This window comes from Streptomyces sp. NPDC090032 (assembly GCF_044748025.1).
Lineage (GTDB): Bacteria > Actinomycetota > Actinomycetes > Streptomycetales > Streptomycetaceae > Streptomyces.
In genome coordinates this window covers 56141-112940 of record NZ_JBIVFF010000021.1, presented here as the reverse complement: position 1 = coordinate 112940, position 56800 = coordinate 56141, and the positions used below count along the sequence as shown (strand labels likewise).

The window sequence follows — 56800 nt, the reverse complement described above, 5'->3', positions numbered from 1 at the left end:
GAGATGCTGCGCGGCCTCCGTGATGAAGGGGACCTCGCTCTTCGTTGCCTCGAGCAGGCCCTCCTCGACAGCCGTCAACCCGGCCTGGACATCGGCTTCGAGAGCCTGGTCCCGCACGCTAAGACCGAAAGTCCCGACGACGGTCACGAGAGGTTCTCCTGTCTGCTGACGATCACATGGCGAACTCGGTCGATCATTTGGTCGATGACACGGTTTGTCGATGTGTCGCTGCCATCACTCAAGTCAGCGTATCCGGTCGCGTTTCGATCACAGTGGGGGCCTGCCCGCACAGACCAGGCCGAGCAACCCACGAACACCCCCGGTATGTTCTTGATCAGCTCATACGACCGAGAAGACCTGGAGTTTCCCCTTTGTCTCGCACCACGGCCGAGGCCGAGCCGAACGGACCGGAGAGCGAGCAGCCGCCCCCGGGCGACGACCACGCCTTCTTCGGCCAGCCGCGTGGCCTGCTCACGCTGTCGGGCCTCGAGGTCTGGGAGCGTTTCTCGTTCCTCGGCATGCAGGCCATCCTCGTCCTCTACTTCGCGGACACGGTCGCACACGGCGGCCTGGGCATGTCCGCGGGGACGGCGGCGTCCGTATCGGCAGCGTACGGAACGCTCGTCTATCTCGTCTCGGTGGGGGGCGGCTGGCTCGCCGACCGGATCCTCGGCTCGTACCGCGCGGTCCTGTACGGCGGCATCCTGATCGCCTGCGGCCACTACGCCATGGCGGTGCCGACGGCGGCCATGACCTGGGTCGGCCTCGGCCTGATCAGCGCGGGAACCGGCCTGGTCAAACCCAACGTCGCCACCATGGTCGGCAAGCTCTACCGCACCGACGACGAGCGCCGCGACGCCGGCTTCGCGCTGTACTACATGGGCATCAACATCGGCGCCTTCGCGGGCCCCCTGATCACCGGCTGGCTCGGCGATCACAAGGGCTGGCACTGGGGCTTCTCGGCCGCCGCGATCGGCATGACGTTCGGTCTCGTCCAGTACGTCACCGGGCGGCGTCACCTGGCCGGGCGCAAGCACTCCGCCGAGTACGCGCTGCCGCCCGAGGGCATGCGGCGCGCGGTCCGGCTGATGATCGCCGGCGCCGTCGTGATCGCCGTACTGGCCGTGGCCCTCGTGTGGGCCGGCTGGCTGACGATGGACCGCTTCGTGGACGTCCTCACGATCATCTCCGTGATCGCCCCGGTCGTGTACTTCGCGGTGATGTTCCGCAGCCCCCGGGTGACCGCCGAGGAGCGCGGCAGACTCAAGCCGTACGTCGTGCTCTTCCTGGCCTCCGTGGCCTTCAACTTCATCCTGTTCCAGGCGTACTCGACGATGATCCTGCTCGCCTCGACGAACGCCAGGACCGAGATCCTCGGCTTCCACTTCCCCGCCAGCTGGTACGCGTCCGCGCTCGGCGCCTTCGAGGTCGCGCTCGCCCCCGTGGTGGCCGGTCTGTGGGCCCGGATGGGGCCGCGCCAGCCGCACGCCTCCAACAAGATCGCGTTCGGTGTGATCCTGGGCGGTCTGTCGTTCCTGCTGATGGTCATCCCCACCTCGGGCCACAGCGGGGACACGTACAAGATGGCCGCCTGGTGGATCGTCGGCTCGTATCTGCTGCTCGGCCTCGGCGACATCCTCCTGGAGACCTCCGGCATGTCGGCGACGACGAAGCTCGCGCCGAAGGCCTTCTCCAGCCAGACCATGTCCCTCTGGTTCCTGTCGCTCGCCCTCGCCAACGGCATTCAGGCACAGACCGTGAAGCTCTACGGCGAGGTCTCCAATCCCGCGTACTTCGGAGTCAACGGCGCCATCGCCGTCGCCATCGGCCTGGCCGTGATCGCGCTCGCACCGTGGCTGCGCAGGACCATGCACCCCGTTCACTGAGGTAACTCCCATGTCAGAAAACCCGGCCATCACCATCCGCACCTCCTTCCCCTACGAGACGACCCGCGAGGACGTTCGCGTACCCCTGCCGGACGGCACCACACTGTTCGCCCGCATCTGGCGTCCGGTGACCGACGAGCCGGTGCCCGCCATCCTCGAGTACCTCCCGTACCGCCTCAGCGACTGGACGGCGCCGCGCGACTGGCAGCGCCACCCCTGGTACGCGGGCCACGGCTACGCCTCCGTCCGCGTCGACGTGCGCGGGCACGGCAACTCGGAGGGCCTGCCCGGCGACGAGTACGACACGACGGAGCTCGCCGACGGGGTCGCGGTCGTCAACTGGCTGGCCGCACAGCCCTGGTGCAGCGGCAAGGTCGGCATGTTCGGCATCTCCTGGGGCGGCTTCAACTCCCTCCAGATCGCGGCCCTCGCGCCCGAGCCGCTCAAGGCGGTCGTCACGGTCTGCTCGACGGACGACCGTTATGACAACGACGTGCACTACATGGGAGGTTCCGTCCTCGCGGTGGACATGCACGCGTGGGCGGCGACCATGCTCGCCTTCGTGTCGCGGCCGCCCGACCCGCAGTTCGTCGGCGAAGGCTGGCGCGACATGTGGCTGAAGCGCCTCGAAGCGGTCGATCCGTTCATCCACACCTGGCTCGGCCACCAGACGCGCGACGCCTACTGGCAGCACGGCAGCGTCTGCGAGGACTACACCGCCGTACGCGCGGCCGTCCTCGCGGTGGGCGGCTGGCACGACCCGTACCGCGACACCGTCCTGCGCCTGGTCGAGAACCTGCCCGACCAGCAGGTACGCGGGATCATCGGCCCCTGGTCGCACCAGTACCCGGACCGCGGCCTGCCGCCGGGCCCCGCGATCGGCTTCCTCCAGGAGACCCTCCGCTGGTGGGACCACCACCTCAAGGGCGTCGACAACGGCGTCATGGCGGAGCCCAAGCTCCGCTCCTGGATCAGCGACTCGCACCCGCCCGCGACCGTCTACCCGACGCTGCCGGGCCACTGGGTCGGTGACCCGTCCTGGCCGTCCCCGAACGTCGCGCCCCTCGCGTACGCCCTTCAGGGCCCGCCCGTGATCGTGAAGTCGCCCCAGCAGACGGGCCTGGACGCGGGCCGCTTCTTCCCCTTCGGCAACGACGCGGACCTGCCGCCGGACCAGCGGGACGAGGACGCGAAGTCGGCGTGCTTCGACTTCGAGGTGCCCGCGGAGCTGCAGGTCCTCGGCCGGCCGCAGGTGACGCTGCGGATCACCAGCGAGGTACCGCGTGGGCAGATCGCCGCCCGGGTGTGCGACGTGGCGCCGGACGGCTCGTCGACGCTCGTCACGCGCGGCGTCCTGAACCTGTCAGCGCGCGAGGGCCGCGACCAGGCCGCCACCTGGCCCCCCGGCACCACGGACGAGGTCTCCTTCGAGCTCAACGGCATCGGCCACACCTTCCCGGCCGGGCACCGCATCCGCCTCGCGGTGTCGTCCGCGTACTGGCCGTGGATCTGGCCGCAGCCCGGCTCGGAGGCGGGCTTCACCCTCGACCCGGCGGGCAGCGCGCTCGAACTGCCGGTCAGGATGGTCGACGCGGAGAACGGCGCCGACATCGCCTTCGAACGGCCCGAACAGTCCGAGCCGCTCGGCGTCGTCTACCCGGCCACCCTGGACGAACAGCGCCCCGAGCGGCTCTGCGTCCGGGATGTCGCCAAGGGCGAATGGCGCCTCGAGGTCGACCCGCGCTACGGCGGCACCCGGGTCTACCCCGACGGCCTCGAATTCACCGAGGACGCCGTGGAGACGTACGTCATCCAGGAGGCGGACCCGCTGAGTGCGCACACCCGCTCCGACTGGTCGATCCGCCTGCACCGGCCCGAACTGGCGTGGGACGTGACGATCAAGACCCGCTCCGAGATCGCCTGCGACGCGACGGACTTCATCACCAGCAACGAGGTGGTGTGCCGGGACGGCGGCGAAGTGGTCTTCCACCGGACCTGGGAGCAGCGGATTCCGCGTACGGCGGGGTGAGGGCGCGGGCGGTGGTGGGTGGGTGACCGGTGGGTGCGGCTAGCGCCGCGCGAAGTGGCGTTCGAGGATGACCGCGACGCCGTCGTCCTCGTTCGACAGGGTCACCTCGTCGGCCGCCGCCCGCAGTTCGGCGTGGGCATTGGCCATCGCGACGCCGTGGCCGGCCCACGCGAACATCGGCAGGTCGTTCGGCATGTCACCGAAGGCGATCGTGTGCTCCGGCGTCAGACCGAGCCGCTCGGCCGCCAGCGCGAGTCCCGTCGCCTTGGTGACGCCGCACGGCTGCAGCTCCACGGTGCCGGGGCCCGACATGGTGACCGTCGCCAGATCTCCGACAACCGCGCGCGCCGCCTTCGCCAACTCGTCGTCGTCGAGCCGGGGATGACGGAGCAGCACCTTGCTGATGGGCTCGACCCACAGCTCCTCACGGCGCTCGATCCGCACCGCGGGGAGCGTGGGGTGCGGCATCACATAGCCCGGCTCGATGAGCGTCAGACCGTCCGCGCCGTCCTGGTCGACCGCCGCGTCGACCTGGCCGACCTCGGCCTCGATCTTGCCGAGGGCCTGCTCGGCGAGGTCACGGTCGAGGGTCAGGGACCACACCATCCGGTCCTTCGCGGCGTCGTACAGCTGGGCGCCCTGGGCGCAGACCGCGAGGCCGGTGCCGCCGAGCTCACCGAGCAGCGGCCGCACGCGCGGCGCGGGCCGTCCCGTCACCACGAGGTGGCGGGCCCCCGCGGCTGTCGCGGCCGCGAGGGCGTCGCGTGTCCGTTCGGAGACCGTGTCGTCGCCGCGCAGCAGCGTCCCGTCCAGGTCTGTGGCGATGAGTTCGAACGGGGCGGAGCGCAACGGAGCGGGCATGATCGAGAGAATACGGACCGCTCCGCCGCGTCACTCCGCCCGGTCACCCCAGCACGGGGCGCCTCACGCGTGTGCCGCCGCGAGGTGCTTCACCAGACGGGGCGAGGCGAACTCGGTGCCGCACACGAACCGCATCACCGGCCCGTACGACGAGCCGCCCAGCATGCCCGTGAAGTAGAGCCCCGGCACCGAGGACACATAGCCGGGCCCCAGCTTGGGGGTGCCCCGGCTGGCGGCTGTCCGGGTCCGCAGGCCGTCGCCGAGGAAGTCCATCGCGGCGAGGTCGACGCGGTAGCCGGTCGCGGCGATGACATGGTCCGCGGTCAGCTCCTCGCAGCGCCCGCCGGGAGCCCGCACGGTGAGGACCGCGCCCCCGTCCGCGGCGGCGGAGCCCACGATGCCCTCCACCTCACGCACCCGCACCTTGTCCTCGAACCGCTCGCGCAGCCACCACGCCCCGAGCGGCCCGAGCACCCGCCGGACGAGGAAGTGCCGTGCCTGCGGCGGGAGATGACGGTACGGGTGCGGGTAGTACGTCAGCGCGTACAGCGACCAGGCCCGGCCGAACGGCGTCTCGGGGCGCAGCTTCGGCTGGCCCCACGGCGGCGCGCCGAACCGTACGGAGCCCTTGCCGCGCGCCACGATCCGCACGCTCGCCCCGGCCTCCGCGGCGAGCGCGGCCGTCTCCAGGGCGGACTGGCCGGCGCCGACCACGATGAGTTCCCTGCCGGAGAAACGGGACAGGTCGTGGTGCTGCGAGCTGTGGGAGACCGGCCCGGTGGGGGCGGGCCCGTCGGGCGCCGCAGCGGCAAGCTCGCGCGGCAGGTGGTCGAGGCCCGAAAGGCCGGTGGCGACGACGACCGCGCGGGCCGTGAACTGCTCGCCGGAGTCCAGCTTCACCTCGAAGTTCTCGTGTCCGCGCCGGTCCACCGACACCACCCTGACCCGCTCCAGGTCGGGCACGAGCTTCTGCTGGAACCAGTCCCCGTAGGCCACGAACGTCTCGACCGGGACGATGTCCTCGTCCGTCACCAGGCGCGGTATCCCGGCCGCGTCGCAGTAGTCGACGAGGTCGTGGCCGCGCTGCGGGGCGTCGATGTTCGAGGCGGACGGCACTGACTTCAGGAGCATTCCCGCGGGCATGTGTGAGCGCCAGCTCACCATGGGGTCGCCGAAGACGCGTACCGGAATGCCGCGTGCCCGCAGATGGGCGGCGGTCGACAGGCCGTACGGGCCCGCTCCGATGACAGCTACCGGATGAATCACGAAGTCCCCTCCCCAGGGAAGAACATTTGCTTCCTACTTCGCGGTGACACTTGGTGCTTCTGTGGACGTAACTGGTGCTGGTGGTGCGCTATTCGGGCGTGGTCCTCGCCGTGCCGCCGCCGCGGCGGTTGGTCCGCCACAGCTGGTGGAGGTGGCGGGCTCCCGGGCCGACGAACCGGGCGAGCATCGTGAACAGCGGCCGCAGGTCGTCGGTGGCGAGCCACGCGAGCTCCGTGCCCGTGGCGCGGGCCGGGGCGTGCGGGGTCGTGTATCCGCTGCGGCGGTAGGCGATGAGAGCGGGCAGGTCGATGTTCTCCACCACGTACCGGTGGCCCGCGCGCTGTTCCCCCTCCGGTACGGCGCGGCCGGTCAGGTCGAGATGCATGGCGCGGACGACGTCGATCCCGGACTCGCTCTCGAAGAGCCGGAACTGGGCGCCCATGCGCGGATTGAAGTCGAGGAGCTTGTACTGGCCGTCGCGCCGGTCGAAGCGCAGGTCGAGGTCGATGACGCCGGTGAAGCCGATCTGTTTGATGAAACGCGCGGCGAGGTCCGCGAGTTCCGGATTGTCGACGACGTACGCATTCGCCGTCATGCCCGCGTGCGGTGGCCAGGAACGCACCTTGACACCGGTGAAGAGGGCGAGCGGCGTCGAGTCCGCGTCGAAGTACGCGTGCACGATCCAGTCCTCCGCCTGCTCCCTCGGCAGATACTCCTGGAGGATGACGCCGGGCTGCTCACCCCAGTCGCGGGCGAGTTCGAGCAGACCCTCGGGGGTCGCGATCTTCGTCGTCCCGTTCACCGCGGGCTGCTTGCGGCGCGTGAACGCCTCACGGTTCTTGGCGACCACCGGGAAGCGCGCCGACGCGGCGAACTCCTCGATGTCGGCGTACGACTCCGGGAAAGCGGCCGCCGGCGACGCGACGCCGTGCTCCACGCACAGTTCGTGCAGCCCCTGCTTGCTGGCGAGGCGGCGCGGCAGGTCCCGCTCGACGCGCGGGAACAGGAACTTCCCCCCGTCGGCCAGCTGTTCCTGATGCTCGGCGATGAGGACGGCCGCCTCTTCGTCGGTCGGGATCAGGACCGTCGGCCTGCCGATCCTGCGCGCGATGCGCAGCATGCCCTCGACGAGCCGCTCCGGTTCCTCGGCCCCGGTGGTCCGCCAGGGAAAGGCCCGGTGCAGATAGCGCGAGGACGCCGCCGGCGTGTAACGGTCTTCCGTGATCGCGTACATGGGCACGCCGAGGCGGCCCAGGCTGCGGATTGCTCCTACTCCTCCGTGATGCAGTGGATAGTCACCGAACTTGACGATCAGGCCCGGCACGTCCCGGTCGGCTTCGAACGGCACGCTGCTGGCGCTCCTGGCCACGGGTCCCCCCACGTGTCCTGTCCCCCTTCGGACCCGGACCCACCCCGTCCGCGTCCCCCGATAGGACGCTAAGCCGGAATTGACCACTCCAGCAAGGCTTATCCGGACATTGCGAACTCTTTAGGCACTGCCCCAACGCGCCGCTCCCACGTAACGTGTGGCCCACCCATATGGAAAGCGAGGCAGGTACGCATGTCCGAGCAGACCCCGCTCACCCCCCTCGACCTCCCCGAAGGCGATCCCTTCGGACCGCACAACCTCCCGTACGGGGTGTTCTCCCTGCCGCGGGAGGCCGTCGAGACGCGCCGGGTCGGCGTGCGCCTCGGCTCGTACGTGCTCGACGCGGGCGCCGCGGCGGCCTCGCTCGGCTCGCCCTACGTCTCCCTGCTCGCCCGCCCCAGCCTGAACCCGCTGATGGCGGCGGGCCGCACCGCCTGGTCGGACGTGCGCCGCGCGCTCACGGCCTGGGTCACGGTCCCGGCCCACCGCGAGACCGTGAGCCCCCTGCTGTACCCGCTCGACGACGTCACCCTGCACCTCCCCTTCGAGGTCGCGGACTACGTCGACTTCTACGCCTCGGAGAACCACGCCCGGAACCTCGGCCGCATGTTCCGCCCGGACGAGGAGCCCCTGAAGCCCAACTGGAAGCATCTGCCGGTGGGTTACCACGGCCGCGCGGGGACGGTCGTGGTCTCGGGCACGGACGTGGTCCGCCCCTCGGGCCAGCGGAAGTCACCGGCCGACCCGGCCCCCGTCTTCGGCCCCTCGGTGCGGCTCGACATCGAGACCGAGCTCGGCTTCGTCGTCGGGACGCCGTCCGCGCAGGGCACGGCGGTACCGCTGTCCGCGTACCGCGACCACGTGTTCGGGCTCTGCCTCCTCAACGACTGGTCGGCGCGCGACATCCAGTCGTGGGAGACCGTGCCGCTCGGCCCGCACCTGGGCAAGTCCTTCGCCACGTCGGTCTCGGCCTGGATCACCCCGCTGGAGGCGCTGGACGAGGCGCGCGTGACGCCCCCGGAGCGCACGTACCCCCTCCTGCCGTACCTGGACGACTCGGCGCCCTCCGCCGACGGCATCGCGGACGAGCCCGGCGGCTACGACCTGCACATCACCGTCACCCTCAACGGCCATGTCATCTCCGAGACCTCGTCCGCGGGCCTGTACTGGACGGCAGCCCAGATGCTGGCCCACATGACGGTGGCCGGCGCCTCCCTGCGCACCGGGGACCTGTACGGCTCCGGCACGATCAGCGGCGCCTCGGAGAACGCGCGCGGCTCCCTCATCGAGATCACCTGGAACGGGCGCGACGCCATCGAACTCCCCGACGGCAAGCGCACGTTCCTGGAGAACGACGACGTGGTCACCATGACGGCCTGGGCCCAGGGCCCGGACGACACCCGAGTGGGCCTGGGCGAAGTGACGGGGCGGATCGTGGCGGGCGCCACGGCATGAGAGACCTGAGGCGGCGCCGTCAGGGGCCCGAGGGTGGGGCGCCGTCAGCGGCCTGAAGGCGCCGTCACCACCGTCACCAGTCGATGTCCTCCGGCTCCTGCTCGTCCTCGGGCCAGCCGGGGTCCGGCTCCGGCGCCTCCCCGGCGGCGGAGCCGGCCGGGGCTGACGGGGCGCTGGAACCGGCGCCGTCCAGGCCCTCCAGGACGGCGAGCACACCCTCGCCCCACGTCGCCAGCTTCTTCTCGCCGACGCCGCCGATCGTGCCCAACTGGCCGATAGATGTCGGGTGTTGGAGGGCGATCTCCTTGAGCGTCGCGTCATGGAAGATGACGTACGCCGGGACCCCGTTCTCCTTCGCCTGCGCGCCACGCCACGCGCGCAGCGCCTCGAAGACCGGCAGCAGCTGCTCCGGCAGGTCCGCCGCGGGCGACTTCGCCTTGCGCTCGCGCGAGGACGACCGGGAGGCGGCGGGCCTCGGCGCCTCCTTGCGCAGCCGCACCTCACGCTGTCTCCCGAGGACGCTCCCGCTCTCCTCCGTGAGCACCAGCGTCCCGTACTCGCCCTCGACCGCGATGAGGCTCTGCGCCAGCAACTGCCGCACCACGCCCCGCCATTCGGCCTCGCTCAGGTCCTCGCCGATGCCGAAGACGGAGAGCTGGTCGTGGTCGAACTGGATGACCTTGGCCGTGCGCCGGCCCATCAGGATGTCGATGATCTGGCCCGCGCCGAACTTCTGCCTCCGCTCCCGGTCCAGGCGCACCACCGTGGAGAGGATCTTCTGCGCGGCGACGGTCCCGTCCCACGTCTCGGGCGGCGAGAGGCAGGTGTCACAGTTGCCGCAGGCGGCCGTCTGCGGCTCCTGCCCGAAGTACATGAGCAGCTGGGACCGGCGGCACTGCGCCGTCTCGCACAGCGCCAGCATCGCGTCGAGGTGGGACCCGGCCCGGCGCCGGAACGCCTCGTCCCCCTCCCCCATGTTGATGAGCTTCCGCTGCTGGACGACGTCCTGCAGCCCGTACGCCATCCAGGCCGTCGAGGGGAGTCCGTCACGGCCGGCGCGGCCCGTCTCCTGGTAGTAGCCCTCGACGGACTTCGGGAGATCGAGGTGCGCGACGAACCGGACGTCGGGCTTGTCGATGCCCATGCCGAACGCGATGGTCGCGCAGACGACCAGCCCCTCCTCGCGCAGGAAGCGGGACTGGTGCGCCGCGCGGGTGCCCGCGTCCAGGCCCGCGTGGTACGGGACCGCCTCGATGCCGTTGCGGCTGAGGAACTCGGCCGTCGCCTCCACCGACTTGCGCGACAGGCAGTACACGATGCCCGCGTCGCCCTCGTGCTCCTGCTTGAGGAAGGTGAGGAGCTGCTTCTTCGGGTCGGCCTTCGGCACGATCCGGTACTGGATGTTGGGCCGGTCGAAGCTCGCCACGAAGTGCTTGGCGTCCGGCATGCCCAGGCGCTGGGTGATCTCCTCGTGCGTGGCGTGCGTGGCGGTCGCGGTGAGCGCGATGCGCGGTACGTCCGGCCAGCGCTGTCCGAGGACGGAGAGCGCCAGGTAGTCGGGGCGGAAGTCGTGCCCCCACTGGGCCACACAGTGCGCCTCGTCGATCGCGAAGACGGAGATCCTGCCGCGGGAGAGCAGGTCGAGCGTCGAGTCGAGGCGCAGCCGCTCGGGCGCCAGATAGATGACGTCCAGCTCGCCCGCGAGGAACTCGGCCTCGACCGTGCGCCGCTCGTCGAAGTCCTGCGTCGAATTCATGAACCCGGCGCGCACGCCGAGCGCCCGCAGCGCGTCCACCTGGTCCTGCATGAGGGCGATGAGGGGCGAGACCACGACGCCCGTACCGGGCCTGACCAGGGCCGGGATCTGGTAGCACAGGGACTTTCCGCCGCCGGTCGGCATCAGGACGACGGCGTCCCCGCCGTCCACGACGTGGTCGATGATCGCTTCCTGCTCGCCGCGGAACGCGTCATATCCGAAGACGCGGTGCAGCGTCTCCAGTGCGCCGCCGCGCATCGCCGTCGCCACGCCGGGCTCCGTCACCTCGCTCATGCCACCGATCCCATTCATCGCCCTGTCCCCCGTACGTCCGTACTCCGTGGTTCGACCACTGCTGCCACGATAGGGCTCCGCACCGACAGCCCGAAAAGTTATCCACAGGCTGGGGGTCCTGGGGCACCCTCCGTGGCGGCCGGGAACACCGCCGCCCGGCGCCCCCTCTCAGGGACACCGGGCGGCGAGGGCCCCGCGCTGCGCGGCTACCGCACGAACACGCTCGCGTGGTTCGCCAGGTCCAGGAAGTACTGCGGCGCCAGGCCCAGCACCACCGTGACCGCCACACCCACGGCGATCGTGGTCATGGTCAGCGGCGAGGGCACGGCGACCGTCGGGCCGTCCGCCTTCGGCTCGCTGAAGAACATGAGCACGATCACCCGGATGTAGAAGAACGCCGCGATGGCCGACGAGATCACACCGACCACGACGAGCGCACCGGCCCCGCCCTCCGCCGCCGCCTTGAACACGGCGAACTTTCCGGCGAAGCCCGAGGTCAGCGGGATACCGGCGAAGGCGAGCAGGAACACCGCGAAGACGGCCGCCACCAGCGGCGAGCGGCGTCCGAGCCCCGCCCACTTCGACAGGTGTGTGGCCTCGCCGCCCGCGTCCCTGACCAGCGTGACCACGGCGAACGCGCCGACGGTCACGAAGGAGTACGCGCCCAGGTAGAAGAGCACGGACGAGATGCCGTCGGGCGTCGTGGCGATGACACCGGCGAGGATGAATCCGGCGTGCGCGATCGACGAGTACGCGAGGAGCCGCTTGATGTCGGTCTGGGTGATCGCGACGATCGCGCCGCCCAGCATCGTGATGATCGCGATGGCCCACATGACCGGCCGCCAGTCCCAGCGCAGGCCGGGCAGGACGACGTACAGGAGCCGCAGGAGGGCGCCGAAGGCGGCGACCTTCGTGGCGGCCGCCATGAAGCCGGTGACCGGCGTGGGCGCGCCCTGGTAGACGTCCGGGGTCCACATGTGGAACGGCACGGCGCCGACCTTGAACAGCAGGCCCATGACGACCATGGCCACGCCGATGAGCAGCAGTGCGTCGTTCCCCATGGTGTCGGCGAGCGCCGGGTCGATGTTCTGGATCGATCCGTCGACGACGTCGGCGATCGCCGCGTACGACACCGAGCCCGCGTACCCGTACAGGAGGGCGATGCCGAACAGGGTGAACGCCGAGGCGAAGGCACCGAGGAGGAAGTACTTGACCGCGGCCTCCTGCGACAGGAGCCGCTTGCGGCGGGCCACGGCGCACAGGAGGTAGAGCGGCAGGGAGAAGACTTCCAGGGCGATGAACAGCGTCAGGAGGTCGTTCGCCGAGGGGAAGACCAGCATGCCGCCGATCGCGAAGAGCACGAGCGGGAACACCTCGGTGGTGGTGAACCCGGCCTTCACCGCGGCCTTCTCGCTGTCGCTGCCCGGTACGGACGCGGCCTGCGCGGCGAACGAGTCGACGCGGTTGCCGTGCGCCTCCGGGTCCAGGCGGCGCTCGGCGAAGGTGAAGATCGCGACGAGGCCGGTCAGCAGGATCACGCCCTGGAGGAACAGGGCCGGGCCGTCGACGGAGATCGCGCCCATGGCCGCGATGTGCGCCTTCGTCGTGCCGTACCCGCCGGCCGCGAGCCCGACCACCGCGGCGAACGCGGCGGCCAGGGCGACGACGGCGAGGAACACCTGGACGTAGTAGCGGGACTTGCGCGGCACGAACGCCTCGACGAGGACCCCGAGGACCGCCGCACCGAGGACGATCAGGGTGGGCGACAATTGGCCGTATTCGATCTTCGGCGCGTCGATCTTGGAAATGGGATCGGCCGCCGTTGTCCACAGGCTGTGGACGGCTGCTGCGCTCACTTGGCCGCCTCCACCGCTGGCTTCGGGTCCTTCTTGTGTACGTCGGACAGGGTCTGCTTGACCGCCGGGTTCACCAGGTCGGTGACCGGCTTCGGGTAGACGCCCAGGAAGATCAGGACGGCGATCAGCGGGACGACCACCGCGAGTTCCCGCACGCGCAGGTCCGGCAGGGCCGAGACCTCCGGCTTCACCGGGCCCGTCATCGTGCGCTGATAGAGGACGAGCGTGTAGAGCGCGGCGAGGACGATGCCGAACGTCGCGATGATCCCGATCACCGGGTAGCGCGAGAACGTGCCGACCAGGACCAGGAACTCACTCACGAAGGGCGCGAGGCCCGGCAGCGAGAGCGTCGCGAGGCCGCCGATCAGGAACGTGCCGGCGAGCACCGGGGCGACCTTCTGCACGCCTCCGTAGTCCGCGATCAGGCGCGAGCCGCGGCGCGAGATCAGGAAGCCCGCGACCAGCATCAGGGCGGCCGTCGAGATTCCGTGGTTGACCATGTAGAGCGTCGCGCCCGACTGGCCCTGGCTCGTCATCGCGAAGATGCCCAGGATGATGAAGCCGAAGTGCGAGATCGACGCGTACGCCACCAGGCGCTTGATGTCCCGCTGGCCGACCGCGAGCAGCGCACCGTAGACGATGCTGATGAGGGCCAGTACGAGGATGACCGGCGTCGCCCACTTCGAGGCCTCCGGGAAGAGCTGGAGGCAGAAGCGGAGCATCGCGAACGTGCCGACCTTGTCGACCACCGCCGTGATGAGGACGGCGACCGGGGCGGTGGCCTCCCCCATCGCGTTCGGCAGCCAGGTGTGCAGCGGCCACAGCGGCGCCTTCACGGCGAAGGCGAAGAAGAAGCCGAGGAAGAGCCAGCGCTCGGTGCTGGTCGCCATGTGCAGTGAACCGTTGGCCCGCGCGGCCGCGATCTCCTGGAGCGAGAAGTTCCCCGCCACCACGTAGAGACCGATCACGGCCGCCAGCATGATGAGGCCGCCGACGAGGTTGTAGAGGAGGAACTTCACGGCGGCGTACGAGCGTTGGGCCGCCGCGTTCTCGTCGCTGCCCGCGTGGGCGCGGTCTCCGAAGCCGCCGATGAGGAAGTACATCGGGATGAGCATGGCTTCGAAGAAGATGTAGAAGAGGAAGACGTCGGTGGCCTCGAAGGAGATGATCACCATCGCCTCGACACCGAGGATCAGGGCGAAGAAGCCCTGCGTCGGGCGCCACCTCGAACTCCCGGTCTCCTGCGGGTCGGCGTCGTGCCAGCCCGCGAGGATGACGAACGGCATCAGGAGGGCGGTGAGCGCGATGAGCGCCACCGCGATGCCGTCCACGCCCAGCTCGTACCGCACCCCGAAGTCCTTGATCCAGGAGTGGGATTCGGTGAGCTGGTAGCGGGCGCCGCCGGGCTCGAAGCGCACGAGCACGACCGCGGCCAGCACGAGCGTGGCGAGCGAGACGAGCAGCGCCAGCCACTTCGCCGCCGTGCGCCGCGCCGCCGGGACGGCAGCCGTGGCGATGGCTCCCACAGCAGGGAGCACCGCCGTCGCTGTCAGCAGAGGAAAGGACATTGCTATCAGACCGCCCTCATCAGCAGGGTCGCGGCGACGATGAGTGCCGCACCGCCGAACATCGAGACGGCGTACGAGCGGGCGTAGCCGTTCTGGAGCTTGCGCAGCCGGCCGGAGAGCCCGCCGACCGAGGCCGCCGTCCCGTTGACCACGCCGTCGACCAGGGTGTGGTCGACGTAGACCAGGGAGCGGGTGAGGTGCTCGCCGCCGCGGACCAGGACCACGTGGTTGAAGTCGTCCTGGAGCAGGTCACGGCGGGCCGCCCGGGTGAGCAGCGAGCCGCGCGGGGCGACGGCCGGGACCGCGCGGCGGCCGTACTGGAGGTAGGCCAGCCCCACGCCGATCACCAGGACCACCATGGTGGCCGCGGTGACCGTCGTGGCGCTGATCGGCGCGTTCCCGTGGCTGTGCTCGGTGACCGGCTCCAGCCAGTGCAGGAAGCGGTCGCCGATGCTGAAGAAGCCACCCGCGAAGACGGATCCGACCGCGAGCACGATCATCGGGATCGTCATGGACTTCGGTGACTCGTGCGGGTGCGGCTCGTGGCCCTGCGCATCCGGCTGCCAGCGCTTCTCACCGAAGAAGGTCATGATCATCACGCGCGTCATGTAGAACGCGGTGATGGCCGCGCCCAGCAGGGCCACCGAGCCGAGGATCCAGCCCTCCGTGCCGCCCTTCGCGAACGCCGCCTCGATGATCTTGTCCTTGGAGAAGAAGCCGGACAGACCCGGGAAGCCGATGATCGCGAGATAGCCGAGCCCGAACGTGACGAACGTGACCGGCATGTACTTCCTGAGGGCGCCGTACTTCCTCATGTCCACCTCGTCGTTCATGCCGTGCATGACCGAACCGGCGCCGAGGAAGAGGCCCGCCTTGAAGAAGCCGTGCGTCACCAGGTGCATGATCGCGAAGACGTAGCCGATGGGGCCGAGGCCCGCGGCCAGCACCATGTAGCCGATCTGCGACATCGTCGAGCCGGCCAGCGCCTTCTTGATGTCGTCCTTCGCGCAACCGACGATCGCACCGAACAGGAGCGTGACCGCTCCGACGATGACGACGACGAGCTGTGCGTCCGGCGACGCGTTGAACACCGCGCCGGAGCGGACGATCAGATAGACACCGGCGGTCACCATGGTCGCGGCGTGGATGAGGGCCGAGACCGGGGTCGGGCCCTCCATCGCGTCACCGAGCCAGGACTGCAGCGGCACCTGGGCGGACTTGCCGCACGCGGCGAGCAGCAGCATCAGGGCGATGCCCGTCAGCGTCGCGCCGCCGCCCTGGTGCTCCTCCGCCGCCTTCAGCACCGGCGCGAAGGCGAACGTCCCGAACGTCGTGAACATCAGCATGATGGCGATCGACAGGCCCATGTCGCCGACGCGGTTGACCAGGAAGGCCTTCTTCGCCGCGGTGGCCGCGCTGGGCTTGTGCTGCCAGAAGCCGATCAGGAGGTACGAGGCGAGGCCCACGCCCTCCCAGCCGACGTACAGGAGAAGGTAGTTGTCGGCGAGGACCAGGAGGAGCATCGCCGCGACGAACAGGTTCAGGTAGCCGAAGAAGCGGCGGCGCCGCTCGTCGTGCTCCATGTACCCGATCGAGTAGATGTGGATCAGCGTGCCCACGCCGGAGATCAGGAGCACGAACGTCATCGACAGCTGGTCCAGCTGGAAGGAGACGTCCGCCTGGAAGCCCTCGACCGGGATCCAGCTGAACAGGTGCTGGGTGAGGGAGCGGTCGTCGGCGCTCCTGCCGAGCATGTCGGCGAAGAGGAGGACGCCGATGACGAAGGAGACGGCCGCGAGCAGCGTGCCGAGCAGATGGCCCACACGGTCCAACCGCCGTCCGCCGCACAGCAGTACGGCCGCTCCGAGCAGTGGCGCCGCTACCAGCAGCGCAATCAGGTTTTCCACTGTGCAGCGACCCCTTACAGCTTCATCAGGCTGGCGTCGTCGACCGAGGCCGAGTGGCGGGAACGGAACAGCGACACGATGATCGCGAGCCCGACCACGACCTCCGCGGCGGCGACGACCATCGTGAAGAAGGCGATGATCTGGCCGTCGAGATTGCCGTGCATCCGGGAGAACGCGACGAACGCGAGGTTGCACGCGTTGAGCATGAGCTCGACGCACATGAACACGACGATCGCGTTCCGCCTGATGAGCACGCCGGTGGCGCCGATCGTGAACAACAGGGCGGCGAGATACAGGTAGTTGACGGGATTCACTTCGACGCCTCCTCGGTCCGCTCCAGGCGCTCGGCCGAGCGCTGCTCCAGAGCCTTCAGGTCACCGAGCGCCTCGTCCGACACGTCGCGGATCTGGCCGCGCTCGCGCAGCGTCCTGTTGACCGTGAGCTCGGAGGGGGTGCCGTCGGGGAGCAGGCCCGCGATGTCGACCGCGTTGTGCCGGGCGTAGACACCCGGGGCGGGCAGCGGCGGCAGGTGCTTGCCCTCGCGCACGCGCTGCTCGGCCATCTCGCGCTGGGTCCTGGCCCGCTCGACGCGCTCGCGGTGCGTGAGCACCATCGCTCCGAGGGTGGCCGTGATCAGCAGGGCACCGGTGATCTCGAAGGCGAAGACGTACTTCGTGAAGATGAGGGCGGCGAGGCCCTCCACGTTCCCGCCGGCGTTCGCCTTGCCCAGTCCGTTGAACTGGTGGAGCGAGGCGTTCCCGATGCCCGCGAGGAGCAGGATCCCGAAGCCTAGGCCGCACACCAGGGCCAGCCAGCGCTGCCCCTTGATGGTCTCCTTCAGGGAGTCCGCCGCGGTGACGCCGACGAGCATGACCACGAACAGGAACAGCATCATGATCGCGCCGGTGTAGACGATGATCTGGACGACGCCCAGGAAGTACGCGCCGTTGGCCAGGTAGAAGATCGCCAGAATGATCATGGTCCCGGCGAGACACAGCGCGCTGTGCACCGCCTTCTTCATCAGGACCGTGCACAGCGCGCCGATGACGGCGACCGTGCCGAGGACCCAGAACTGGATGGCCTCACCCGTGGAGGTGCCCGCGGCAAGAGTGGCTGTGGCGGCGAGCTGGCTCATGCCTCAGCCCCCTCGGGTTCGGGCTTCTCGCCCTTGGAGACGGCGACCTGACGCTCCGTGCCGGGCGCGGCCTCCGTCACCAGACCTCGGTAGTAGTCCTGCTCGTCCGTGCCGGGGAAGATCGAGTGGGGCGATTCGACCATGCCCTCCTCGAGCCCGGCGAGCAGCTGCTCCTTGGTGTAGATCAGGTTCTCGCGGCTGCTGTCGGCGAGCTCGAACTCGTTCGTCATCGTCAGCGCGCGCGTGGGGCACGCCTCGATGCACAGACCGCACAGGATGCAGCGGGCGTAGTTGATCTGGTAGACGCGGCCGTACCGCTCGCCCGGCGAGTAGCGCTCCTCGTCGGTGTTGTCCGCGCCCTCCACGTAGATGGCGTCCGCGGGACAGGCCCAGGCGCACAACTCGCAGCCGATGCACTTCTCCAGGCCGTCCGGATGACGGTTGAGCTGGTGCCGGCCGTGGAACCGCGGGGCCGTGGTCTTGGGCTGCTCCGGGTACTGCTCCGTCAGCCGCTTCTTGAACATGGCCTTGAAGGTCACGCCGAAGCCGGCCACGGGATTCTGGAAGCCGGGCTTGTTCTGCCCGCCCTCCGTCGACTCCTCAGCCATGGGACGCCTCCTTTCCGTCACGGGGACCCTCACCGGTTCCGTCACTGGCAGTATCCGGTCCGCCACTGACAATCAACTCCCGCTCCCCGCGCGGGCGTCGGCGCGGCACGGCCGGCGGAGTCTGGCCGGGCAGCGGCGGGACCGGGAAGCCGCCTGCCATCGGGTCGAAGGCCGCGGTCTGTTCGGCCGCCTCCCGCGCCTCGCGTTCCTTGCCACCGCGGTCCCTGAAGATGTCGACGAGGAACGAGAGCAGCAGCAGGGCGAGGACGCCGCCGCCCACGTACAGGGCGATGGAGGCGAAGTCGTAGTTCTCGTTCCGCAGGGTCCGCACGGTGGCGACCAGCATCAGCCAGACCACCGAGACCGGGATGAGAACCTTCCAGCCGAGCTTCATCAGCTGGTCGTAGCGCACGCGCGGGAGCGTGCCGCGCAGCCAGATGAAGAAGAACAGCAGCAGCTGGACCTTGATGACGAACCAGAGCATCGGCCACCAGCCGTGGTTCGCGCCCTCCCAGAAGGTGGACACCGGCCACGGGGCCCGCCAGCCGCCCAGGAAGAGCGTCACCGACACGGCCGAGACCGTCACCATGTTCACGTACTCGGCGAGCATGAACAGCGCGAACTTGATCGACGAATACTCGGTGTTGAAGCCGCCGACGAGGTCGCCCTCGGACTCCGGCATGTCGAAGGGGGCGCGGTTCGTCTCGCCGACCATCGTCACGATGTAGATCAGGAACGAGACCGGCAGGAGCACGATGTACCAGCGGTCGTGCTGCTGGGCGACGATCTCCGAGGTGGACATCGACCCGGAGTAGAGGAAGACCGAGGCGAAGGCCGCGCCCATCGCGATCTCGTACGAGATCATCTGGGCGCAGGACCGCAGGCCACCCAGCAAGGGGTAGGTCGATCCGGAACTCCAACCCGCGAGCACGATCCCGTAGATGCCGACCGAGGCGACCGCGAGGATGTAGAGCATCGCGATCGGCAGGTCGGTGAGCTGCATCGTCGTGCGCTGGCCGAAGATCGAGACCTCGTTGCCGGAGGGCCCGAAGGGGATCACGGCGATCGCCATGAAGGCCGGGATCGCGGCGACGACCGGCGCCAGGATGTAGACCACCTTGTCGGCGCGCTTGACGACGACGTCTTCCTTGAGCATCAGCTTGATGCCGTCGGCGAGCGACTGGAGCATGCCCCAGGGGCCGTGCCGGTTGGGGCCGATGCGCAGCTGCATCCAGGCGACGACCTTGCGCTCCCACACGATGGAGAAGAGCACGGTCACCATCAGGAAGGCGAAGCAGAAGACCGCCTTGATCGCCACGAGCCACCAGGGGTCCGTGCCGAACATCGAGAGGTCTTCCAGAGCGAGCGGGTTCATGACTGCACCTCCTTGGCCTCGTCGATGCCCGCGGGACCGATCCGGACGAGCGCGCCGGGCACGGCCCCCGTGTCGGAGGCCACGCCCCCGCCGGTGGAGTTCAGCGGAAGCCACACCACGCGGTCCGGCATCTCCGTGACCTGGAGCGGGAGTTGGGTCGTCCCCGCCGGTCCGGTGACGGCGAGTACGTCGCCGTCCTTGACACCCGCCTCGGCTGCCGTGGCGGCCGACACACGCGCGCGTGCAGCGTGCCGCGTGCCGGCGAGCGCGTCGTCACCCTCCTGGAGGCGGCCCTGGTCGAGCAGCAGCCGGTGCCCCGCGAGGACGGCCTCACCGGACGCGGGCCGCGGCGGCTGCGAGGCCGACTCCAGCGAGTCCGTCGCGCGGGGCCCGCTCCACCCGCCGAGGCGGTCGAGCTCCCCCCGCGCGGCCCGCAGGTCCGGCAGTCCCAGGTGTACGTCCATGGCGTCCGCGAGCATCTGGAGCACCCGCGCGTCGGCGGGCGCCAGGGAGCGCGTCATCTGGTCGGGCTTGAGCGCGGCCTCGAAGAGGCGTGCCCGGCCTTCCCAGTTGAGGAACGTGCCCGCCTTCTCGACGACGGCGGCGACCGGAAGCACGACGTCCGCGTGGTCGGTGACCTCGCTGGGACGCTGCTCCAGGGAGACGACGAACGCCACCTCGTGCAGTGCTTCACGCGCGCGTGCCGGGTCGGGCAGGTCCGCGACCTCGACACCGGCGACGACCAGGGCCCGCAGCTCACCGCCGGCGGCGGCCTCGACGATCTGGCCCGTGTCGCGCCCGTAGCGGTGCGGGAGTTCGGACACTCCCCAGGCGGCGGCGACCTCCTCCCGCGCGCGCGGGTCGGTGGCCGGTCGCCCGCCGGGCAGCAGCGACGGCAGGGCGCCCGCCTCGATCGCGCCGCGCTCCCCGGCCCGGCGCGGGATCCACACCAGCTGGGCACCGGTCGCCGTGGCGGCCCGTACGACGGCGGTCAGGGCGCCCGGCACGGCGGCGAGCCGCTCGCCGACGACGATGACGGCACCATCGGCGCGCAGCGCCTCGGACGCCTCGGCGCCCTCGTCCTCAAGGCCGAAGCCGGAGGCGAGGGCGTCCAGCCACTCGGTCTCGGTGCCCGGCGCGGCCGGCAGCAGCGTGCCGCCCGCCTTCTCCAGGCCGCGGGTCCCGAACGGGGCGAGCCCGAAGGTCCGCTGGCCGTGCCCGCGCCACGCCTTGCGCAGCTTCAGGAAGACGCCGGGCGCCTCCTCCTCGGCCTCGATCCCGACGAGGAGGACGGCGGGCGCCTTCTCCAGTGAGGTGTACGTGACCCCGACACCGTCGAGGTCACGCCCGCGTCCCGCGACCCGCGCCGCGAGGAAGTCGGCCTCCTCGCTGCTGTGCACGCGCGCGCGGAAGTCGATGTCGTTCGTGTCGAGCGCCACGCGCGCGAACTTGCTGTACGCGTACGCGTCCTCGACGGTGAGCCGACCGCCGGTCAGGACCCCGGCGCGACCGCGCGCCGACGACAGGCCCCGGGCCGCGATCTCCAGGGCCTCGGGCCAGGACGCGGGCTCCAGGACACCGTCCGCGTTCCGCACGAGCGGCGTGGTCAGCCGGTCGGGCTTTTGCGCGTACCGGAACCCGAAGCGGCCCTTGTCGCAGACCCACTCCTCGTTGACCTCGGGGTCCGGCGACGCGAGGCGCCTCATGACCTTGCCGCGCCGGTGGTCCGTGCGGGTCGCACAGCCGCCCGCGCAGTGCTCGCACACGCTGTGCGAGGACACGAGGTCGAAGGGACGGGAGCGGAATCGGTACGCCGCCGAGGTCAGCGCCCCGACCGGACAGATCTGGATCGTGTTCCCGGAGAAGTACGACTCGAAGGGGTCGCCCTCGCCGGTGCCGACCTGCTGGAGCGCGCCGCGCTCGAGCAGCTCGATCATCGGGTCGCCGGCGATCTGGTTCGAGAACCGGGTGCAGCGCGCGCACAGCACGCACCGCTCACGGTCGAGCAGGACCTGCGTCGAGATGGCGACCGGCTTCTCGAAGGTCCGCTTCTTCCCGTCGAAGCGGGAGTCGGACTGGCCGTGCGACATGGCCTGGTTCTGCAGCGGGCACTCGCCGCCCTTGTCGCAGACCGGGCAGTCCAGCGGGTGGTTGATGAGGAGCAGCTCCATCACACCGCGCTGCGCCTTCTCGGCGACCGGCGAGCTGAGCTGGCTCTTGACCACCATGCCGTCGGTGCAGGTGATGGTGCAGGACGCCATCGGCTTGCGCTGGCCCTCGACCTCGACGATGCACTGACGGCAGGCACCGGCCGGGTCGAGCAGGGGATGGTCGCAGAAGCGGGGGATCTCGATGCCGAGCTGCTCGGCGGCGCGGATGACCAAAGTGCCCTTGGGCACGCTGATCCCGATGCCGTCGATCGTCAGCGAGACGAGATCCTCCGGCGGCACCGCCGCCTCGCCGCCCCCGGAGGGAGCGCCTGTGGTTACCGTCATGCGTTCACCTCCGTGCGCTGGTCCGCCCAAGCGGTCGACTTGGCGGGGTCGAAGGGGCAGCCCTTGCCCGTGATGTGCTGCTCGTACTCCTCGCGGAAGTACTTGAGCGAGGAGAAGATCGGGGACGCGGCGCCGTCGCCGAGCGCGCAGAACGACTTGCCGTTGATGTTGTCGGCGATGTCGTTCAGCTTGTCGAGGTCGGACATGACGCCCTTGCCCGCTTCGATGTCGCGCAACAACTGCACGAGCCAGTACGTCCCTTCGCGGCACGGTGTGCACTTGCCGCAGGACTCGTGGGCGTAGAACTCGGTCCAGCGGGTGACCGCCCGCACGACGCAGGTCGTCTCGTCGAAGCACTGGAGCGCCTTCGTGCCCAGCATCGATCCCGCGGCGCCGACGCCCTCGTAGTCAAGGGGCACGTCGAGGTGCTCGTCGGTGAACATCGGGGTCGAACTGCCGCCGGGTGTCCAGAACTTGAGGCGGTGGCCCGCACGCATGCCGCCGCTCATGTCGAGGAGCTGGCGCAGCGTGATGCCGAGCGGAGCCTCGTACTGGCCGGGGTTGGTGACATGCCCGCTGAGCGAGTACAGCGTGAAGCCCGGGGACTTCTCACTGCCCATCGACTTGAACCAGTCCTTGCCGCGATTCAGGATCGCGGGAACCGACGCGATGGACTCGACGTTGTTGACAACAGTGGGGCACGCGTAGAGGCCCGCGACCGCGGGGAAGGGGGGACGGAGCCGCGGCTGGCCACGGCGGCCTTCGAGCGAGTCGAGCAGTGCGGTCTCCTCGCCACAGATGTACGCGCCCGCGCCCGCGTGCACCGTGACTTCGAGGTTCAGGCCGCTGCCCAGGACGTTCTCGCCGAGGTAGCCAGCCGCGTAGGCCTCCCGCACGGCCTCGTGGAGCCGCCGCAGTACGGGGACGGCCTCGCCCCGCAGATAGATGAAGGCATGCGAAGAGCGGATCGCGTAGCACGCGATCACGATCCCCTCGATGAGGGAATGCGGGTTCGCGAAGAGGAGCGGGATGTCCTTGCAGGTCCCTGGCTCCGACTCGTCGGCGTTGACAACTAGATAGTGCGGTTTGCCGTCGCCCTGCGGAATGAACTGCCACTTCATTCCGGTGGGGAAGCCCGCGCCGCCACGGCCGCGCAGTCCGGAGTCCTTCACATAGGCGATCAGGTCGTCCGGCGACATGGCGAGGGCCTTGCGCAGACCCTCGTAGCCGTCGTGCCGCCGGTAGACGTCGAGGGACCAGGACTTGTCCTCGTCCCAGAACGCCGAAAGCACCGGCGAGAGCAGCTTCTCCGGGCTGGTGTCGTTGTTGATCTCGGCTGCCAAGGTCATCACTCCCCCTCCTCGGCCACGGGGCCCGCCGGGTGGGCCGGATCGGAGGACGACGTGTCCTGCGGCGCATCGTGCGAACTCAGGTGCTCGGCGGGCGACGTGTCGTGCGGTGCCGCGTCGCCTGCGTCCCGATGAGGTCCCCCGTCCCGCGGATGGACCACGCGCGCGGGGGCGGCTTCGCCCTTGGCGAGGCGCAGGCCGATCAGCGAGGCAGGGCCCGCGCTGCCGCTCGCCTCGACGGCACCGGGCCGCTCGTCCGGGAAGCCGGCGAGAATCCGCGCGGTCTCCTTGTACGTGCACAGGGGGGCGCCGCGAGTGGGTTCGACCTCGGCTCCCGCGCGCAGGTCGTCGACGAGCCGCTTCGCGCTGCCCACCGTCTGGTTGTCGAAGAACTCCCAGTTGACCATCACGACGGGCGCGAAGTCGCAGGCCGCGTTGCACTCGATGTGTTCGAGGGTGACCTTGCCGTCCTCGGTGGTCCCGCCGTTGCCGACCCCCAGGTGCTCCTGGAGCGCCTCGAAGATGGCGTCGCCGCCCATCACGGCGCACAGCGTGTTCGTGCAGACGCCCACCTGGTAGTCACCGCTCGGCTTGCGCCGGTACATCGTGTAGAAGGTCGCGACGGCGGTGACCTCCGCAGTGGTCAGGCCCAGCGTGTCGGCGCAGAACTGCATGCCCGTGCGCGTGACATGGCCTTCCTCCGACTGCACGAGGTGCAGCAGCGGGAGGAGCGCGGAGCGCGATCCCGGGTAGCGGGCGATGATCTCGCGCGCATCCGTCTCGAGCCGGGCCCGGACGTCGTCCGGGTAGGCCGGCGCGGGCAGTTGGGGCATGCCCAGGCTGACGCCCTGGCCCTGCGCGGAAGGAGTGGTGGTCACCGGTCGACGCCTCCCATCACGGGGTCGATGGACGCGACGGCAACGATGACGTCGGCGACCTGGCCGCCCTCGCACATCGCCGCCATGGCCTGAAGGTTGGTGAAGGAAGGGTCGCGGTAGTGGACCCGGTAGGGGCGGGTGCCGCCGTCGGACACGACGTGCACCCCGAGCTCCCCCTTGGGTGACTCGACGGCGGAGTACGCCTGCCCCGGGGGGACCCGGAAGCCCTCGGTCACCAGCTTGAAGTGGTGGATCAGGGACTCCATGGAGGTGCCCATGATCTGCTTGATGTGGTCGAGCGAGTTGCCGAGGCCGTCCGGGCCGAGCGCGAGCTGAGCCGGCCAGGCGATCTTCTTGTCACCGACCATGACCGGGCCGGGGGCGAGCCGGTCCAGGCACTGCTCGACGATGCGCAGCGACTGGCGCATCTCCTCCAGACGGATCAGGAAGCGCCCGTAGGAGTCGCAGGTGTCGGCGGTCGGGACCTCGAACTCGTAGTTCTCGTAACCGCAGTACGGCTGGGACTTGCGCAGGTCGTGCGGGAGGCCCGCCGAGCGCAGGATCGGTCCGGTGGCGCCGAGGGCCATGCAGCCGGTGAGGTCGAGATAGCCGACGTCCTGCATACGGGCCTTGAAGATGGGGTTCCCGGTGGCGAGCTTGTCGTACTCGGGAAGGTTCTTCGACATCGTCTTCACGAACTCGCGGATCTGGTCCACCGCGCCGGGCGGCAGGTCCTGGGCGAGCCCGCCGGGCCGGATGTACGCGTGGTTCATGCGCAGGCCGGTGATGAGTTCGTAGATGTCGAGAATGAGTTCACGATCACGGAAGCCGTAGATCATGATCGTCGTGGCGCCGAGCTCCATGCCGCCGGTGGCGATGGCGACCAGGTGCGAGGACATCCGGTTCAGCTCCATCAGGAGCACCCGGATGATCGACGCGCGGTCGGGGATCTCGTCCGTGATGCCGAGGAGCTTCTCGACCGCGAGACAGTACGCCGCCTCGTTGTAGAACGGCGTCAGATAGTCCATGCGCGTGACGAAGGTGGTGCCCTGCGTCCAGTTCCGGTATTCGAGGTTCTTCTCGATGCCGGTGTGCAGATAGCCGATGCCGCAGCGGGCCTCGGTGACCGTCTCGCCGTCGATCTCCAGGATCAGCCGGAGCACGCCGTGCGTGGACGGGTGCTGCGGACCCATGTTGACGATGATGCGCTCGTCGTCGGCCTTGGCCGCGGACTGGACGACCTCGTCCCAGTCGCCGCCGGTGACCGTATATACGGTCCCCTCGGTCGTCTCGCGCGCCGAAGCGGCCGATGCCGCAGAAGAAGTAGACATCAGGAGTACGACCTCCGCTGGTCCGGAGCCGGGATCTGGGCGCCCTTGTACTCGACGGGGATGCCGCCGAGGGGGTAGTCCTTGCGCTGCGGGAAGCCCTGCCAGTCGTCCGGCATCATGATCCGCGTCAGCGCCGGGTGGCCGTCGAAGACCAGGCCGAAGAAGTCGTACGTCTCGCGCTCGTGCCAGTCGTTCGTCGGGTAGACGGCGACCAGCGAGGGGACGTGCGGATCCGCGTCGGGGGCGCTGACTTCGAGGCGGATCAGGCGATTGTGGGTGATCGAGCGCAGGTGGTAGACGGCGTGCAGCTCGCGGCCCTTGTCGTCCGGGTAGTGCACCCCGCTCACGCCCGTGCAGAGCTCGAAGCGCAGGGCCGGGTCGTCGCGCAGGGTCCGGGCGACGCGCACCAGGTACTCGCGCTCGATGTGGAACGTGAGCTCGTCGCGGTCGACGACGGTCCTGTCGATGGCGTTCTCGGGGACGAGGCCCTGTTCCTCCAGGGCCCCCTCCAGCTCGTCGGCCACCTCGTCGAACCAGCCGCCGTACGGCCGTGAGGCGGCGCCCGGCAGCCGTACGGAGCGGACGAGGCCGCCGTAGCCCGACGTGTCGCCACCGTTGTTGGCGCCGAACATGCCGCGCTGGACGCGGATCTCCTCGCCCTGGTCGCCGCGCTGGCCCGGAAGGTTGGCCGCGCTGAGGTCCTTCTCGGGGTTGACCCCGTTGCTGTCAGCGTCGCTCACCGCAGCAGCCCCTTCATCTCGATCGTCGGGAGCGCCTTGAGCGCCGCTTCCTCCGCCTCGCGGGCCGCCTCCTCGGCGTTCACGCCGAGCTTGGAGGACTGGATCTTCTGATGGAGCTTGAGAATCGCGTCCATCAGCATCTCCGGCCGCGGCGGGCAGCCGGGCAGGTAGATGTCCACAGGGACTACGTGATCGACGCCCTGCACGATCGCGTAGTTGTTGAACATCCCGCCCGACGAGGCGCACACGCCCATGGAGATGACCCACTTGGGGTTCGGCATCTGGTCGTAGACCTGCCGCAGGACGGGCGCCATCTTCTGGCTCACGCGCCCGGCCACGATCATCAGGTCCGCCTGCCGCGGCGAGCCGCGGAAGACCTCCATGCCGAAGCGCGCCAGGTCATAGCGGCCCGCGCCCGTCGTCATCATCTCGATGGCGCAGCACGCCAGGCCGAACGTGGCCGGGAAGACGGATGACTTGCGCACCCAGCCCGCGGCCTGCTCGACAGTGGTCAGCAGAAAGCCGCTCGGCAGCTTTTCTTCGAGTCCCATGGCTTAAGGCCCCTCAGTCCCATTCCAGGCCGCCGCGCCGCCATACGTACGCGTACGCGACGAAGACGGTGAGCACGAAGAGCAGCATCTCCACGAGCCCGAAAACACCCAGGGCGTCGAAGGTGACGGCCCAGGGGTAGAGGAAGACGATCTCGATGTCGAAGACGATGAAGAGCATCGCCGTCAGGTAGTACTTGATGGGGAAGCGCCCGCCGCCGGCCGGCGTAGGGGTCGGCTCGATACCGCATTCGTAGGCCTCGAGCTTGGCCCGGTTGTACCGCTTTGGACCGATAAGCGTGGCCATGACCACGGAGAAGATCGCAAAGCCTGCCCCGAGGGCTCCCAGTACGAGGATGGGCGCATACGCGTTCACCGCTCCTCGCTCCTCTCAGTCGGCGCTGACTGCTGGCGGATACGTCGGGCCCGCCTCCCGCTCCCCGCGAAGCCACCCCCGGTTGCACGAAGATCGCTCACATGTGAAGCAGGTCACAAGCCCAACTGCCCCGCATCCTATGCCTGCCGGTCTGTGATCTGCGACACGGGGTGCGCCAACAGCTTTGTGATCTCCACCACCTGACGAAGGATCATGAAGTCGGATGAGCGGTGATCTTCATACGCGAAGCGCCTGAGTGATCACCAGAGGTGACATCTTGGCTCGTTGTCCCAGGTGGAAGCGTCGATCCACTATCAAGAGGTGGCTCACGCGGGCAAATTGGCGCTGGACAGAACTGGCTGATAGTGAGCGCCGTTCACACATCAGAGGGAGAGGTGTGGACGTAAGTGGACGCGGGCAGGCGCTCGCGAGGAGCGTCCGACCGCGAAGGTGACCTCTTTGTGACCTGCGTCACGCCGCCCGTTACCTGTCGGAAACCGGGCTTGGCCATCGGTATCAACGAGTGGTAGGCCGAGGGCAATTCGGGCGTATTACAGAAAGCCCATGATCACAGGCTTGTTCGGCCGTGCCCGAATTGCCCGTTACGGCGTCAATAAGGCCCGCCACGCCCGGGATCCAAACGCTCATGCGACAACTGTGGCGCACCACACGTTTCTTGAAGGAACCATGGAGGCCCTGATAGCGGTTGTACTCATGTCCCACACCGCTCACATACCCAGCCACCGGAAGCCCCGTCGCAGCGCGTCGAAAATCGCCCTGCGCGCCGGAGTTGCCGGTGGCGTACTCAGCACCCTGGCAGTGGCCGGTGCGTCCGGCCCGGCGTTTGCCGCCGAGCCGGTGACCGAGACCATCGAGATGCCGACCATCACGGCGGACCTCTCCGCCCAGGTCGCCCAGTCCGCGGACGCCACCCAGCAGGCCGCGAACTCCTATGCCCTGCAGGCCGAGCAGGACCAGGCCGTCGCAAAGGCCGCAAAGCAGGCCAAGGCGGACCAGGCCCTCGCGGAGAAGAAGGCGGAGGCCAAGAAGAAGGCCGAGGCCGAGGCGAAGCGCAAGGCCGAGGAAGCGCGTGCGTCGCGCTCCGCCGAGCGCACCACCCTCTCCACCGCCTCCACCGCGGCCTCCGACGTCGCGGCCCCCGCCAGCGGCAGCGTCGCGTCCGTCATCGCCTTCCTGAAGGCGCAGCTCGGCGACGCGTACGTCATGGGCGGCACCGGCCCCAACTCCTGGGACTGCTCGGGTCTGACCCAGGCCGCGTTCGCGCAGGCCGGCGTCAGCCTGCCGCGCGTCTCGCAGGACCAGTCGACGGCCGGCACCCCGGTCTCCCTCGACAGCCTGCAGGTCGGCGACCTCCTCTACTGGGGCTCCGCGGGCTCGGCGTACCACGTGGGTGTGTACATCGGTAACGGCCAGTACCTGGACGCCGCCAACCCCTCCAAGGGCGTTGTCATCCAGGACCTGTCCGGCTACCCGGCGAGCGGCGCGGTCCGCGTTCTCTGAGTTCGTCCAGTTCTCCGACTTCTCTGACTTCTCTGAGATTTCATGACGAAGGGCCATCGCTCTCCTCCCGGAGGGCGGTGGCCCTTTGTCGCATATCGGGAAATCCCGCGTAGCACGCGTAACTCGCGAATCAGGCCTTCGGTGACAATTCACCCATAGGGCCCCAACTGCCGCCCGGGATCTCCGTGTTGATGATCTCCGGTACGGAAGCGATCAGACCGGACATCGTCTCCAGGCCGGCCTTGAAGTGGTCGGAGCCCACGTGCGCGGCCCCCGCGTCCCCGTCCCGGAAGCCCTCCAGGAGGACGTACTGGTTCGGGTCCTCGACGCTGCGGGACCAGTCGAAGAAGAGGTTGCCCTCCTCGGCGCGCGTGGCGCGGGTGAAATCGGCGGTGTGCTCCAGCCAGGAGTCGGCGTACTCGGGCCGGGCGGTGAACTTCACGGCGATGAAAATCATGCAGCCAGGGTGCTCCGAGCCGCCCCGCACGGCCAGTTCGCCGCGCGCGATTCCGGGAGCGCCGGAAAAACCGGGCCTACGCGGCGCGCGCCGAGCTCCGCAACAGCGCCGTGAGCGCCCGCTGCCTGCCGCGGAACGCGACGGTCGGCAGAGCCACCGACAGGGCGTGTCCGGGCCGCGCGGGCAGCGGCACGGCCACACAGGTGTACGCCTCGTCGGTCTCCCCCACCGACACGGCGACGCCCGAGGCCCGCACCCGGCGCAGCTCGGCCTCGAAGCGGTCGGGGCTCGTGATGGTGTGCTCGGTCAGGCGCGGGAGCCCGTGCTCGTCCAGATAGCGGCGCCGCGCGCCCCTCGGCAGCGAGGCGAGCAGCACCTTGCCGTGGGCGGTGGCGTGCGCGCCGTGGTCGACGCCGACCTCGAACGGGTCGCCGTCCGGGGCGTCCAGAGCGGACGCCGTGCTGTCCACGACCGCGATCCTGCCGCCCCGGCGCGCGCTCAGGTACGCGTGCGCGCCGGCCAGGCGGCGTACGGAGAGAAGCAGGCCGCCGGTCGACGCGTCCAGGCCCGCGTGGCGCCGGAACGAGCGGTACAGGGCGGGGACGCGCGGGCCGAGGGTGTAGCCGTCCGCGGTGCGCTCCACGTGGCCGCGCGCGGTCAGCGGGCCCATCAGGTGGTAGACGGTCGACAGGGCGCAGTCCAGTTCGCGGGCGAGGGACTTCGCCGTGACGGGGCCGGGTGCCCGGGCGACGGCCTCCAGGAGGTCGAGCGCCCGGTCCACCGAGTTCGGACCGCTCACGCCTTCGGCGCCACCTTGCTCAGGCCGTTGATGATGCGGTCCATCGCGTCGCCGCCCGTCGGGTCGGTCAGGTTGGCGAGCATCTTCAGCGTGAACTTCATGAGCACCGGGTGCGACAGACCACGCTGCGTCGCGATCTTCATGACCTTCGGGTTGCCGATGAGCTTCACGAAGGCTCGGCCGAGCGTGTAGTAGCCGCCGTAGGTGTCCTTGAGGACCTTCGGGTAGCGGTGGAGGGCGAGTTCGCGCTGGGCGTCGGTCGCGCGGGCATGCGCCTGCACGATGACGTCGGCCGCGATCTGGCCGGACTCCATGGCGTACGCGATGCCCTCGCCGTTGAACGGATTGACCAGGCCGCCCGCGTCGCCCACGAGGAGCAGGCCCTTGGTGTAGTGCGGCTGGCGGTTGAAGGCCATGGGCAGGGCGGCGCCGCGGATCGGCATCGTCATGTTGTCCGGGGTGTAGCCCCAGTCCTCGGGCATGGACGCGCACCAGGCCTTGAGCACCTCGCGCCAGTCGAGCTCCTTGAAGGCCTTGGAGGAGTCGAGGATGCCGAGGCCGACATTCGACGTGCCGTCGCCCATACCGAAGATCCAGCCGTAGCCGGGCAGCAGCCGCTCCTGGCCGCCGCGCCGGTCCCACAGCTCCAGCCAGGACTCCAGGTAGTCGTCGTCGTGGCGCGGCGACGTGAAGTACGTACGGACGGCGACGCCCATCGGCCGGTCCTCGCGCCGGTGCAGGCCCATCGCGAGGGACAGGCGGGTCGAGTTGCCGTCCGCGGCGACGACGAGGGGCGCGTGGAAGGTGACTTCGCGCTTCTCCTCGCCGAGCTTGGCGTTGACACCGGTGATGCGGCCCGTGCGGTCGTCGATGATCGGGGCGCCGACGTTGCAGCGCTCGTACAGGCGCGCGCCCGCCTTCTGCGCCTGCCGGGCGAGCTGCTCGTCGAAGTCGTCGCGCTTGCGGACGAGTCCGTAGTCCGGGTAGGAGGCGAGATCCGGCCAGTCCAGCTGGAGGCGGACGCCGCCGCCGATGATCCGCAGGCCCTTGTTGCGCAGCCAGCCCGCCTCTTCGGAGATGTCGATGCCCATCGACACGAGCTGCTTGGTGGCCCGCGGGGTGAGGCCGTCGCCGCACACCTTTTCCCTGGGGAACGCGGTCTTTTCAAGGAGGAGGACGTCGAGTCCGGCCTTGGCCAGGTAGTACGCGGTCGTCGAACCGGCTGGCCCGGCCCCGACGACGATCACATCTGCGCTGTGCTCGGAGAAGGGCTCGGTCACGGCGGGTTCTCCCGAAGACTCGAAATCTGCGTGCCGCGCGGCACCGGATATGGGCAGTCTATGCAGCGGTACTGATCACCCAGCCGAAGGGCCGCCCTGTGAACCGAGCTCTGCCTGATGTACAGCTGCGTGTCCCCACTGACGAGGACGCCTTCGCCTGGCACCGCGTCTTCGACGATCCGGAGGTCATGGAGTTCCACGGCGGGGCCGCTGCCGAGCTTTCCGTGTACGAGGAGCTGACTGCGCGGCAGCGCCGGCACGACGCGGAGCGCGGCTTCTGCCTGTGGACGATGACCGGCACGGACGGCGACGTCATCGGCTTCACGGGCGCGCAGCCCTGGCCGCACGCCTGGGGTCCGGCCGGCGAGATCGAGATCGGCTGGCGGCTGGGGCGCGCGCACTGGGGCCGTGGCTACGCGACGGCGGCCGCGCTGGCGACGCTGGAACGCGTACGGGCCGCGGGTGTACGGAGCGTGGTGGCGATGGTCGACTCGCGCAACGAGCGCTCGGTGGCGGTGACGCGCCGCCTCGGCATGGAACCCGCCGAATCGTTCACCGTCCCGGGTGACGCGCGCACGGGCCTCTGCTTCAGGCTCGCCTTGTAAGCCCTATGGGCCTTGTAAGCCCTATGGGCCTTGTAAGCCCTATGGGCCTTGCAAGCCCTATGAGCCTTGTAAGCCTTACGCGCCTTGCAAACCCTGCAGCCCTGTCGCTTCCGGTCGGGGGCCGGGCGGAGCTACCCTTCGGGTACCGCTGGGGGTGAAGTCTGTGCGCATTACACCCAAGACGCCCGAAGTGCGCGTACCGAAATTCGTCGGCCTGATGGCCGTCGACGCGCGCGAGGCCGCGGCGGCGCGCGGCGTACAGCTGACCGCGCCCGACCGCCCCGACTTCCGTCTCACCGTGGTCGACTACGTCGTACGCCAGTACCCACCGCCCGACACCGAGGTGCCCCGTGGCTCCGTCGTCACCGTCTGGTTCGACCTGGCGGACGGCGAGGGCCACGGCGGCTCCGGGGTGAACGAGCCCCGTATGCCGGGGCCGCGCGGCGGCGGTCTGCAGCGCGAACTGGACGAGCCGGGCGAGCCGTACTCGGTGGTCGGCATGTAGCGAGCGGTACTCGCTGACCGGCACGTGGCGAGCCGTACTCGCTGACCGGCACGCGGCGCCCGGCCCGGGGTCAGTACGTCAGGCGCCAGGACTCCAGGCCGGTCCGGTACGTCTTCTTCAGGTCGGCCCACACGTCCTGCTGCCCCACGAGGAAGATCGTGTACTCGGTGCCGTCCTCGGCGATGTACGACTGGTCGATGCCGTGCATCGTCCGGCCCCCCTCGTCACGGTACGTGTACTCCCAGATCGCGCCAGGACGCCCCTGGAAGGTGTTCGAGCGCAGGTCGATCCGCTGGTAGTCCTGCTTCTTCCTGTCCTCCTTCGCGTGCTTCTCCATGTTGAGGATGTTGTCGTAAGAGGTGTAGCCCGCGTTCGGGATGACGCCGATGAGGTAGTGCTCGGCGCCGGTGCTGCCCGCGTAGGTGATCTGGCTGCCGTTCTCGACGCCCTGGCGCGACCACACGTCGGGGATCACGAAGGAGAAGCCCATGGGGTCGGCGACCTTGCGGTAGCCGGACGGGACGGTCGCGTCCGGGGTCGCGCTCGGCGTGGGGGCCGTGGCCTGGTCGGGCGTCGCGCTCGGGGTGGGGGTGGGGGTGGGGGTGGGGGTGGGGGTGGGGGTCGGCGCCGAGGTCGGCTGCTGCGACGTGGCGGGCTGCCCGGTACTGACGGGCGGCTTGTCGTCGGCGCCCGCCTTGTCGTCCTTGCCGCCGTTGTCCTGGAGCAGCAGCACCCCGGCGGCCACGCCACCCCCGATGACGAACGCGCCGGCGATGGTCGCGACCCAGACCCCGGCGCGGCGCGGGGACTTGGCGGGCACGGCGGCCGGCTGCGCGCCCAGCTGGAAGGTGTGGGGGTCGTACATGGGGGCTGGGACGGGGGCCGGGGTGGAGGCGTGCGCGGGGTCGGGGGTGGGCCCGGGAGTGGGTCCGGGAGGAGGCGTGGGTGTGGACGTGGGAGCGGCTGTGGCCGTCGGCAGGACAGCCGCGACGGCGGGGCTCGGCGGGTCGATGGGGGCGGGCGGCCCGGCGGGCGCTTCCGGCATGGCAGCCACCGGCGCCGGGACACCCGGCGTCTGAACACCCGGCGTCTGGCCCCCCGGCGCCTGGACACCCGGCGTCGCAGGCCTGAACGCCCCCGGCGGCAGCTGCGGTTCCGGCACGATCCCGGTCCGCACCCCCGCCATCTGCATCAGGTACGGCGCGAGGAACGCCGCCGCGAACACCCACAGCAGCCCGAACAGGAGCACCTCCGCCAAGCCGAGACCCACACCGGCGCTGCCCGTGCCGCTGCCGCCGAGGTCGGACGCGGCCCCGGTGGCCTGCACGCCGAGGCCGCCGAGCGCGCCGAGCAGGAGGAATTGACCGAGGAAGATCCCGGCGGACAGGAACTGCTCACGCCGGTCGGCCGACCGCCGGGCGGCCATCACGCCCACGGTCAGCGCGCAGACGGTGCCGAGGGCCAGCGCCCCGACGACCGCCCAGGCGTTGGTGACGTCGCCGAGCTCGGACAGGCCGAACGACTGGTGCTGGTAGCCGCCGCCGTACGTCGAACTGCCGCCCGCCTCCAAGGAGATGGGCGCGCCCCAGCCGAGACCGAGCGCCATGGCGCCGAGGTTCGGCAGCACGAGCAGGGCGAAGACCAGCGGCGACAGGTCGGCCTGGCCCAGGCCGGACACGTCCGAGACGTCGGAGGCGTCGCCCAGGCCGTCGATCTGGGCGATGCTGATGAACGCGGCGAGCGAGCAGATCACGAGGACGACGGCGAGCGCCCGCAGCGCCGTCCCGGTGGCCCGCACCAGTGCCCGTACCCCCGGCCGGACGGCGAGCCACTGGGCCAGGTCGTCCCGGTGCAGCATTCCCGCGGCAACGGCGAGCGAGATGAGGAGCGCGCCGAGTGCGGCGAGCACGGGCGACGACGAGATCGATACGCCCTGGATCGAGGGCTGCGCGAACAGGCCGAGCACGAGAACGCAGACGGTCACCAACAGGGCGACGCGCAGGGCGGCTTCGAGCCCGGGGGTGCCGGGGACGGGCGTGGGGCCGTCAGGGGCGGCCGCTCGGGCCTGGAGACGCGAGCGCAGGACGCGTACGCCGATCCAGAGCGCCAGGATCCACAGGGCGGTGACGGTGAGGGGGACGAGGGAGAGTGCGGCGCCGCCGCTGAGCTCCGTCCCCATGTCACCGCCCCCGCCGCCGAACGGCGAGTCCGAGCCGCCGAAGGGCGAGGAGCCGCCGGAGGCCGACACCTCGAAGCCGCCGCCGAGCGACTGGAGCAGCAGCGCGAGCGCGATCCGCATCCGGTCGCCGAACCCGACGACGACGTCGCTGCCCTGCCCGTACGAGGGGATGGCGAGGGCGCCAGCGGCGATCACCAGGAGGCCCACGGGCCACAGTGCGGCCTGCGCCGAGCCGGCCCAGTCGCCACGCAAGGCGCGCCCGAAGAAGGCGCCGACGGGCGAGGGCCCGCCGGGTGCGAACGCGGGCGGCGGCGGGGCGGTGGGCGGCGCGAGAGGCGGAACGGGCGGCTGACCTGACTGACCTGGGGGCGCCGCGAAAGGGGCCACAGGAGGGGCCACAGGAGGCGCCGCAGGAGAAGCCGCAGGACCCTGAACAGCGGGCTCGTGCCCCGGCGTTCGTTCCCGCCCGCACGTCATGCAGAAGCGGGCCTCGTCGGGAGCCTGGGCTCCGCAGTGCGGGCAGAACGACGCCATGGGAAGTGCTCCGTCATCCGGGAAAGTCGTACCGTCACCAACGGTGACCGGCCGTCACCACGTACTCAACGGACACATCTTTCCCGGTGGCCGGTTCCCCATGGCGGGGATTCGGCACAACGGACGGGCGTGAAGGGCAACTTGGCGGCAGGAAAGCCGCTACTCGGCTCCCCGGTGCAGCGCCGCTACTTGGTTCCCCGGTGCAGCGCCACGATGCCGCCGGTCAGGTTGCGCCAGGCCACGTCCGACCAGCCGGCCTTCTGCAGGCGGGCCGCGAGCGCCGGCTGGTCGGGCCAGCTGCGGATCGACTCGGCGAGGTAGACGTACGCGTCCGGGTTCGAGGACACGGCGCGGGCCACCGGCGGCAGGGCGCGCATCAGGTACTCGGTGTAGACGGTGCGGAACGGCGCCCACGTCGGCTGCGAGAACTCGCAGATCACGACGCGCCCGCCGGGCTTCGTCACCCGGTACAGCTCACGCAGCGCCGTGTCCGTGTCCTGCACGTTCCTGAGGCCGAAGGAGATGGTCACGGCGTCGAAGGTGTCGTCCTTGAACGGCAGCTTCGTCGCGTCGCCCGCGGTGAACGGCATCCACGGGTGCCGCTTCTTGCCGACCTGGAGCATGCCGATCGAGAAGTCGCAGGGCACGACGTACGCGCCGGCCTGCGCGAACGGCTGTGAGGACGTCGCCGTGCCGGCCGCGAGGTCGAGGACCTTCTGCGCGGGCCGCGCGTCGACGGCCTTCGCGACCTCCTTGCGCCACAGCCGGGCCTGGCCGAGCGAGAGCACGTCGTTGGTGAGGTCGTACCGGTCCGCCACGTCGTCGAACATCGAAGCGACTTCGTGCGGCTGCTTGTCCAGGGATGCGCGGGTCACGCGTCCATTGTGGCAGTACGCCCCCGGGCCGGCGTCAGCGGCGCCGGTACACCAGGCGCCCTTCGATGACGGTGGCCACGCAGGTGGCCGGCCCGAGCCGGACGAGCGAGGCACGGTCCGGCACGTCGAACACGGCGAACCTGGCCGGTCCGCCCACGGTCAGCGGCGGCAGCAGGACGAGCGGCACCGGCGCGAAGGACACCGGGCCCGGCTGGTTCGGCGGGCGCTGACCGAGCGCGAGTCCGGCCCTGCGCACCGCGTCCGCCACGGCGCGCGAGCGCAGCTCCCCGGCCACGGCGACCGCGCCGTGGGCGAACAGCTGCTGGATGCCGCGGCGCGCGCTGGCCCCGGCCCGGGACGGATCGGCGCGGAAGATCTCCCGCGCGCGTTCCCCGACGATCGGCCGGGTGCCGAACTCGTCGGCCTCGCGCGGGTCCGGGTGGTAGGTGCCTTCGAGGATCTCGGGACCGTACGGGTTGAGGAGGCCGGGGGTGAGGATGCCCGGCCACCGCCGCACCCGCGCCTGCGGGCGGACGGCGGCGAGGTCCTCGTACGGGCCGAGGGCGGCGACGGACGCGCCGTCCACCAGGACCGCGGCCTCGGGCGAGGCCTCGGCCACGTGAATCGTCAGCAAGGGAGCCTCAGTTGGTGGAGACGAGCTTCAGCTCGGGATGCGCCGTGCCGCCCTCGATCGCGGTGGACGAGATGTGCGACTGGACGCGGTCGTCGACCGGGTCGTTCGCCGGGTCGTCGTGCACGACGAGGTGCTCGTACGTCGTGGCGCGCTGGGCCGGGACGCGGTCCGCGCTGCGGATCATGTCGATCATGTCGCGCAGGTTGTTCCGGTGCTTGGCGCCGGCGGAGGAGACGACGTTCTCCTCCAGCATCACGGAGCCGAGGTCGTCCGCGCCGTAGTGCAGGGTGAGCTGGCCGGCCTCCTTGCCGGTGGTCAGCCAGGACCCCTGGATGTGGGCGATGTTGTCGAGGAAGATCCGCGAGATCGCGATCATGCGGATGTACTCGAAGATGGTGGCCTGGGTCCGGCCCTTGAGGTGGTTGTTCTCGGGCTGGTACGTGTACGGGATGAAGGCCCGGAAGCCTCCTGTCCTGTCCTGTACGTCACGGATCATCCGCAGGTGCTCGATGCGCTCGGCGTTGGTCTCGCCTGTGCCCATGAGCATGGTGGACGTCGACTCGACACCGAGCCCGTGGGAGATCTCCATGATCTCCAGCCAGCGCTCGCCGCTCTCCTTGAGCGGGGCGATGGCCTTGCGCGGCCGCTCCGGGAGCAGCTCGGCGCCGGCACCGGCGAAGGAGTCGAGCCCGGCGGCGTGGATCCGCCGGATCGCCTCCTCCACGGAGACCTTCGAGATGCGGGCCATGTGCTCGACCTCGGACGCGCCGAGGGAGTGGATGACCAGCTGCGGGAACGCCTGCTTGATGGCGGAGAAGTGCTTCTCGTAGTACTCGACGCCGTAGTCCGGGTGGTGGCCGCCCTGGAACATGATCTGCGTGCCGCCGAGTTCGACGGTCTCGGCGCAGCGGCGCAGGATGTCGTCGAGGTCGCGCGTCCAGCCCTTGGCGGTGTCCTTGGGCGCGGCGTAGAAGGCGCAGAACTTGCACGCCGTCACGCAGACGTTCGTGTAGTTGATGTTCCGCTCGATGATGTACGTCGCGATGTGCTCGGTGCCCGCGTAGCGGCGGCGCCTGATCGCGTCGGCGGCCGCGCCGAGCGCGTGCAGGGGGGCGTCGCGGTAGAGGTCGAGCGCCTCTTCGGGGGTGATGCGTCCACCCGCGGCGGCACGGTCGAGGACGGTCTGAAGGTCGGCCTTCTCGGTCACCGGCGTCCCTTTCGTTGTGTTCGTAACGGGTTGTGGACGGACCGCCTCAGCGTACGCCAGCCCTTCCGGCTGCCCGAGGCCAGGCGCCCCGCCCCGCCCACCGGGTCACCCCCGTCCTCCGGGAAGAACAGGACGAACTGGAACTGGGAGTCCTCCAGCGTCAGCACGTACTGGCCCGGCGGCTGCTCGGCGCCCGCCTGATGGCTGACGGTGGCGCCCAGATCCCGGGCGATGTCCATCGCCTCACCGAAGGGCATGCCGAACCGGAACGGGGCAACGCCGGCGTTCGGCCGAATCTCGACATCCATGTTCTCTCCCTCTCGCTGTCGGCCAACTGCAGCGGTCACCTCAGCAGTTCGTCATCCCACCGGACTTCACCCGGGATCAGGTGGCGTACGCCCCCATCAGCACGCCGGCGAAGGCGCCCGCGATCAGGAACGGACCGAACGGGATCGCGGTCCGCCGCCCCGCCCGCCGCAGCGCCACGAGCACACCCCCGTACAGCGCCGCGAACAGGAACCCCGCGAACGTGCCGACGAGCAGCAGGCCCCAGCCGTACCAGCCGAGCACCGCCCCCAGTCCGACGGCCAGTTTCACGTCCCCGAACCCCATCCCGGCGGGGTGGATGAGGAAGAGCACGAGGTAGCCGCCGCCGAGTGCGGCCGCGCCGAGCAGGGATGTGCGCCAGGCGCCGCCGGGCTCGGGCAGCAGCGCCGCGAGCCCGAGCAGCGCGAGGGCGGCCGCGGCGAGCGGCAGGGTCAGCACGTCGGGCAGCCGCTTCACCCTGGCGTCGACCAGCGTGAGCAGCACTCCCACGGGCGCGAGCAGCAGCCAGGCCGCGAGTTCGGGGCGGGCGCCGGTCGCGGCGGCGAGGGCGGCGCACACGAGGGCGGTGGCCAGGGAGACGAGGGCGGTGCGCGGCCCGTACCGGCCGTCGTCCGCGCACCGGGCACGCCCGAGCCAGCCGCCCGCGAGGCCGCCGATGGGATGTCCGGCCGGGCACACGGCCCGCCAGTCCTCGTCGGGCTCGACGGAGAACCGGTAGGCGGCACGCGGCACAAGTCCCCCGGCGACCACACCCCAGACGGCAGCCCCTACGACCAGCAGCAGGTCCACATCCACGCCAAGCACCCTACGTACTCCCCCTGAAGCCCGTCAGCCGTCAGTCCCCTTCGGCCTCCTGAGGGCGTCCAGCGGGTCACTCATCGGCGGATACGTGTCGGCACACGCCGGGCACGCGTACACGTTGAACCCGGGTCCGGACGCCGCATGGCCGATGTACACGAGAACCGGTTCATCGGTCACACACTGACAACGAGCACACATCCGCACCGCCGCCCGGCTCACCGGGCCACCGTCGCCGGGACGCGCACGCCGTGGATGTGCCGCGCGCCCAAGTCGACCCCGAACGTCGCCAGATACAGCACCCGCCGCCGCTCCCGCTGACGCCGCCGCTCCAGGAACGCCTCGGCGTCACCGAGCAGATACGGGCGCACGAGGTGAGACGCGTCGCCGTCCAACGGGGCGATGGCGCAACGGAGTTGACGTGCAACCGGGGGCCGCGGCGCAGGTAAGGGGCGCACACCCCGGGGACGATGGCGCCCACGCGGCGCGGGTGTGCAGAGGACGAGGGCCCAGAGGGCGAGCTGAAGGATAAGGTTTCGCACTGTCGACGCTCCTATGAGGCGTTCGGCCATGCCCCGGGGCGGGTGCAACCGCCGCCGGGGTCTTTCGCGCCCTCACCCTAGGCCACCCTATTATGACCTGTCTATACCTAGGTTATGACGGGAGTTTCTATGCCACCCCTTAGAGGGGTACGTACAGTTCGGTTGTGTTCGAATTCAACCCCACCCGCCCTAAGTGGCAGCAGATCGCCGAGGAAGTCCGCGCCCGGATCGCCCGCGGCGAATACCCCGTGCACGGTCTGATCTCCGAGGTGAAGCTCGAGGCGGAATTCGGCGTCTCCCGCGTGACGGTCCGCAAAGCCACCGCCGCCCTGCGCGCGGAGGGGCTGATCGTCACCACCCGCGGCATGGGCTCCTTCGTCGCCGGCGAGGGCGACACGTAGCCCCGTCAGCCGACGGAGCGCCGCATCGTGGCGACGGGGTCGCCCGCGCGCGGGTTGTCCGTCTCGTAGGTGAGGCGGTCGCCCGACCTCGACTTGATCAGGCGGACTTCGTGGCGGCCGGTGGTGCACTGCCCGCCGTTCGACTTCTTGGCGATGCCGGTGGCGACGATCCGGTCCTTCTCGACCCTCTTGAGCACAAGGACGTCCTCGCAGACCGCGCCGATCGGGTCGGTCTGATGGAACGTGCCGAACTCCTCGCCGATCCGGCCCTGTTCGACGGTCACGCGGAACGTGCCCATCGGCAGCGTGCCGCCGAGGCCCGTGGCAGGGCCTTCCCAGGTGCCCACGTAGGAGGCGGGGACCGCGCCTTTCGGGGCGGAGTCGGAGGCCGAGGCTGAGGCGGACGCGGTGGCCGCGGGCGGACGCCCGCCCGCCGTGTCGCTTCCCCCCTTAGAGGAACCGGGCAGCAGGTCGAAGAGGAACACCGAGCCCAGGCTGACGGCGGCGAGCGCGCCCGCGACACCGAGCGCCACCGTGCAGCTGATCCGGCGTCCGCGCCCGCCGGCACCCGGCGCCGACGTCGCGGCCACACTGACGGAGACCTTCCCTGCGCCCGGCGCCTCGGTACGGGGCGCGGGCACGGCGTCGGCGGGGGCATGCGCGGGCGGGACGGCCGGCCCGTACGCGGGATCGGGCGGCCCGAACACTCCGGCGAGCGCGCCTGAAGACCCGTCGACCGACGGCTCACTGAACCCGACCGGACCCGAACGCTCCGCGGTACCCGCCGGGGCCGCGCCCTCCAGGTCGAGGAGCGCCACCGCGCTGCGCCCCACCTGCTCCACGAGCGCGCCGGGCAGCCACCCCGCCGCGACGAGCCGGGCCGCTCCCTGCGGGGCGAGGGCTTCCGCCACCTCTTCGGGGGTGGGCCGGGCGGCCGGGTCCTTCGCGAGGCACGCCGCGGCGACGTCGCGCAGCTCCCCGCGCGCGAGGCCGAGTTCGGGCTCCTCGTGCACCACCTTGTAGAGGAGCGCGGCCGACGAGTCGCCGGGGAACGGGGACGTGCCGGTCACCGCGTAGACGAGGACCGCGCCGAGGGAGAAGACGTCCGCGGCGCCGGTGACGCCCTTGCCGAGGATCTGCTCGGGCGCCATGTATCCGGGCGACCCGATCGAGACGCCCGTAGAGGTGAGGGAGGCGGTGCCGTCGGTGGCGCGGGCGATGCCGAAGTCGATCAGGCGCGGGCCGTCCACGGTGAGCAGCACGTTCGACGGCTTCAGGTCGCGGTGGACGAGCCCGAGGCCGTGCACCACCGACAGCGCCTCGGCGAGACCCGCACCCAGGACCCGTACGGAGTGGTCGGGCAGGGCGCTTTCCTTCACGGCCTGCGCGAGGGAGGGTCCGGCCACGTACCCGGTCGCGACCCACGGCACGGGCGCCTCCGGGTCGGCGTCGAGGACCGGCGCCGTCCAGGCGCCCCCGACGCGCCGGGCGGCGTCGACCTCGCGCCGGAAGCGGGCCCGGAACTCCTCGTCGAGCGCGAAGTGCGGATGGACGACCTTCACGGCGACGCTGCGGCCCCCGGCGCTGCGCCCCAGATAGACGCGGCCCATTCCGCCCGAACCGAGCCGGCCCAGCAGCCGGTAGGGCCCGATCGTGGTCGGTTCGCCGGCTTCCAGCGGCTGCATGGCCTGGCCTCCCCCTGTGCCCGCGCTCCAGTCGGGCCAGGGTAGTCCTCCCCTGTCACGCCTTCCCGTAGTCGCCGCCTCGCGGAACGCATCCCTCCGATATCCGCGTACCCGGCGTATTCAAAACGTTCACCGGTGAAATTCCTGACGTTCACAGTCGATAGCCGCCGAACGGCCCGTTGTTTCCCGGATAGCCGGAATTGCCCCGCACGCCGGAGGAGCCACGCACGGAAGGCGTACGCGAATTCCCGCGGGGGAATTCCCGTACGCCTTCCGGGGACCGCGGAGCTACCGCGTCACGGCTGCAGCAGATCCACCCGGACATCGGCCGCGAAACCGGTCGTCGGGCCCACCCGGCGGGCGAACTCCGTGACGCCCTCCAGCTGCCGCGCGCCGAAGCGGAAGTCGAGCGTCGTGAAATAGCGCTCCAGGATCTCCTCGTCGAAGACCTCCCAGCGGGCGGCCTGTTCGGCGACCTTGGTGACCTCTTCCAGGGACACGTCCCGGGAGGCGAGGAACGCCTCGTGCACCTTGCGCGTGATGAGCGGCTCGCGCTCCGCGTAGTCCTTGCGGGCGGCCCACACGGCGAAGACGAACGGCAGACCCGTCCACTCCTTCCACAGGGCGCCCAGGTCGTGCACCTCAAGACCGAGGCGCGGCGCGTCGTGCAGATTGGCGCGCAGGGCCGCGTCCCCGATGAGTACGGCCGCCTCCGCGTCCTGCATCATCAGACCCAGGTCGGGCGGGCACGTGTAGTAGTCGGGCTGTACGCCGAAACGGTCGGCGAGCAGCAACTGCGCGAGGCGCACGGACGTGCGCGAGGTGGAGCCGAGCGCGACCCGCCGCCCGTCGAGCTGGTCGAGAGGTACCTGCGAGACGATCACGCAGGACATCACCGGGCCGTCGCAGCCGACCGCGAGGTCGGGGAAGGCGACCAGCTGGTCGGCGGCCTTCAGGAACTCGACGAGGGTGATGGGCGCGATGTCGAGGTCACCCTGGACGAGGCTCTCGCTGAGCTTCTCCGGGGTGTCCTTCGTGAGCTCGAGGTCGAGGAGCGTTCCCGTTCTGGCAAGTCCCCAGTACAGGGGCATGCAGTTGAGGAACTGGATGTGGCCGACTCGTGGCCGGTTGCGCTGCGGGGTCTCGGGAGAATTGTCCACATCGGGAGGCTAGACCCCATGCGGTACGGTGCAGGCTTCAGGGTCCCCGAGTCGGCCCCGTCAACCCTTTGGCGCCCCGTGTCAAACCTCCGGGTGACGTGATCTTTCCCTCTATTGCATTCCGGTGCCTGCGTGCTAGGCTCGCCGCAAGTTGCAGTTTGGTTTCCCTTGCAGTACAGAGCCTGCGGAGCATGTGACCGCGGGCTCTCGTCGTATTCAGACTTTTGCAGTTGTTCGCAAGTGCATTTGCAGGTTCTGGAGCAGGGCGACCCTTTGGCCCAAGGAGGGCTTATGGCTACCGGAACCGTGAAGTGGTTCAACGCTGAAAAGGGCTTTGGCTTCATCGCCCAGGAAGGCGGCGGCCCGGACGTCTTCGTCCACTACTCCGCGATCAACGCAAACGGCTTCCGCTCCCTCGAGGAGAACCAGGCCGTGAGCTTCGACGTCACGCAGGGCCCCAAGGGCCCGCAGGCGGAGAACGTCACCCCCATGTAAGTGGGGCGTCCCCAGGGCCTGCCCTAGGGACGTCGTGACTCCGGAACGGATGCAGTACCCAAGGAGCCCCGCTCCCTCATGTGCCCCGGCACATGGAGGAGACGGGGCTCCTGCCTTTTGTCCGGGAATCTGTCCCGATCGGACACGTAACGCCTCCAACTCGCTCCCGGTCGGGCTCATTCGGCAACGTACGAACAGATAGCGGTCCCAACCGGTCACGCGGACCGGCGTCGCGGGAACCGCCGCTACTGTGATCGGCCCGCGTCACCGACCGGACCGGCGCAGACGTAGGAATACGGATTTCTGCGCACACACCGATGCCGGGGACCACCCTCCCGGCACATGCTGGCCGCATCCGCCCGGAACGCAAGCCGACGCAAGCCGACGGAGGCACCAGAACATGCCGGAGCTCCTGCACACCCGGGCCACGGGACTCGTCGGCAGGGACGGCGCCGCTGCCGCGCTCGAAGCGCTGCTGCGCGAGAACCGCCTGATCACGGTCACCGGGCCGGGCGGCGTCGGCAAGAGCGCGCTCGCCGCCGAGGTCGTACGGCGCAAGCGCCGCGAGCCGTGGTCCGCGACGGGCACCGCCGACCTGGCCGCGCTCGACATCTCCGGACTCGTGCCGAACGCGCTCGCCCGCGCGCTGCTCATCGACGGCGATCCCGCGGTGCCCCAACTCCCCGCGCTGACCGCCGCGATCGGGCGCCGGCCGGTGCTCCTCGTCGTCGACACCTGCGAGCGGCGGGCCGAGGAGTGCACCGCCACGCTGCTGCACCTCGTACAGGCGTGCCCGGAGCTGCGCGTCCTCGCCACCAGCAGGGTCCCGCTGGACACCCCGGTCACGTTCCCGCTGGCCCCGCTCACCCCCGGCGGCGCGGCCCGTCTGCTCACGACGGCCGCGCGCGCACTCGGCGCGCCCCGGGACCCGGGTCCCGAGCCGGCCCGCCGCATCTGCGCGGCACTCGGCGGGCTGCCGCTCGCCCTGCGCATCGCGGCGGGCCAGCTGAAGCGTCACGACGCCGACGATCTGCTGTCGCTGATCGGCCGCCCCGAGCGCCTCCTCGACCTGCCCGCCCCGATGCCCGGACTGCCGCACCGGCTGCGCACGCTGCGCGCCTCGCTGCGCTGGAGCCAGCGGCTCTGCCCGCTCGGCGAACGGCTGCTGTGGGCGCGGGCCTCCGTCTTCACCGGGCCCTTCAGCCTGGCCGACACGGTGACGGTGTGCGCGGACGACCGGCTGCCGCCCGACGAACTCGCCCGCGCCTTCGAGGGGCTCGCGGCCCACCGCCTGATCACACCCGAGCCGTCGGGCTCCGGCGCCTTCCGCATGACGGCGGCCACGCGCGCGTACGGCAAGCATCTGCTGGAACGGCTCGGCGAGGACGCCGAGTTCCGGCGGCGCTGCCTGGCGCACTGCCTGCACAACGCTCCCGGCTTGCCGTCCTAGCCCTTCTTCCCGGGCAGGGCCCAGGCCGCCAGCGCCGCCGTCACGCTCAGGAGGCCGCCCGCGACGATCAGGCTCGTCCGCATGCCCCCGAGGGAGAAGCCGTCAGCGGCGCCGCCCGCGATGAGGGAGCCGAAGAGTGCGACGGCGAGGGCGCCGCCGGTCTGGCGGAAGGCGTTCAGGAGGCCGGAGGCCGTGCCCGCGCGGGCGGCCGGGACGCTGTCCATGAGGAGGGCGGTGAGCGCGGGGACCGCGAACGCGCCGCCCATGCCCGTCGGGACGAGCAGGAGAAGGATCAGCCAGACCGGGGTGTGCGCGGCCAGCGGCAGGAGGCAGAACATGCCGAGGGCGAGGACGGCCTGCCCGGTCACGATGACGGGGCGGCGGCCGAAGCGTTCGGCCATCGGCGGGGAGATGAGGTTGGTCGCCGTGATGATCGCCGCCAGCGGTACGAACATGAGGCCGGCCTCGGTGCCGGACATGCCGCGCAGCTGCTGGTAGTAGAGGCCGAGCAGGAAGATCGCACCGTAGAAGGCGACGTTGACGGCGAAGCCGATGGCGAGGGAGACGCTCACGTCGCGCCGCCGCAGCAGGGGCAGCGGGACCATGGGCGCGCGGTGGCGCTTCTCGGCGGCGAGGAAGGCCAGCGCCCCGGCGACGGCCACGGCCAGTGCCGCGAGGACGGACGGGGCGGTCCAGCCGGCGTGGCCGCCCTCGATGACGGCGAAGGCGAGCCCGGCGAGGGCGAGGACCGCGGTGACCTGACCGGCCAGGTCGAGCGGGGCGGGCCGGCGCGGGGAGCGCGGGACGCGGACGAGGAGGGCCAGGATCAGGGCGCCCACGGGCAGGTTGAGGAAGAAGACGGCGCGCCAGCCGGCGGCCTCGGTGAGTACGCCGCCGAGTACCGGGCCGATGGCCATGGCGACCGAACCGCCCACCGTCCACAGGGCGATGGCCCGTGCGCGGTGCCGCGCGTCGTCGTAGGCCTGGCGGATCAGCGCGAGCGAGGCCGGCATCACGACGGCCGCGGCGCCGCCCTGGAGCACGCGGGCCGCGACGAGCGTGCCGATGCCGGGCGCGAGGGCGCAGGCGAGCGAGGCGAGGGTGAACAGTCCGACTCCCCAGGCGTAGGCCCGCCGCGCACCGGCCCGGTCGGCGAGCGCACCGGCGGAGAGCATGAGCGCGGCGAACATCAGGGTGTACGCGTCGACGATCCACTGGAGCCCGGTGATGCCGCCGTGCAGTGACGAACGGATGGCGGGCAGCGCGATGTTCACGGCGGACACGTCGATGGAGATGACGGTGAAGCCGAGGAGCGCGGCGACGAGGGCGAAGCCGGACGCCTGTACGGGTGCCGGCGCACCGGCCGCCGGGCTGGGCACGCGGGTCGGGTTCCGCTGGTCGGAGCGGGTGGCGGCGGACGGCATGCGGGGCTCCTCGGGTGGAGAAACGGGTGGGCGACGTGGTCCGTCGGTCCTCCCCGGTACGGCTTCGTGCGGGCGGCTCCGGCGACCGCGTCCGCGGCCCGGTGCCGTGCACCCCCTGGGTCCGCGGTGGCCGGGCCGCCCGCAACGGGACCAACTCTGCGCGGAGTCGGCGCCAGGTGGCAGGCCGCCGTTCACCGGGGCGCGCTGTTCCTGGTCCTGACACGGCCCCCCACAGACGTCGCCGGGCAGGGAGAATGCAGGTATGGCTGGTGGAGCGACGAACGACGGCACGGAACTGGGCAGGTACCTCAAGGCGCGGCGCGCGCTCGTGAGCCCGGCGGACGCGGGGCTGCCCGCGGGCGCGGGGATCCGGCGGACGCCGGGGCTGCGCCGCGAGGAACTGGCGACGCTCGCCGGCGTCAGCGTCGACTACTACACGCGGCTGGAGCGCGGCCGCGAGACGAACCCCTCGACGGCCGTGATCGACGCCATCAGCCGCGCCCTGCGGCTGTGCGGCGACGCGCACGAGCGCCTCCACGACCTGGCCGAGCTGGCCTCGGGCCGGCTCACCGAGCCGCACCCCACGACCGGCCTGACGGTGCGCGAGTCGGTCCTGCGGGTCCTGGAGGCACTCAGTCCGCTGCCCGCGTACGTGGTGAGCCCGCACAACTACATGCTGGCGGCGAACCCGGCGGGCCGACGTCTCCTGCCGGGCCTGTGGGACTCCCCGGCCGAGGAGCGCAACCTCACGCGCTATCTGTTCCTGCACCCCGTGGGCCGCAAGCTCTACGTCCCCTGGGAGGAGACGGTCGCCCAGTCGGTGGCGCATCTGCGCGCGGTGGGCGGCAAGGACCCGAACTCGCCGCAGCTGGCCGCGCTCGTCGGTGAACTCGTCCTGAAGTCACCGGAGTTCGCGAAGCTCTGGGACCGCTACGAGGTGCTCGAACGCGGCGGCGGCAAGAAGACGCTCGCGCACCCCAAGGTCGGCACGATGACCCTCACGTTCGAGGTCATGCAGCTGGCCCGCACGGGCGGGCAGCGCCTCGTCACGTACCAGGCCGAGCCCGGCAGCCCGGACGAGGCGGCGATGCTCAAGCTGGACCCGGCGGCCCGCCCCGACCGCCGGGAGCCCTGAACTCCCGTACTCCTCAGGCCCGTTCGAGTATCGCGGTGACTCCCTGACCGCCGGCGGCGCAGATCGAGATCAGGCCGCGGGACGGGGCGTCGCGTTCGCTCAGGAGTTTCGCCAGGGTGGCCACGATGCGGGCGCCGGTGGCGGCGAAGGGGTGGCCGGTCGCGAGGGAGGATCCGGCGACGTTGAGGCGGGTCCGGTCGACGGGCGCGAGCCCCCGCTTCTCCCAGGCGGCGAGCGTCGCGAGGACCTGTGAGGCGAACGCCTCGTGCACCTCGAAGAGGTCGAAGTCCCCGATGCCGAGCCCGGCCCGCTCCAGCATCCGGGGCACGGCGTGGGCGGGCGCCATGAGCAGCCCGTCACCCTCGCCCCCGGTCACGTCCCCTCCGGCGAAGTCCACGGCCCCGGTCTCGTACGCCGTGAGATACGCCAGCGGTTCGAGGCCCCGTTCGGCGGCCCACTCCTCGCTCGCGAGCAGGACCACGGCCGCGCCGTCGGTCAGCGGGGTCGAATTGCCCGCCGTCATCGTCGGGTTCGGGCCGTCCGTGCCGAACACGGGCTTGAGCGTGGCGAGTTTTTCGACCGTCGACCCCGGGCGCAGGTTCTGGTCACGGTCGAGCCCCCGGTACGGGACGACGAGGTCGTCCAGGAACCCCCGCTCGTAGGCGGCCGCGAGCCGCTGGTGACTGGCGGCGGCCAGCTCGTCCTGCGCCTCGCGGGCGATGCCCCAGGCACGCGCGGTGACGGCGGCGTGCTCGCCCATGGACAGGCCGGTGCGCGGCTCGGCGTTGCGCGGGATGTCCGGCACGAGGTGCTGGGGGCGCACCCGGGCCAGGGCCTTGAGGCGCGCGGGCAGGGAGCGGGCGCGCCGCGCGTCGAGGAGGATCCGGCGCAGGGAGTCGTTGACGCCGAGCGGCGCGTCGCTCGCGGTGTCGGCGCCGCCGGCGACCGCGCTGTCGAGCTGCCCGAGCGCGATCTTGTTGGCGGCGGAGATCACGGCCTGGAGCCCGGTGCCGCAGGCCTGCTGGATGTCGTACGCCGGGGTGCGCCGGTCGAGTACGGAGCCGAGGAGCGTCTCGCGCGCGAGGTTGAAGTCGCGGCTGTGCTTGAGGACGGCTCCGGCGACGAACTCGCCGACGGCGCCCGGACCCTGGAGGCCGTAGCGCGTGGCGAGGCCGTCGAGGGCCGCGGTCAGCATGTCCTGGTTCGAGGCGGTCGCGTAGGGGCCGTCGGAGCGGGCGAAGGGGATACGGCTGCCGCCGACGACCGCGACACGGCGCGGCAGGTCCCCGCGCACCGGGCGTGCTGCGCGTTCCATCTCGACCAACTCCTGACTGTTGAGTAACCTTACTCAGAAGTAAATTACCGACCGAGCAGGGAGTTGGACAATGGCCGACCGCTATCTGAACTTCACCGGCACGGCCCCGGGCCGCTTCCTGACCCGCCGCCTGGGCCTCCCCCAGCCCGCACAACTGCACCGCTGGACCCCTGAACGCCCCTCGCTGGACGGCCCGTTGCTCCATCTCACGGCCGGCGCATCCGCGCACACGGCGGAGCTCGCGGAGCTTCTGGCGCGCACCGGCCCCGATGTGCGGACGGCGGCCGAGCGCCCCGCCGCGATCGTCCTCGACGCCACCGCGGTCCGGGACGTCCCCACGCTCGCCGAGGTGCACGCGGCCCTGCACCCGGTCGCGCGCTCGGTCGCGTCCAGTGGCCGCATCGTCGTGCTCGGCGCCCCGCTCTCCCGCGACGACCACCACCAGGCCGCCGCCCAGCAGGCACTCGAAGGGTTCGTGCGCTCCCTCGGAAAGGAGACAGGACGCGGCCGGACCGTCACCCTCGTCCGCGTCGAAGGAGCCGTGGCGGCCGCCGAGTCGACGCTGCGTTTCCTCCTCTCACCCAAGTCCGCGTACGTCAGCGGTCAGGTGATCGCGGTCGCGGCCACCGACACCACCGCGCCCGCCGACTGGGCGCGCCCCCTGGCCGGCCGCACGGCCCTGGTCACCGGCGCCGCGCGCGGCATCGGCGAAGCCGTCGCGGAGGTCCTGGCACGGGACGGGGCCCGCCTGATCCTCCTGGACGTGCCGTCCGCGCAGGCGGACCTCGACGCCCTCGCCGCCCGCCTCGACGCGACAGCGCTGCCCCTCGACATCACGTCCCCGGACGCGGCCGCACGGATCGCGGACGCGGTCCCCGCCCTCGACACCCTCGTCCACAACGCCGGCATCACCCGGGACCGCACCCTGGCCAAGATGCCCGCCGACCGCTGGGCCACGGTCCTCGACGTGAACCTGGCGAGCGTCCTGACCACCACGGACGCGCTGCTCAAGGCCGGCACCCTCAGCCGCGGCGGCCGCATCGTCGCCACCGCCTCCATCGCGGGACTCGCGGGCAACGCGGGCCAGACGAACTACGCGGCGAGCAAGGCGGGCATCGCCGGACTGACCCGGGCCCTCGCCCCCAAGGCACTCGCCGAACACGGCGTCACGGTCAACGCGGTGGCGCCCGGCTTCATCGAGACGAAGATGACGGCCGCCGTCCCGCTGTTCATCCGCGAGGCGGGCCGCCGCATGAACTCCCTCGGGCAGGGCGGGCTGCCGGTGGACGTGGCGGAGACGACGGCATGGTTCGCACACCCGGCCTCCGGCGCCGTCAACGGCCAGGTCGTCCGGGTCTGCGGCCAGAGCCTGCTGGGGGCGTGACGACCATGACGACCGTCACTCTCACCGCCACCCCGTCCCTGCCGCCCCTCCTCGCCCGCGGCGCCCTGCTCTCCCCCCTCAAGCGGCCGGGCCCCGGCGCCGAGGCCCCCGCGACCCGCCTGGTCCTGCCCGCCGCGCGCGCCGACCGCACCCGCCTGGCCGCGTACCGCGAGGTGTGCGGCTTCGTCCCGGACTCCCCCACGCTCCCCGTCACGTATCCGCACGTCCTCGGCTTCCCCCTGGCGATGCGGATCATGGCGGAGCGACGCTTCCCGCTCCCCCTGCTCGGCCTCGTCCACACCTCCATCACCGTCACCCAGGGGCACGGCCTGCCGGTCGACGAGGCGTACGAACTCTCCGTACACGTAAAGGAGTTGGCGCCCCACCGGCGCGGCACCGAGGCCACCGTCGTCACCGAGCTGCGGGCGGGCGACACGCGCGCGTGGACCTCGACCAGCACCTACCTGGCGCGCCACCGCACCGACGCCACCGCCAGGGATGCGGGGGCCTCCGAGGAGCGTCCCGAGCCGCTGCCCGCCGTGGCCGAGTGGAAGCTGCCCGGCGACCTGGGCCGTCGCTACGGCGCCGCCTCCGGCGACCGCAACCCCATCCATCTGCACCCGCTCACGGCCCGCCTCTTCGGCTTCCCGCGCGCCATCGCGCACGGCATGTGGACGGTCGCCCGCTGCCTCGCCGAACACGGCGCGGAGGGCGAGGTGCAGGTGCGCGCCGCGTTCAAGGCACCCGTACTCCTGCCGGCGAGCGTGACGTACGCGTCCCGGGGGCCCGCCTTCGAGCTCCGCTCGGCGACGCGCACCCATGTCACGGGCGAGGTGCTACGCGCCGGGGGCCGGTGACCAGCGCCGGCCTTCCCGCAGGTTCCCGAGGCCCGACCAGGCGAAGTTCATCAGCGTGGCCGCGGCTTCCCCGGCCGTCACCGACGGGTCCGTGTTGGCCCAGCCGGCCAGCGACTCCGCGGCCCCCACCAGCGCCTGCGCGAGCCCGGCCACCTCGCGGTCGGGCAGCGCGGGATCGCCGTGCGCCTCCCTGGCCGCCGCCGCGATCAGCCCGGTCACGAACGCGACGATCTCCTCCCGCATGGCCGTGACCTCGACGACGAACGGCTCGCCGCCCGTCCGCGCGTGACTGTGCAGGACGGCCCAGCCATCGGGGTGCTGCGCCGTGTGCGTGAAGAAGGCCCGCAGCCCTTCCCACAGCTGCCGGTCGGCGTCCCCACCGCCCAGGACGCCCGCGCGCACCGCCGCGATCAAAGCCGCCGACTCGCGCTGGATGCACGCCGAGAAGAGCTCTTCCTTGGAGTTCAGATACAGGTAGACCAGCGGCTTCGACACCCCGGCGAGCTCCGCGATGTCGTCCATCGACGCGGCCCGGTACCCACGCTCCCCGAACACCCGCACCGCCGCGTCGAGCATCTGACGCTCCCGCACGGCCCGCGGCATCCGCTTGGCCCTCACTTCGCCCACCCCGGCCCCGCCTCTCTCCACACCGCGTCCGCCCGCAAGCGTAGCCACCACGACGCACACACCCCGCACCACGACCGGAGGGAACCGGCGGGGTGCGGGGTGCGGACGGGTACGAGCCTGGGGACTCAGGCGGCGGCGCCCACCGCCTGAGGCTCGTCCTGGTGCTGGCTCTCTTCCACGAGCGCCTCGACGGGAGACGCGGTGGCGTTGTCGTACTTCACGCGGTCCAGGATGTTCTCGCGGGCGGCCACGATGACCGGCACGAGCGCCTGTCCGGCCACGTTCGTGGCCGTGCGCATCATGTCCAGGATCGGGTCGATGGCGAGGAGCAGGCCCACGCCCTCCATCGGGAGGCCGAGCGTCGACAGGGTCAGCGTCAGCATGACCGTCGCGCCGGTCAGTCCGGCGGTCGCGGCGGAGCCGATCACCGAGACGAACGCGATGAGCAGGTACTCCTTGATGCCGAGCTGTACGTCGAAGATCTGCGCGACGAAGATCGCGGAGATCGCCGGGTAGATCGCGGCGCAGCCGTCCATCTTGGTCGTCGCGCCGAACGGCACGGCGAAGGACGCGTAGTTGCGCGGGACACCGAGGCGCTCGGCGGACTGCTGGGTGACGGGCATCGTGCCGACGGAGGAGCGGGACACGAAGGCCAGCTGGATCGCGGGCCAGGCGCCCTTGAAGAACTGGAGGGGGTTCAGCTTGGCGACGGTCGCGAGGAGCAGCGGGTAGACGCCGAAGAGGACCAGGGCGCAGCCGACGTAGATGTCGATCGTGAACGTCGCGTAGTTGCCGAGGAGGTCCCAGCCGTACTGGACGATGGCGCGGCCGATGAGGCCGGCGGAGCCGATCGGGGCGAGCAGGATGACCCACCACAGGGCCTTCTGCAGAAGTTCGAGCACGGACTCGGACAGCGAGAGGATCGGCTGGGCCTTCGGGCCGATCTTCAGGATGGCGACACCGGCGACGACCGCCATGAAGACGATCTGCAGGACGTTGAGCTGGGTGAACGGCGTGACGACATCGGTCGGGACGATGCCGGTGAGGAAGTCCAGCCAGGAGCCGGCGTGGTCGGGCTTGGAGCCGTCCGCCGGGGTGAGGTTCGAGCCGTTGCCCGGGTTGGTGAGCAGACCGATCGCGAGGCCGATGACCACCGCGATCAGCGAGGTGATCATGAACCAGAGGAGGGTGCGGCTCGCGAGCCGTGCGGCGTTGTTGACCTTCCGCAGGTTGGTGATGGACACCAGGATCGCGAAGAACACCAGCGGGGCCACGGCCAGCTTCAGGAGCTGGATGAAGATGCCGCCGACCTTGTCGAGGGTCGTGGCGAGCCAGGACACGTCGTAGGTGCGGGCGACGTAGCCGAGGACGAGGCCGACGACGAGGCCGAGCAGGACCTGGGCCCAGAAGGGGATGGGTATTCGGAAGCGGGGCTTTTGCTTCTCGGACGCGGACGCGGCGTTCGCGGACACGGACACACTCCAGTGATGACGCGCGGGTGGGGTTGGACGTAAGGAAGCGGCCACCGCGGGAGGAAGAACCAGGGGCGCCGCTGCATCGGGGGTCGCTTCAGAGGCGACAGGCCGCAGACATGCAACGACAGAGGTCGACATGCAGGCGCGCCACGAGCGGAACGCTCATGGGCATGCGGGCTGCGGATGTCTTCATGGCAATCACGTTAACACTCATGCTTTGAGAACATCAAAGGGGTTCTTTGGGGAAGAAATGACCCGCTCCATGACCCTTGGACCTGGAAAACGCAGGTGGCCCCGGCATCGAGCGATGCCGGGGCCACCTGCGTTGTGACGAAGCTTACGAGTCCCTTACATGGGACCTCGGGAACGAGGTGCGTTACGAGGCGCTCTGCGCGCGGGCCGCGTCGTCCGTGAGGTCTTCCTGCGCGCGGTTGCGCTCGTAGTTGGCCTTCGTGCGGTCGACGCGCTCGACGATCTTGACCGAGGCCCGGTCGCGCTCCTTGCGCAGCACGACGTAGCTGATGGGCGCGGAGACGACGAGACCGAGCAGGGCGATCCACAGGAAGTACGAGCCGCCGGCACCACGGGGCACGATGCCCGTCGAGGCGAGGCCCCAGACGACGAGGAAGCAGCCCGCGAAGATCCCGAAGCGCATCAGCGTGTAGCGGAGCATGTCAATCCACTCTTCCGTTCCGAATCGGTCCTACGTATCTCAGTGAAGCATGCGGCCACGGAAGGGCATTGAGCGGTACCGCAAGTAATGGCTACTATTAGCCTATGACCCTTACCTTTCAGTTGGACCCGCAGATCGATCCGGCGCTGCGGGACGACGTCCTCGCGCTCTGGGCCGACGTGTCCAACGCGGGCGGAGCGGTCGGCTTCGTCCCGCCCGTCACCACCGAGGACATCCGCCCCGACCTGGTCAGGCACTTCGTCGCGATGACGGAGGGCCGCACCCGGCTCCTCGTCGGACGCGACGAGGAGGGGACCGTCGCGGCGACGGCCTTCTTCACGTTCAACCAGCACCGCCTGCAGAAGCACCACATCTGGCTGTACACGGTGATGGTCCACCCGCGGCACCAGGGCAAGGGATACGGGCGGGAGCTGATGGCCGCCGCGGCCGACGCCGCCCGCGGCTTCGACGGCATCGAGGCGATCCGCCTCACCTGCCGCGGCGGCACCGGCGCCGACCGCTTCTACGCGGCGTGCGGGTACAAGGAGGTCGGCCGCGTCCCGGGCGCGATCCGGGTGACCCCCGGCGACGACCGCGACGACATCACGATGCTGCTGCCGGTGGCGTGAGCCACCGAACACGAGGGAAGCCCCGGCCGACGGCCGGGGCTTCCTCATGCGGAAGGCGTCAGACCCGCATCGCCTGCGGCGTGTCACGGCGCGCCAGGTCCGGGCCGTCGTACTCGCGGATGATCTCGTAGCGGGTGTTCCGCTCGACGGGGCGGAAGCCGGCGTCGCGGATCAGGTCGAGCAGATCGTCGCGGGTCAGCTTGTTCGGCGTCCCGTAGTTGTCCGCGTCGTGCGTGATCTTGTACTCGACGACCGAGCCGTCCATGTCGTCGGCGCCGTGCTGGAGCGCGAGCTGGGTGGTCTGCACGCCGTGCATGACCCAGAAGCACTTCACGTGCGGCACGTTGTCGAACAGGAGCCGGGAGACCGCGAAGGTCTTGAGCGCCTCGGCGCCGGTCGCCATGGTCGTACGCGCCTGGAGGCGGTTGCGGACCTTGCCGTCCTTCATGTCGACGAAGTCGTGCTGGTAGCGCAGCGGGATGAAGACCTGGAAACCGCCGGTCTCGTCCTGCAGTTCACGCAGGCGCAGCACGTGGTCGACGCGGTGGCGGGGCTCCTCGATGTGCCCGTACAGCATCGTGGACGGGGTCTTGAGACCCTTCTCGTGCGCCAGACGGTGGATCCGCGACCAGTCCTCCCAGTGGGTGGCGTGGTCGACGATGTGCTGACGGACCTCCCAGTCGAAGATCTCCGCGCCGCCACCGGTCAGCGACTCCAGACCGGCCTCGATCAGCTCGTCGAGGATCTCGGAGGCGGAGAGCCCGGAGATCGTCTCGAAGTGGTGGATCTCCGTCGCCGTGAACGCCTTCAGCGCGACGTCCGGCAGCGCCTCCTTGAGGGCCTTCAGGGAGCGCGGGTAGTAACGCCAGGGCAGCGTCGGGTGCAGGCCGTTGACGATGTGCAGCTCGGTGAGGTTCTCGTTCTCCATCGCCTTGGCGAGGCGGACGGCCTCCTCGATGCGCATCGTGTACGCGTCCTTCTCGCCCGGCTTGCGCTGGAACGAGCAGTACGCGCACGAGGCGGTGCACACGTTCGTCATGTTGAGGTGGCGGTTGACGTTGAAGTGGACGACGTCGCCGTTCTTGCGCGTGCGCACCTCGTGGGCGAGCCCGCCCAGCCAGGCCAGGTCGTCCGACTCGTACAGCGCGATGCCGTCCTCACGGGACAGCCGCTCGCCGTCCCGCACCTTCTGCTCCAGCTCGCGCTTGAGCCCTACGTCCATTGCCATTGCTCCTCACCAAAGACTGCGGCCAACCGTACTCCCCCGCCCTCCGGGCGGGAGGGGCCCCCATCAGGCACTCTGTGCCCGCCCTACTCCTCCTCGGGCAGCTCCCCCACCCGGTTCTCCCACTTGGTGGACAGCACGATCGTGGTGCGCGTGCGCGACACGCCCTTCGTGCCGCTGAGCCGGCGGATGGTGCGCTCCAGGCCGTCCACGTCGCCCACCCGCACCTTGAGCATGTACGAGTCGTCGCCCGCGATGAACCAGCAGTCCTCGATCTCGTGCAGGTCCTTGAGCCGGCGCGCCACGTCCTCGTGGTCGGCGGCGTCGGAGAGCGAGATGCCGATCAGCGCGGTGACGCCGAGGCCCAGCGAGGGCGAGTCGACCGTCGCGCGGTAGCCGGTGATGACGCCGGCCGCCTCGAGGCGGTTGATGCGGTCGGTGACGCTGGGCCCGGACAGGCCTACGAGGCGTCCCAGCTCGGCATACGAGGCGCGGCCGTTCTCGCGCAGGGCCTGAATGAGCTGCCTGTCCACGGCGTCCATGGGTCCATGCCTTTCATTATTCTGCGTTGGCGCAAGTTTACGTGTAGAATCTAAGGCGCGCAGGGCATTGACCCTGTGAATCTTTCAGCCGAAACCTGGTTTCACCTTCGGCTGCCCTTCCAAGCGATCTTCGACTACCCGATCAAAGACGATCATTCAGGAGTGTTGTCACCGTGTACACGATCGAGATGGCCTACGCCCGTATGCGCGAGCTGCAGGACCAGGCCAACCGCTCGCGTGCCCATCAGTCCGCCGTCGAGGCGCGTACCGCTGAGAAGAAGCGGGCCGCGCACGCCAAGAAGCGCTAACGGTCCCGAGAGCCGCCCCCGAGCTCTCCCTCCCACCGGCGGTAGAGCCGATGCGGCACCCCTGCCGCGTCGAGCGCCCGCCCGGCGACGAAGTCCACCAGATCCTGGATGTGCGTCGCCCCCGCGTAGAACGCCGGAGAGGCGGGCAGCACCACTGCGCCCGCCTCGTCCAGCGCCACCAGATGCTTCAGCGTCTGTCCGTTCAGCGGCGTCTCGCGCACCGCGACGACCAGCCTGCGCCCTTCCTTGAGCGTCACGCTCGCCGCGCGCTGGAGCAGATCCTTCGACAGGCCGAGCGCCACGCCCGCCACGCACGCCGTGGACGCGGGCACGATGATCATGCCCTTCGCCGGATACGACCCGGACGACGGTCCCGCCGCCAGATCCCCGGCGGACCAGTACCGGACCAGGTCGAGCCGGTCGCCCGGCGCGAACGTGTCCGGCTTCCCGTCCGCCCCGCGCGCCAGCCACTCCCCCAGGTCCTCGCGCCAGTGCGCGTCCCGGAAGGCGATGCCCGTCTCGTCGAGCAGCGTCAGCCGCGAGGCCCGCGAGACGACGAGGTCCACACTTTCCCCCGCGTCGAGCAGCGCGCGCAGAACCGCGGCGGCATACGGGGTCCCCGACGCGCCGGACACCCCCACGATCCAAGGCCGGCGCCCAATTTCTCCTG

At 70.6% G+C, this 56800-nt stretch carries 53 protein-coding genes and 1 pseudogene (2 of these 54 cut by a window edge); 14 read left to right on the top strand and 40 right to left on the bottom strand.

Annotated elements, in window-relative coordinates:
- A protein-coding gene (locus ACIPWY_RS37375) for a polyprenyl synthetase family protein (RefSeq protein ID WP_362908610.1) crosses the window boundary here: on the bottom strand, positions 1-147 show its beginning. 864 nt of this gene lie to the left of the window's left edge; only the first 147 of its 1011 coding nucleotides appear in the window; its start codon is at positions 145-147; its stop codon lies off the left edge, out of view.
- A gap of 224 nt (positions 148-371) precedes the next feature.
- Here ACIPWY_RS37375 and ACIPWY_RS37370 point away from each other — a divergent pair, with 224 nt between their 5' ends.
- Both ACIPWY_RS37370 and ACIPWY_RS37365 read left to right on the top strand, forming a co-directional pair.
- Positions 372-1886, top strand: coding sequence for a peptide MFS transporter (locus tag ACIPWY_RS37370; protein ID WP_362908609.1), 1515 nt, complete (start codon positions 372-374; stop codon positions 1884-1886).
- A gap of 28 nt (positions 1887-1914) precedes the next feature.
- Positions 1915-3915 (top strand): CocE/NonD family hydrolase, encoded by a 2001-nt coding sequence (locus ACIPWY_RS37365; RefSeq protein WP_401536784.1) that lies wholly within the window; start codon positions 1915-1917, stop codon positions 3913-3915.
- Positions 3916-3954: 39 nt separating this feature from the next.
- On the opposite strand, the gene ACIPWY_RS37360 is transcribed toward ACIPWY_RS37365, so the two are convergent.
- From ACIPWY_RS37360 to ACIPWY_RS37350, 3 genes are all read right to left on the bottom strand, one after another.
- On the bottom strand, positions 3955-4776 hold the full coding sequence (locus tag ACIPWY_RS37360; RefSeq protein WP_393705501.1) for an HAD family hydrolase: 822 nt from the start codon (positions 4774-4776) through the stop codon (positions 3955-3957).
- Between the two features lie 63 nt (positions 4777-4839).
- Entirely contained in the window at positions 4840-6042 is a 1203-nt protein-coding gene (locus ACIPWY_RS37355) for an NAD(P)-binding domain-containing protein (protein WP_362908607.1), read from the bottom strand.
- Positions 6043-6130: 88 nt separating this feature from the next.
- The gene (locus ACIPWY_RS37350; RefSeq protein ID WP_393705499.1) at positions 6131-7390 is read right to left on the bottom strand and encodes an ATP-grasp domain-containing protein; all 1260 of its coding nucleotides are present in this window, start codon (positions 7388-7390) and stop codon (positions 6131-6133) included.
- 213 nt (positions 7391-7603) lie between these two features.
- Here ACIPWY_RS37350 and fahA point away from each other — a divergent pair, with 213 nt between their 5' ends.
- Positions 7604-8866, top strand: coding sequence for a fumarylacetoacetase (gene fahA, locus ACIPWY_RS37345; RefSeq protein ID WP_362908605.1), 1263 nt, complete (start codon positions 7604-7606; stop codon positions 8864-8866).
- Between the two features lie 73 nt (positions 8867-8939).
- On the opposite strand, the gene recQ is transcribed toward fahA, so the two are convergent.
- The 15 genes from recQ to ACIPWY_RS37270 all read right to left on the bottom strand — a co-directional run bounded on the left by recQ (position 8940) and on the right by ACIPWY_RS37270 (position 27082).
- Entirely contained in the window at positions 8940-10916 is a 1977-nt protein-coding gene (gene recQ / locus ACIPWY_RS37340) for a DNA helicase RecQ (protein ID WP_362908604.1), read from the bottom strand.
- 206 nt (positions 10917-11122) lie between these two features.
- Complete coding sequence (gene nuoN / locus ACIPWY_RS37335) at positions 11123-12772, bottom strand: NADH-quinone oxidoreductase subunit NuoN (protein ID WP_362908603.1); 1650 nt, start codon at positions 12770-12772, stop codon at positions 11123-11125.
- Positions 12769-14340: an NADH-quinone oxidoreductase subunit M gene (locus ACIPWY_RS37330; RefSeq protein WP_362908602.1), complete on the bottom strand. Its 1572-nt coding sequence runs from the start codon at positions 14338-14340 to the stop codon at positions 12769-12771. Before ACIPWY_RS37330 ends, nuoN begins: the two co-directional genes overlap by 4 nt.
- A gap of 5 nt (positions 14341-14345) precedes the next feature.
- Positions 14346-16247 carry an NADH-quinone oxidoreductase subunit L gene (gene nuoL, locus ACIPWY_RS37325; protein ID WP_401536771.1) on the bottom strand — a complete coding sequence of 634 codons (1902 nt, stop codon included), beginning with the start codon at positions 16245-16247 and terminating at the stop codon, positions 14346-14348.
- Between the two features lie 14 nt (positions 16248-16261).
- Positions 16262-16561 carry an NADH-quinone oxidoreductase subunit NuoK gene (gene nuoK / locus ACIPWY_RS37320; protein WP_004927567.1) on the bottom strand — a complete coding sequence of 100 codons (300 nt, stop codon included), beginning with the start codon at positions 16559-16561 and terminating at the stop codon, positions 16262-16264.
- Positions 16558-17382, bottom strand: a complete 825-nt coding sequence (locus ACIPWY_RS37315; protein ID WP_362908600.1) for an NADH-quinone oxidoreductase subunit J — start codon at positions 17380-17382, stop codon at positions 16558-16560. Before ACIPWY_RS37315 ends, nuoK begins: the two co-directional genes overlap by 4 nt.
- Positions 17379-17990, bottom strand: a complete 612-nt coding sequence (gene nuoI / locus ACIPWY_RS37310; RefSeq protein ID WP_362908599.1) for an NADH-quinone oxidoreductase subunit NuoI — start codon at positions 17988-17990, stop codon at positions 17379-17381. Before nuoI ends, ACIPWY_RS37315 begins: the two co-directional genes overlap by 4 nt.
- Complete coding sequence (gene nuoH / locus ACIPWY_RS37305) at positions 17983-19365, bottom strand: NADH-quinone oxidoreductase subunit NuoH (protein WP_362908598.1); 1383 nt, start codon at positions 19363-19365, stop codon at positions 17983-17985. Before nuoH ends, nuoI begins: the two co-directional genes overlap by 8 nt.
- Complete coding sequence (locus ACIPWY_RS37300; protein WP_362908597.1) at positions 19362-21860, bottom strand: NADH-quinone oxidoreductase subunit G; 2499 nt, start codon at positions 21858-21860, stop codon at positions 19362-19364. The genes nuoH and ACIPWY_RS37300 overlap by 4 nt, the downstream gene beginning before the upstream one ends.
- Positions 21857-23209 carry an NADH-quinone oxidoreductase subunit NuoF gene (gene nuoF, locus ACIPWY_RS37295; RefSeq protein ID WP_383894846.1) on the bottom strand — a complete coding sequence of 451 codons (1353 nt, stop codon included), beginning with the start codon at positions 23207-23209 and terminating at the stop codon, positions 21857-21859. Before nuoF ends, ACIPWY_RS37300 begins: the two co-directional genes overlap by 4 nt.
- Positions 23209-24042: an NADH-quinone oxidoreductase subunit NuoE gene (gene nuoE, locus ACIPWY_RS37290; RefSeq protein WP_362908620.1), complete on the bottom strand. Its 834-nt coding sequence runs from the start codon at positions 24040-24042 to the stop codon at positions 23209-23211. The genes nuoF and nuoE overlap by 1 nt, the downstream gene beginning before the upstream one ends.
- A 41-nt stretch (positions 24043-24083) precedes the next feature.
- Positions 24084-25418 (bottom strand): NADH-quinone oxidoreductase subunit D, encoded by a 1335-nt coding sequence (locus ACIPWY_RS37285; RefSeq protein WP_362908595.1) that lies wholly within the window; start codon positions 25416-25418, stop codon positions 24084-24086.
- Entirely contained in the window at positions 25418-26158 is a 741-nt protein-coding gene (locus ACIPWY_RS37280) for an NADH-quinone oxidoreductase subunit C (protein ID WP_393705497.1), read from the bottom strand. Before ACIPWY_RS37280 ends, ACIPWY_RS37285 begins: the two co-directional genes overlap by 1 nt.
- On the bottom strand, positions 26155-26709 hold the full coding sequence (locus tag ACIPWY_RS37275; RefSeq protein ID WP_006133126.1) for an NADH-quinone oxidoreductase subunit B family protein: 555 nt from the start codon (positions 26707-26709) through the stop codon (positions 26155-26157). Before ACIPWY_RS37275 ends, ACIPWY_RS37280 begins: the two co-directional genes overlap by 4 nt.
- Before the next feature lie 13 nt (positions 26710-26722).
- The gene (locus ACIPWY_RS37270; RefSeq protein ID WP_007383963.1) at positions 26723-27082 is read right to left on the bottom strand and encodes an NADH-quinone oxidoreductase subunit A; all 360 of its coding nucleotides are present in this window, start codon (positions 27080-27082) and stop codon (positions 26723-26725) included.
- Positions 27083-27796: 714 nt separating this feature from the next.
- Here ACIPWY_RS37270 and ACIPWY_RS37265 point away from each other — a divergent pair.
- Positions 27797-28603 (top strand): C40 family peptidase, encoded by an 807-nt coding sequence (locus tag ACIPWY_RS37265; protein WP_362908594.1) that lies wholly within the window; start codon positions 27797-27799, stop codon positions 28601-28603.
- Between the two features lie 130 nt (positions 28604-28733).
- Here the strand turns inward: ACIPWY_RS37265 and ACIPWY_RS37260 are convergent, their stop codons facing one another.
- From ACIPWY_RS37260 to ACIPWY_RS37250, 3 genes are all read right to left on the bottom strand, one after another.
- Positions 28734-29060: a putative quinol monooxygenase gene (locus ACIPWY_RS37260; protein WP_393705496.1), complete on the bottom strand. Its 327-nt coding sequence runs from the start codon at positions 29058-29060 to the stop codon at positions 28734-28736.
- Between the two features lie 76 nt (positions 29061-29136).
- Positions 29137-29859, bottom strand: coding sequence for an IclR family transcriptional regulator (locus tag ACIPWY_RS37255; protein ID WP_383894856.1), 723 nt, complete (start codon positions 29857-29859; stop codon positions 29137-29139).
- Complete coding sequence (locus tag ACIPWY_RS37250; RefSeq protein ID WP_362908591.1) at positions 29856-31139, bottom strand: geranylgeranyl reductase family protein; 1284 nt, start codon at positions 31137-31139, stop codon at positions 29856-29858. The genes ACIPWY_RS37255 and ACIPWY_RS37250 overlap by 4 nt, the downstream gene beginning before the upstream one ends.
- Before the next feature lie 98 nt (positions 31140-31237).
- Between ACIPWY_RS37250 and ACIPWY_RS37245 the strand changes: the two genes are divergently transcribed.
- On the top strand, positions 31238-31744 hold the full coding sequence (locus tag ACIPWY_RS37245; protein WP_362908590.1) for a GNAT family N-acetyltransferase: 507 nt from the start codon (positions 31238-31240) through the stop codon (positions 31742-31744).
- Positions 31745-31907: 163 nt separating this feature from the next.
- On the top strand, positions 31908-32249 hold the full coding sequence (locus ACIPWY_RS37240; protein ID WP_362908589.1) for a PASTA domain-containing protein: 342 nt from the start codon (positions 31908-31910) through the stop codon (positions 32247-32249).
- Positions 32250-32319: 70 nt separating this feature from the next.
- Here the strand turns inward: ACIPWY_RS37240 and ACIPWY_RS37235 are convergent, their stop codons facing one another.
- From ACIPWY_RS37235 to ACIPWY_RS37200, 8 genes and pseudogenes are all read right to left on the bottom strand, one after another.
- Positions 32320-34680 (bottom strand): hypothetical protein, encoded by a 2361-nt coding sequence (locus ACIPWY_RS37235; protein ID WP_393705508.1) that lies wholly within the window; start codon positions 34678-34680, stop codon positions 32320-32322.
- Between the two features lie 213 nt (positions 34681-34893).
- Positions 34894-34962: pseudogene (locus ACIPWY_RS37230) on the bottom strand (zinc-ribbon domain-containing protein); the annotation flags it as partial.
- A 185-nt stretch (positions 34963-35147) separates the two neighbouring features.
- Positions 35148-35837, bottom strand: coding sequence for a demethylmenaquinone methyltransferase (locus tag ACIPWY_RS37225; RefSeq protein ID WP_393705495.1), 690 nt, complete (start codon positions 35835-35837; stop codon positions 35148-35150).
- A 34-nt stretch (positions 35838-35871) separates the two neighbouring features.
- Positions 35872-36471 carry a hypothetical protein gene (locus tag ACIPWY_RS37220; RefSeq protein ID WP_362908588.1) on the bottom strand — a complete coding sequence of 200 codons (600 nt, stop codon included), beginning with the start codon at positions 36469-36471 and terminating at the stop codon, positions 35872-35874.
- 7 nt (positions 36472-36478) lie between these two features.
- Positions 36479-37678 (bottom strand): cyclic dehypoxanthinyl futalosine synthase, encoded by a 1200-nt coding sequence (gene mqnC / locus ACIPWY_RS37215; protein WP_362908587.1) that lies wholly within the window; start codon positions 37676-37678, stop codon positions 36479-36481.
- Positions 37675-37986, bottom strand: a complete 312-nt coding sequence (locus tag ACIPWY_RS37210) for a hypothetical protein (RefSeq protein WP_362908586.1) — start codon at positions 37984-37986, stop codon at positions 37675-37677. The genes mqnC and ACIPWY_RS37210 overlap by 4 nt, the downstream gene beginning before the upstream one ends.
- Positions 37987-38062: 76 nt before the next feature.
- Positions 38063-38800 carry an A24 family peptidase gene (locus tag ACIPWY_RS37205; protein ID WP_362908585.1) on the bottom strand — a complete coding sequence of 246 codons (738 nt, stop codon included), beginning with the start codon at positions 38798-38800 and terminating at the stop codon, positions 38063-38065.
- 221 nt (positions 38801-39021) lie between these two features.
- Positions 39022-39198, bottom strand: coding sequence for a hypothetical protein (locus ACIPWY_RS37200; RefSeq protein WP_362908584.1), 177 nt, complete (start codon positions 39196-39198; stop codon positions 39022-39024).
- A 311-nt stretch (positions 39199-39509) separates the two neighbouring features.
- Here ACIPWY_RS37200 and ACIPWY_RS37195 point away from each other — a divergent pair, with 311 nt between their 5' ends.
- Positions 39510-39746 (top strand): GntR family transcriptional regulator, encoded by a 237-nt coding sequence (locus ACIPWY_RS37195; RefSeq protein WP_383894874.1) that lies wholly within the window; start codon positions 39510-39512, stop codon positions 39744-39746.
- A gap of 5 nt (positions 39747-39751) precedes the next feature.
- Here the strand turns inward: ACIPWY_RS37195 and ACIPWY_RS37190 are convergent, their stop codons facing one another.
- Together ACIPWY_RS37190 and ACIPWY_RS37185 are read right to left on the bottom strand one after the other, a co-directional pair.
- Positions 39752-41431 (bottom strand): serine/threonine-protein kinase, encoded by a 1680-nt coding sequence (locus ACIPWY_RS37190; protein ID WP_401536762.1) that lies wholly within the window; start codon positions 41429-41431, stop codon positions 39752-39754.
- 296 nt (positions 41432-41727) lie between these two features.
- The gene (locus ACIPWY_RS37185; RefSeq protein ID WP_362908581.1) at positions 41728-42591 is read right to left on the bottom strand and encodes a menaquinone biosynthesis protein; all 864 of its coding nucleotides are present in this window, start codon (positions 42589-42591) and stop codon (positions 41728-41730) included.
- Between the two features lie 291 nt (positions 42592-42882).
- Between ACIPWY_RS37185 and ACIPWY_RS37180 the strand changes: the two genes are divergently transcribed.
- Together ACIPWY_RS37180 and ACIPWY_RS37175 are read left to right on the top strand one after the other, a co-directional pair.
- Positions 42883-43086, top strand: a complete 204-nt coding sequence (locus ACIPWY_RS37180; RefSeq protein ID WP_006138897.1) for a cold-shock protein — start codon at positions 42883-42885, stop codon at positions 43084-43086.
- Between the two features lie 400 nt (positions 43087-43486).
- Positions 43487-44536, top strand: coding sequence for an ATP-binding protein (locus tag ACIPWY_RS37175; protein ID WP_393705492.1), 1050 nt, complete (start codon positions 43487-43489; stop codon positions 44534-44536).
- Here the strand turns inward: ACIPWY_RS37175 and ACIPWY_RS37170 are convergent.
- A complete protein-coding gene (locus ACIPWY_RS37170; protein ID WP_393705491.1) occupies positions 44533-45960 on the bottom strand; it encodes an MFS transporter in 1428 nt (475 codons plus the stop codon). The two genes, ACIPWY_RS37175 and ACIPWY_RS37170, sit on opposite strands and share 4 nt — an antisense overlap.
- A gap of 262 nt (positions 45961-46222) precedes the next feature.
- Here ACIPWY_RS37170 and ACIPWY_RS37165 point away from each other — a divergent pair, with 262 nt between their 5' ends.
- Positions 46223-47095, top strand: a complete 873-nt coding sequence (locus ACIPWY_RS37165; protein WP_362908578.1) for a helix-turn-helix transcriptional regulator — start codon at positions 46223-46225, stop codon at positions 47093-47095.
- A gap of 13 nt (positions 47096-47108) precedes the next feature.
- On the opposite strand, the gene ACIPWY_RS37160 is transcribed toward ACIPWY_RS37165, so the two are convergent.
- A complete protein-coding gene (locus ACIPWY_RS37160; RefSeq protein WP_393705490.1) occupies positions 47109-48410 on the bottom strand; it encodes an acetyl-CoA C-acetyltransferase in 1302 nt (433 codons plus the stop codon).
- 70 nt (positions 48411-48480) lie between these two features.
- Between ACIPWY_RS37160 and ACIPWY_RS37155 the strand changes: the two genes are divergently transcribed.
- Together ACIPWY_RS37155 and ACIPWY_RS37150 are read left to right on the top strand one after the other, a co-directional pair.
- Positions 48481-49794 (top strand): 3-oxoacyl-ACP reductase, encoded by a 1314-nt coding sequence (locus ACIPWY_RS37155; protein ID WP_393705489.1) that lies wholly within the window; start codon positions 48481-48483, stop codon positions 49792-49794.
- A 5-nt stretch (positions 49795-49799) separates the two neighbouring features.
- On the top strand, positions 49800-50651 hold the full coding sequence (locus ACIPWY_RS37150; RefSeq protein ID WP_393705488.1) for a MaoC family dehydratase: 852 nt from the start codon (positions 49800-49802) through the stop codon (positions 50649-50651).
- Here the strand turns inward: ACIPWY_RS37150 and ACIPWY_RS37145 are convergent.
- From ACIPWY_RS37145 to ACIPWY_RS37135, 3 genes are all read right to left on the bottom strand, one after another.
- The gene (locus ACIPWY_RS37145) at positions 50631-51278 is read right to left on the bottom strand and encodes a TetR/AcrR family transcriptional regulator (RefSeq protein ID WP_393705487.1); all 648 of its coding nucleotides are present in this window, start codon (positions 51276-51278) and stop codon (positions 50631-50633) included. The genes ACIPWY_RS37150 and ACIPWY_RS37145 overlap by 21 nt on opposite strands.
- Positions 51279-51403: 125 nt before the next feature.
- Complete coding sequence (locus ACIPWY_RS37140) at positions 51404-52750, bottom strand: dicarboxylate/amino acid:cation symporter (protein WP_362908573.1); 1347 nt, start codon at positions 52748-52750, stop codon at positions 51404-51406.
- 379 nt (positions 52751-53129) lie between these two features.
- Entirely contained in the window at positions 53130-53426 is a 297-nt protein-coding gene (locus ACIPWY_RS37135; RefSeq protein WP_362908572.1) for a DUF4229 domain-containing protein, read from the bottom strand.
- 104 nt (positions 53427-53530) lie between these two features.
- Between ACIPWY_RS37135 and ACIPWY_RS37130 the strand changes: the two genes are divergently transcribed.
- Complete coding sequence (locus ACIPWY_RS37130) at positions 53531-54055, top strand: GNAT family N-acetyltransferase (RefSeq protein ID WP_362908571.1); 525 nt, start codon at positions 53531-53533, stop codon at positions 54053-54055.
- A 58-nt stretch (positions 54056-54113) separates the two neighbouring features.
- Here the strand turns inward: ACIPWY_RS37130 and mqnE are convergent, their stop codons facing one another.
- Both mqnE and ACIPWY_RS37120 read right to left on the bottom strand, forming a co-directional pair.
- A complete protein-coding gene (gene mqnE, locus ACIPWY_RS37125) occupies positions 54114-55277 on the bottom strand; it encodes an aminofutalosine synthase MqnE (protein ID WP_362908570.1) in 1164 nt (387 codons plus the stop codon).
- Between the two features lie 89 nt (positions 55278-55366).
- A complete protein-coding gene (locus ACIPWY_RS37120) occupies positions 55367-55822 on the bottom strand; it encodes an Lrp/AsnC family transcriptional regulator (RefSeq protein WP_329571395.1) in 456 nt (151 codons plus the stop codon).
- A 173-nt stretch (positions 55823-55995) separates the two neighbouring features.
- Here ACIPWY_RS37120 and ACIPWY_RS37115 point away from each other — a divergent pair, with 173 nt between their 5' ends.
- Positions 55996-56130, top strand: a complete 135-nt coding sequence (locus tag ACIPWY_RS37115; RefSeq protein ID WP_362908623.1) for a hypothetical protein — start codon at positions 55996-55998, stop codon at positions 56128-56130.
- Here the strand turns inward: ACIPWY_RS37115 and ACIPWY_RS37110 are convergent.
- On the bottom strand, positions 56127-56800 hold the 3' portion of the coding sequence (locus tag ACIPWY_RS37110) for a UbiX family flavin prenyltransferase (protein ID WP_362908569.1). Its footprint extends 7 nt past the window's final position; the window shows 674 of its 681 coding nt (coding positions 8-681); the start codon falls outside the window, past its right edge — the gene reads right to left on this strand; its stop codon occupies positions 56127-56129. The two genes, ACIPWY_RS37115 and ACIPWY_RS37110, sit on opposite strands and share 4 nt — an antisense overlap.

What these genes read in the sequence shown, in the direction of transcription:
- ACIPWY_RS37150 (WP_393705488.1), top strand. Translation starts at nt 49,800, where the DNA reads ATGACGACCGTCACTCTCACCGCCACCCCGTCCCTGCCGCCCCTCCTC.
- ACIPWY_RS37130 (WP_362908571.1), top strand. Translation starts at nt 53,531, where the DNA reads ATGACCCTTACCTTTCAGTTGGACCCGCAGATCGATCCGGCGCTGCGG.
- nuoH (WP_362908598.1), bottom strand. Translation starts at nt 19,365, where the DNA reads ATGAACCCGCTCGCTCTGGAAGACCTCTCGATGTTCGGCACGGACCCC.
- mqnE (WP_362908570.1), bottom strand. Translation starts at nt 55,277, where the DNA reads ATGGACGTAGGGCTCAAGCGCGAGCTGGAGCAGAAGGTGCGGGACGGC.
- ACIPWY_RS37330 (WP_362908602.1), bottom strand. Translation starts at nt 14,340, where the DNA reads ATGTCCTTTCCTCTGCTGACAGCGACGGCGGTGCTCCCTGCTGTGGGA.
- ACIPWY_RS37190 (WP_401536762.1), bottom strand. Translation starts at nt 41,431, where the DNA reads ATGCAGCCGCTGGAAGCCGGCGAACCGACCACGATCGGGCCCTACCGG.
- ACIPWY_RS37275 (WP_006133126.1), bottom strand. Translation starts at nt 26,709, where the DNA reads ATGGGACTCGAAGAAAAGCTGCCGAGCGGCTTTCTGCTGACCACTGTC.
- ACIPWY_RS37315 (WP_362908600.1), bottom strand. Translation starts at nt 17,382, where the DNA reads ATGAGCCAGCTCGCCGCCACAGCCACTCTTGCCGCGGGCACCTCCACG.
- ACIPWY_RS37160 (WP_393705490.1), bottom strand. Translation starts at nt 48,410, where the DNA reads ATGGAACGCGCAGCACGCCCGGTGCGCGGGGACCTGCCGCGCCGTGTC.
- ACIPWY_RS37210 (WP_362908586.1), bottom strand. Translation starts at nt 37,986, where the DNA reads ATGGATGTCGAGATTCGGCCGAACGCCGGCGTTGCCCCGTTCCGGTTC.
- nuoF (WP_383894846.1), bottom strand. Translation starts at nt 23,209, where the DNA reads ATGACCTTGGCAGCCGAGATCAACAACGACACCAGCCCGGAGAAGCTG.
- ACIPWY_RS37180 (WP_006138897.1), top strand. Translation starts at nt 42,883, where the DNA reads ATGGCTACCGGAACCGTGAAGTGGTTCAACGCTGAAAAGGGCTTTGGC.
- ACIPWY_RS37120 (WP_329571395.1), bottom strand. Translation starts at nt 55,822, where the DNA reads ATGGACGCCGTGGACAGGCAGCTCATTCAGGCCCTGCGCGAGAACGGC.
- ACIPWY_RS37170 (WP_393705491.1), bottom strand. Translation starts at nt 45,960, where the DNA reads ATGCCGTCCGCCGCCACCCGCTCCGACCAGCGGAACCCGACCCGCGTG.
- ACIPWY_RS37300 (WP_362908597.1), bottom strand. Translation starts at nt 21,860, where the DNA reads ATGACGGTAACCACAGGCGCTCCCTCCGGGGGCGGCGAGGCGGCGGTG.
- recQ (WP_362908604.1), bottom strand. Translation starts at nt 10,916, where the DNA reads ATGAGCGAGGTGACGGAGCCCGGCGTGGCGACGGCGATGCGCGGCGGC.
- ACIPWY_RS37285 (WP_362908595.1), bottom strand. Translation starts at nt 25,418, where the DNA reads ATGTCTACTTCTTCTGCGGCATCGGCCGCTTCGGCGCGCGAGACGACC.
- ACIPWY_RS37135 (WP_362908572.1), bottom strand. Translation starts at nt 53,426, where the DNA reads ATGCTCCGCTACACGCTGATGCGCTTCGGGATCTTCGCGGGCTGCTTC.
- ACIPWY_RS37155 (WP_393705489.1), top strand. Translation starts at nt 48,481, where the DNA reads ATGGCCGACCGCTATCTGAACTTCACCGGCACGGCCCCGGGCCGCTTC.
- ACIPWY_RS37175 (WP_393705492.1), top strand. Translation starts at nt 43,487, where the DNA reads ATGCCGGAGCTCCTGCACACCCGGGCCACGGGACTCGTCGGCAGGGAC.
- ACIPWY_RS37360 (WP_393705501.1), bottom strand. Translation starts at nt 4,776, where the DNA reads ATGCCCGCTCCGTTGCGCTCCGCCCCGTTCGAACTCATCGCCACAGAC.
- fahA (WP_362908605.1), top strand. Translation starts at nt 7,604, where the DNA reads ATGTCCGAGCAGACCCCGCTCACCCCCCTCGACCTCCCCGAAGGCGAT.
- nuoE (WP_362908620.1), bottom strand. Translation starts at nt 24,042, where the DNA reads ATGCCCCAACTGCCCGCGCCGGCCTACCCGGACGACGTCCGGGCCCGG.
- ACIPWY_RS37165 (WP_362908578.1), top strand. Translation starts at nt 46,223, where the DNA reads ATGGCTGGTGGAGCGACGAACGACGGCACGGAACTGGGCAGGTACCTC.
- ACIPWY_RS37260 (WP_393705496.1), bottom strand. Translation starts at nt 29,060, where the DNA reads ATGATTTTCATCGCCGTGAAGTTCACCGCCCGGCCCGAGTACGCCGAC.
- nuoI (WP_362908599.1), bottom strand. Translation starts at nt 17,990, where the DNA reads ATGGCTGAGGAGTCGACGGAGGGCGGGCAGAACAAGCCCGGCTTCCAG.
- ACIPWY_RS37265 (WP_362908594.1), top strand. Translation starts at nt 27,797, where the DNA reads ATGTCCCACACCGCTCACATACCCAGCCACCGGAAGCCCCGTCGCAGC.